Source organism: Nonomuraea sp. NPDC050451, from assembly GCF_044458585.1.
This window is the reverse complement of the sequence record NZ_JBITHZ010000013.1, coordinates 1-56,827: the sequence shown is the minus strand read 5'-3', so window position 1 is coordinate 56,827 and position 56,827 is coordinate 1. Positions and strand designations below refer to the sequence as shown.

At 69.8% G+C, this 56,827-nt stretch carries 52 protein-coding genes and 1 pseudogene (1 of these 53 cut by a window edge); 29 read left to right on the top strand and 24 right to left on the bottom strand.

The genetic code is table 11. The features are described 5' to 3' along the window. On the top strand, positions 1-385 hold the 3' portion of the coding sequence (gene mscL / locus ACIBI9_RS33825; protein WP_397228040.1) for a large conductance mechanosensitive channel protein MscL. The gene continues 35 nt to the left of window position 1, outside the view; 385 of the gene's 420 nt are visible here — the last part of the coding sequence; the start codon falls outside the window, past its left edge; it ends in the stop codon at positions 383-385. Between the two features lie 75 nt (positions 386-460). Beyond that, the gene (locus ACIBI9_RS33820; RefSeq protein ID WP_397228038.1) at positions 461-1,033 is read left to right on the top strand and encodes a hypothetical protein; all 573 of its coding nucleotides are present in this window, start codon (positions 461-463) and stop codon (positions 1,031-1,033) included. Here the strand turns inward: ACIBI9_RS33820 and ACIBI9_RS33815 are convergent. After that, entirely contained in the window at positions 1,030-1,941 is a 912-nt protein-coding gene (locus ACIBI9_RS33815) for a threonine/serine dehydratase (RefSeq protein ID WP_397228036.1), read from the bottom strand. The genes ACIBI9_RS33820 and ACIBI9_RS33815 overlap by 4 nt on opposite strands. Before the next feature lie 44 nt (positions 1,942-1,985). On the opposite strand from ACIBI9_RS33815, the gene pip reads away from it, so the two are divergent. Next, entirely contained in the window at positions 1,986-2,957 is a 972-nt protein-coding gene (gene pip, locus ACIBI9_RS33810) for a prolyl aminopeptidase (protein ID WP_397228034.1), read from the top strand. On the opposite strand, the gene ACIBI9_RS33805 is transcribed toward pip, so the two are convergent. Both ACIBI9_RS33805 and ACIBI9_RS33800 read right to left on the bottom strand, forming a co-directional pair. Beyond that, on the bottom strand, positions 2,911-3,459 hold the full coding sequence (locus ACIBI9_RS33805; RefSeq protein WP_397228032.1) for a phosphatase PAP2 family protein: 549 nt from the start codon (positions 3,457-3,459) through the stop codon (positions 2,911-2,913). The two genes, pip and ACIBI9_RS33805, sit on opposite strands and share 47 nt — an antisense overlap. A gap of 92 nt (positions 3,460-3,551) precedes the next feature. After that, positions 3,552-3,854: a hypothetical protein gene (locus tag ACIBI9_RS33800; RefSeq protein WP_397228030.1), complete on the bottom strand. Its 303-nt coding sequence runs from the start codon at positions 3,852-3,854 to the stop codon at positions 3,552-3,554. A 78-nt stretch (positions 3,855-3,932) separates the two neighbouring features. Here ACIBI9_RS33800 and ACIBI9_RS33795 point away from each other — a divergent pair, with 78 nt between their 5' ends. Next, entirely contained in the window at positions 3,933-4,727 is a 795-nt protein-coding gene (locus ACIBI9_RS33795; RefSeq protein ID WP_397228028.1) for a universal stress protein, read from the top strand. A gap of 70 nt (positions 4,728-4,797) precedes the next feature. On the opposite strand, the gene ACIBI9_RS33790 is transcribed toward ACIBI9_RS33795, so the two are convergent. From ACIBI9_RS33790 to ACIBI9_RS33780, 3 genes are all read right to left on the bottom strand, one after another. Then, a complete protein-coding gene (locus ACIBI9_RS33790; RefSeq protein WP_397228026.1) occupies positions 4,798-5,913 on the bottom strand; it encodes a glycosyltransferase in 1,116 nt (371 codons plus the stop codon). Further along, positions 5,910-6,860, bottom strand: coding sequence for a glucosyl-3-phosphoglycerate synthase (locus tag ACIBI9_RS33785; protein ID WP_397228024.1), 951 nt, complete (start codon positions 6,858-6,860; stop codon positions 5,910-5,912). The genes ACIBI9_RS33790 and ACIBI9_RS33785 overlap by 4 nt, the downstream gene beginning before the upstream one ends. Before the next feature lie 63 nt (positions 6,861-6,923). After that, complete coding sequence (locus tag ACIBI9_RS33780; RefSeq protein WP_355191473.1) at positions 6,924-7,100, bottom strand: hypothetical protein; 177 nt, start codon at positions 7,098-7,100, stop codon at positions 6,924-6,926. On the opposite strand from ACIBI9_RS33780, the gene ACIBI9_RS33775 reads away from it, so the two are divergent. Together ACIBI9_RS33775 and ACIBI9_RS33770 are read left to right on the top strand one after the other, a co-directional pair. Next, positions 7,047-8,033 (top strand): Gfo/Idh/MocA family protein, encoded by a 987-nt coding sequence (locus ACIBI9_RS33775; protein ID WP_397228473.1) that lies wholly within the window; start codon positions 7,047-7,049, stop codon positions 8,031-8,033. The genes ACIBI9_RS33780 and ACIBI9_RS33775 overlap by 54 nt on opposite strands. 4 nt (positions 8,034-8,037) lie before the next feature. After that, positions 8,038-9,141: a zinc-binding alcohol dehydrogenase gene (locus ACIBI9_RS33770; RefSeq protein WP_397228022.1), complete on the top strand. Its 1,104-nt coding sequence runs from the start codon at positions 8,038-8,040 to the stop codon at positions 9,139-9,141. Between the two features lie 9 nt (positions 9,142-9,150). Here ACIBI9_RS33770 and ACIBI9_RS33765 read toward each other — a convergent pair. The 3 genes and pseudogenes from ACIBI9_RS33765 to ACIBI9_RS33755 form a co-directional block, all read right to left on the bottom strand. Beyond that, positions 9,151-10,329: pseudogene (locus ACIBI9_RS33765) on the bottom strand (MGH1-like glycoside hydrolase domain-containing protein); the annotation flags it as partial. Beyond that, complete coding sequence (locus ACIBI9_RS33760; protein ID WP_394501210.1) at positions 10,326-11,111, bottom strand: sugar phosphate isomerase/epimerase family protein; 786 nt, start codon at positions 11,109-11,111, stop codon at positions 10,326-10,328. The pseudogene ACIBI9_RS33765 and the gene ACIBI9_RS33760, both read right to left, overlap by 4 nt. Before the next feature lie 2 nt (positions 11,112-11,113). Next, positions 11,114-12,142 (bottom strand): zinc-binding alcohol dehydrogenase, encoded by a 1,029-nt coding sequence (locus ACIBI9_RS33755; RefSeq protein WP_397228020.1) that lies wholly within the window; start codon positions 12,140-12,142, stop codon positions 11,114-11,116. 378 nt (positions 12,143-12,520) lie between these two features. Between ACIBI9_RS33755 and ACIBI9_RS33750 the strand changes: the two genes are divergently transcribed. From ACIBI9_RS33750 to ACIBI9_RS33735, 4 genes are all read left to right on the top strand, one after another. Then, positions 12,521-13,888, top strand: a complete 1,368-nt coding sequence (locus ACIBI9_RS33750) for an ABC transporter substrate-binding protein (protein WP_397228018.1) — start codon at positions 12,521-12,523, stop codon at positions 13,886-13,888. A 109-nt stretch (positions 13,889-13,997) separates the two neighbouring features. After that, entirely contained in the window at positions 13,998-14,909 is a 912-nt protein-coding gene (locus ACIBI9_RS33745; RefSeq protein WP_397228016.1) for a carbohydrate ABC transporter permease, read from the top strand. Then, complete coding sequence (locus tag ACIBI9_RS33740) at positions 14,896-15,741, top strand: carbohydrate ABC transporter permease (RefSeq protein WP_397228014.1); 846 nt, start codon at positions 14,896-14,898, stop codon at positions 15,739-15,741. The genes ACIBI9_RS33745 and ACIBI9_RS33740 overlap by 14 nt, the downstream gene beginning before the upstream one ends. Positions 15,742-15,744: 3 nt before the next feature. Further along, positions 15,745-16,902, top strand: a complete 1,158-nt coding sequence (locus ACIBI9_RS33735) for an ROK family protein (RefSeq protein ID WP_397228012.1) — start codon at positions 15,745-15,747, stop codon at positions 16,900-16,902. 4 nt (positions 16,903-16,906) lie between these two features. Here ACIBI9_RS33735 and ACIBI9_RS33730 read toward each other — a convergent pair whose 3' ends face one another. Further along, a complete protein-coding gene (locus ACIBI9_RS33730; RefSeq protein WP_397228010.1) occupies positions 16,907-17,653 on the bottom strand; it encodes a helical backbone metal receptor in 747 nt (248 codons plus the stop codon). A gap of 99 nt (positions 17,654-17,752) precedes the next feature. Between ACIBI9_RS33730 and ACIBI9_RS33725 the strand changes: the two genes are divergently transcribed. Further along, the gene (locus ACIBI9_RS33725) at positions 17,753-18,556 is read left to right on the top strand and encodes an SAM-dependent methyltransferase (RefSeq protein WP_397228008.1); all 804 of its coding nucleotides are present in this window, start codon (positions 17,753-17,755) and stop codon (positions 18,554-18,556) included. 51 nt (positions 18,557-18,607) lie between these two features. Here ACIBI9_RS33725 and tpx read toward each other — a convergent pair whose 3' ends face one another. Then, a complete protein-coding gene (gene tpx / locus ACIBI9_RS33720) occupies positions 18,608-19,108 on the bottom strand; it encodes a thiol peroxidase (RefSeq protein ID WP_397228006.1) in 501 nt (166 codons plus the stop codon). Between the two features lie 83 nt (positions 19,109-19,191). Then, the gene (gene icmF, locus ACIBI9_RS33715) at positions 19,192-22,383 is read right to left on the bottom strand and encodes a fused isobutyryl-CoA mutase/GTPase IcmF (RefSeq protein ID WP_397228004.1); all 3,192 of its coding nucleotides are present in this window, start codon (positions 22,381-22,383) and stop codon (positions 19,192-19,194) included. A 126-nt stretch (positions 22,384-22,509) separates the two neighbouring features. On the opposite strand from icmF, the gene ACIBI9_RS33710 reads away from it, so the two are divergent. Beyond that, positions 22,510-23,559 (top strand): glucose 1-dehydrogenase, encoded by a 1,050-nt coding sequence (locus ACIBI9_RS33710; RefSeq protein ID WP_397228002.1) that lies wholly within the window; start codon positions 22,510-22,512, stop codon positions 23,557-23,559. On the opposite strand, the gene ACIBI9_RS33705 is transcribed toward ACIBI9_RS33710, so the two are convergent. Together ACIBI9_RS33705 and ACIBI9_RS33700 are read right to left on the bottom strand one after the other, a co-directional pair. Next, on the bottom strand, positions 23,556-24,413 hold the full coding sequence (locus ACIBI9_RS33705) for a CHAP domain-containing protein (RefSeq protein ID WP_397228000.1): 858 nt from the start codon (positions 24,411-24,413) through the stop codon (positions 23,556-23,558). The two genes, ACIBI9_RS33710 and ACIBI9_RS33705, sit on opposite strands and share 4 nt — an antisense overlap. 181 nt (positions 24,414-24,594) lie before the next feature. Then, a complete protein-coding gene (locus ACIBI9_RS33700; protein ID WP_397227998.1) occupies positions 24,595-25,365 on the bottom strand; it encodes a PP2C family protein-serine/threonine phosphatase in 771 nt (256 codons plus the stop codon). A 76-nt stretch (positions 25,366-25,441) separates the two neighbouring features. Here ACIBI9_RS33700 and ACIBI9_RS33695 point away from each other — a divergent pair, with 76 nt between their 5' ends. The 8 genes from ACIBI9_RS33695 to ACIBI9_RS33660 all read left to right on the top strand — a co-directional run bounded on the left by ACIBI9_RS33695 (position 25,442) and on the right by ACIBI9_RS33660 (position 34,714). Continuing rightward, the gene (locus ACIBI9_RS33695) at positions 25,442-27,262 is read left to right on the top strand and encodes a class I SAM-dependent DNA methyltransferase (protein WP_397227996.1); all 1,821 of its coding nucleotides are present in this window, start codon (positions 25,442-25,444) and stop codon (positions 27,260-27,262) included. Positions 27,263-27,389: 127 nt separating this feature from the next. Next, positions 27,390-28,280 carry a serine/threonine-protein kinase gene (locus ACIBI9_RS33690; protein ID WP_397227994.1) on the top strand — a complete coding sequence of 297 codons (891 nt, stop codon included), beginning with the start codon at positions 27,390-27,392 and terminating at the stop codon, positions 28,278-28,280. A gap of 123 nt (positions 28,281-28,403) precedes the next feature. Next, the gene (locus ACIBI9_RS33685; RefSeq protein WP_397227992.1) at positions 28,404-29,702 is read left to right on the top strand and encodes an extracellular solute-binding protein; all 1,299 of its coding nucleotides are present in this window, start codon (positions 28,404-28,406) and stop codon (positions 29,700-29,702) included. Beyond that, the gene (locus tag ACIBI9_RS33680) at positions 29,699-30,661 is read left to right on the top strand and encodes a carbohydrate ABC transporter permease (protein WP_397227990.1); all 963 of its coding nucleotides are present in this window, start codon (positions 29,699-29,701) and stop codon (positions 30,659-30,661) included. The genes ACIBI9_RS33685 and ACIBI9_RS33680 overlap by 4 nt, the downstream gene beginning before the upstream one ends. Next, on the top strand, positions 30,658-31,461 hold the full coding sequence (locus ACIBI9_RS33675; protein WP_397227988.1) for a carbohydrate ABC transporter permease: 804 nt from the start codon (positions 30,658-30,660) through the stop codon (positions 31,459-31,461). Before ACIBI9_RS33680 ends, ACIBI9_RS33675 begins: the two co-directional genes overlap by 4 nt. Continuing rightward, positions 31,458-32,828: a GH1 family beta-glucosidase gene (locus tag ACIBI9_RS33670; RefSeq protein WP_397227986.1), complete on the top strand. Its 1,371-nt coding sequence runs from the start codon at positions 31,458-31,460 to the stop codon at positions 32,826-32,828. Before ACIBI9_RS33675 ends, ACIBI9_RS33670 begins: the two co-directional genes overlap by 4 nt. 32 nt (positions 32,829-32,860) lie before the next feature. Next, positions 32,861-33,856, top strand: coding sequence for a LacI family DNA-binding transcriptional regulator (locus ACIBI9_RS33665; RefSeq protein WP_397227984.1), 996 nt, complete (start codon positions 32,861-32,863; stop codon positions 33,854-33,856). Further along, on the top strand, positions 33,857-34,714 hold the full coding sequence (locus tag ACIBI9_RS33660) for a phosphotransferase (RefSeq protein WP_397227982.1): 858 nt from the start codon (positions 33,857-33,859) through the stop codon (positions 34,712-34,714). It abuts the gene before it with no gap. Between the two features lie 12 nt (positions 34,715-34,726). On the opposite strand, the gene ACIBI9_RS33655 is transcribed toward ACIBI9_RS33660, so the two are convergent. Then, entirely contained in the window at positions 34,727-35,485 is a 759-nt protein-coding gene (locus ACIBI9_RS33655) for an SDR family oxidoreductase (RefSeq protein ID WP_397227980.1), read from the bottom strand. A 62-nt stretch (positions 35,486-35,547) separates the two neighbouring features. Between ACIBI9_RS33655 and ACIBI9_RS33650 the strand changes: the two genes are divergently transcribed. Both ACIBI9_RS33650 and ACIBI9_RS33645 read left to right on the top strand, forming a co-directional pair. Beyond that, positions 35,548-36,423 carry a LysR family transcriptional regulator gene (locus ACIBI9_RS33650; protein WP_397227978.1) on the top strand — a complete coding sequence of 292 codons (876 nt, stop codon included), beginning with the start codon at positions 35,548-35,550 and terminating at the stop codon, positions 36,421-36,423. 45 nt (positions 36,424-36,468) lie between these two features. Beyond that, positions 36,469-37,944: a nitrilase-related carbon-nitrogen hydrolase gene (locus ACIBI9_RS33645; protein WP_397227976.1), complete on the top strand. Its 1,476-nt coding sequence runs from the start codon at positions 36,469-36,471 to the stop codon at positions 37,942-37,944. Here ACIBI9_RS33645 and ACIBI9_RS33640 read toward each other — a convergent pair. The 5 genes from ACIBI9_RS33640 to ACIBI9_RS33620 all read right to left on the bottom strand — a co-directional run bounded on the left by ACIBI9_RS33640 (position 37,855) and on the right by ACIBI9_RS33620 (position 43,871). Continuing rightward, positions 37,855-39,369, bottom strand: coding sequence for an alpha-amylase family glycosyl hydrolase (locus tag ACIBI9_RS33640; RefSeq protein WP_397227974.1), 1,515 nt, complete (start codon positions 39,367-39,369; stop codon positions 37,855-37,857). The two genes, ACIBI9_RS33645 and ACIBI9_RS33640, sit on opposite strands and share 90 nt — an antisense overlap. 4 nt (positions 39,370-39,373) lie before the next feature. Then, the gene (locus ACIBI9_RS33635) at positions 39,374-40,234 is read right to left on the bottom strand and encodes a carbohydrate ABC transporter permease (protein ID WP_397227972.1); all 861 of its coding nucleotides are present in this window, start codon (positions 40,232-40,234) and stop codon (positions 39,374-39,376) included. Between the two features lie 89 nt (positions 40,235-40,323). Next, positions 40,324-41,190, bottom strand: a complete 867-nt coding sequence (locus ACIBI9_RS33630) for a carbohydrate ABC transporter permease (protein ID WP_397227970.1) — start codon at positions 41,188-41,190, stop codon at positions 40,324-40,326. Positions 41,191-41,195: 5 nt separating this feature from the next. Further along, positions 41,196-42,521 carry an ABC transporter substrate-binding protein gene (locus ACIBI9_RS33625; protein WP_397227968.1) on the bottom strand — a complete coding sequence of 442 codons (1,326 nt, stop codon included), beginning with the start codon at positions 42,519-42,521 and terminating at the stop codon, positions 41,196-41,198. A gap of 360 nt (positions 42,522-42,881) precedes the next feature. Next, a complete protein-coding gene (locus ACIBI9_RS33620; protein ID WP_397227966.1) occupies positions 42,882-43,871 on the bottom strand; it encodes a LacI family DNA-binding transcriptional regulator in 990 nt (329 codons plus the stop codon). A gap of 239 nt (positions 43,872-44,110) precedes the next feature. On the opposite strand from ACIBI9_RS33620, the gene ACIBI9_RS33615 reads away from it, so the two are divergent. Continuing rightward, positions 44,111-47,374 carry a discoidin domain-containing protein gene (locus ACIBI9_RS33615; protein ID WP_397227964.1) on the top strand — a complete coding sequence of 1,088 codons (3,264 nt, stop codon included), beginning with the start codon at positions 44,111-44,113 and terminating at the stop codon, positions 47,372-47,374. Here the strand turns inward: ACIBI9_RS33615 and ACIBI9_RS33610 are convergent. Beyond that, complete coding sequence (locus ACIBI9_RS33610; protein ID WP_397227963.1) at positions 47,371-48,243, bottom strand: sugar kinase; 873 nt, start codon at positions 48,241-48,243, stop codon at positions 47,371-47,373. The genes ACIBI9_RS33615 and ACIBI9_RS33610 overlap by 4 nt on opposite strands. 176 nt (positions 48,244-48,419) lie before the next feature. On the opposite strand from ACIBI9_RS33610, the gene ACIBI9_RS33605 reads away from it, so the two are divergent. The 4 genes from ACIBI9_RS33605 (at position 48,420) to ACIBI9_RS33590 (ending at position 50,971) form a co-directional block, all read left to right on the top strand. Beyond that, complete coding sequence (locus ACIBI9_RS33605; protein ID WP_397227961.1) at positions 48,420-49,154, top strand: hypothetical protein; 735 nt, start codon at positions 48,420-48,422, stop codon at positions 49,152-49,154. Between the two features lie 137 nt (positions 49,155-49,291). Further along, a complete protein-coding gene (locus ACIBI9_RS33600; protein ID WP_397227959.1) occupies positions 49,292-49,996 on the top strand; it encodes a DUF4344 domain-containing metallopeptidase in 705 nt (234 codons plus the stop codon). A 16-nt stretch (positions 49,997-50,012) separates the two neighbouring features. After that, positions 50,013-50,717, top strand: a complete 705-nt coding sequence (locus ACIBI9_RS33595) for a maleylpyruvate isomerase family mycothiol-dependent enzyme (protein WP_397227957.1) — start codon at positions 50,013-50,015, stop codon at positions 50,715-50,717. Between the two features lie 23 nt (positions 50,718-50,740). Continuing rightward, the gene (locus ACIBI9_RS33590; RefSeq protein WP_397227955.1) at positions 50,741-50,971 is read left to right on the top strand and encodes a DUF6343 family protein; all 231 of its coding nucleotides are present in this window, start codon (positions 50,741-50,743) and stop codon (positions 50,969-50,971) included. A 3-nt stretch (positions 50,972-50,974) separates the two neighbouring features. On the opposite strand, the gene ACIBI9_RS33585 is transcribed toward ACIBI9_RS33590, so the two are convergent. The 3 genes from ACIBI9_RS33585 to ACIBI9_RS33575 form a co-directional block, all read right to left on the bottom strand. Beyond that, complete coding sequence (locus ACIBI9_RS33585; RefSeq protein WP_397227953.1) at positions 50,975-51,214, bottom strand: DUF3040 domain-containing protein; 240 nt, start codon at positions 51,212-51,214, stop codon at positions 50,975-50,977. A gap of 123 nt (positions 51,215-51,337) precedes the next feature. Further along, positions 51,338-51,589 carry a type B 50S ribosomal protein L31 gene (locus tag ACIBI9_RS33580; protein WP_397227951.1) on the bottom strand — a complete coding sequence of 84 codons (252 nt, stop codon included), beginning with the start codon at positions 51,587-51,589 and terminating at the stop codon, positions 51,338-51,340. 28 nt (positions 51,590-51,617) lie between these two features. Further along, entirely contained in the window at positions 51,618-52,379 is a 762-nt protein-coding gene (locus tag ACIBI9_RS33575; protein ID WP_397227949.1) for an SDR family NAD(P)-dependent oxidoreductase, read from the bottom strand. A 77-nt stretch (positions 52,380-52,456) separates the two neighbouring features. Here ACIBI9_RS33575 and ACIBI9_RS33570 point away from each other — a divergent pair, with 77 nt between their 5' ends. Then, complete coding sequence (locus ACIBI9_RS33570; protein ID WP_397227947.1) at positions 52,457-53,674, top strand: MFS transporter; 1,218 nt, start codon at positions 52,457-52,459, stop codon at positions 53,672-53,674. Positions 53,675-54,557: 883 nt separating this feature from the next. Beyond that, positions 54,558-56,393, top strand: a complete 1,836-nt coding sequence (recQ, locus tag ACIBI9_RS33565; RefSeq protein WP_397227945.1) for a DNA helicase RecQ — start codon at positions 54,558-54,560, stop codon at positions 56,391-56,393. Positions 56,394-56,827: the final 434 nt, after the last annotated feature.

Below are 56,827 nucleotides of genomic sequence, written 5' to 3'. Positions count from 1 at the left end.
CATCGTCGAACTGGCCGTGGCAGTGATCATCGGCGCCACCTTCAGCGGCCTGGTGCAGGCGCTCGTCGCCGACCTGATCACCCCGCTGATCGGCGCCGTCACCGGCGGCAGGCAACCGAACTTCGCCGACTACTCCTTCACCGTCAACGGCAGCCGGTTCAAGTACGGCGACTTCCTCAACCACCTCGTCACCTTCCTGATGGTCTCCGCCGTCGTGTACTGGCTGATCGTGGCCCCGATGACCCGGCTGATCAGCCTGTTCGACCGGGACAAGAACGCCACGACCAAGCAGTGCCCCGAATGCCTCAGCGACATCCCCGCCGAGGCCCGGCGATGCGCCGCCTGCACGGTCGAGCTGGTGCCGGATTCGGAGAAGCCCGCGTAACTTTGTCCGGCACGGCTTTCCGGCACATGGGTGCCGTGTCGCGCGAGTACGGTGCCCGTCCGTCAAGATGGACCGATGAGCGTTGAGTTGATGGTGTGGGACGAGCCGGTGCCCATCAGCAGGGACCAGGCCCGCGCCACCTATCTGGCGGTCAAGCGGGACTCCCCTGTGACCGGGGAGGCACCCGACGTCGCCAAGGAGCTGCCCGGGGAGGTCACGATCTACCCGGGCCACGTGCTGGTGACGATGGACCTGGACACGATGGACGAGACGTCCGGGCAGGTGTTCACGATCGCGCGGGCGCACGGGCTGGTCTGCTACGACCCTCAGCGCGACCTGGTGCACAACGTGGCGCCCCTGGGGGTCTACGAGGGCATGCAGCTCCACACGGGCGACGGCATGGTCGTCCACGACCCGGACCTCGGCCTGATCCACGACGTCCTCGCCACGCTGTCGGCGCAGAACCCGTTCGTGGCCCTGGTCAACTTCGGGCAGCACTTCCTGCAGGTGTCGCCCGGCTACGAGCTGGAGTACAAGGAGGGCACGCTCATCCGGACCATGGTGCCGGAGCTGGCGGAGGTGCAGGCCGCCTTCCACGAGTACGCCACGGGCGAGCGCTCGTTCCTGGCGCGCCACGAGTGGGCCTAGATCACCTGCCTGAACAGCTCGGGGTCCACGTTCCCCCCGGACAGCACGACCACCGTGCGCCCGGGCGCGACCCGGCCGGACAGCAGCGCCGCCGTGGTGACCGCCCCGCTCGGCTCGGCCACCAGCCGGGCCGAGCGCGCCAGGTGCCCCATGGCGGCCTTGATCTCGTCTTCCGACACGGTGACGATCTCGTCGAGCCGGCGGCTGATGTGCGCGAAGGTCAGCTCGGACAGCGCCGTACGCAGCCCGTCGGCGACGGTCCGGAACGTCCGGGCCGTCCCCCACTCCACGGGGTGGCCGGCGGCCAGGCTCTCGGCGGCGTCGGCGGCCAGCTCCGGCTCGACCCCGATCACCCGGACGTCGGGCCGCAGCGCCTTGACGGCCGTGCCGACCCCCGACGCGAGCCCTCCGCCGCCCACCGGCACCAGCACCACCTCGACGTCGGGCAGATCCTCGGCGATCTCCAGCCCGACGGTGCCCTGTCCCGCGATCACCGCCCGGTGGTCGTAGGGCGGCACCAGCGTCAGCCCCCGCTCCGCCGCCAGCTTCCCGGCCACGATCTCCCGCTGCTCGGGCGGCACGACGACGACCTCGGCGCCCCACCCTTCGATGGCCGCCGTCTTCACCCGGGGCGTCCCCTCGGGCACGACGACCACGCACGGCACCCCGAACTCCCTGGCCGCGAAGGCGAGGGCCTGCCCGTGGTTGCCGGACGAGTGCGTCACCACGCCGTCGGGCCGCAGCGAGGCCACGGCGTTGTACGCGCCCCGGAGCTTGAACGCCCCCACGGGCTGCAGGCTCTCCGGCTTCACCCACGCCTCGCCCATCCGCACGAGCGGCGTCCGCACCGCCACGCCCTTGATCCGCCCGGCCGCCGTCCGGATGTCGTCGATCGTCACCAGCTCCATGCGATCACCCTACGACTCGCCGGAATGAGGCAGGATCGGAGACTATGAGAACGCTGTACCCGCCCATCGAACCCTACGAGTCCGGCCTGCTGGACGTGGGAGACGGCAACCAGATCTACTGGGAGGTCTGCGGCAATCCCGAGGGAAAGCCCGCTGTCATGCTGCACGGCGGCCCCGGCGGCGGGTGCTCGGCCAAGCACCGGCGCCAGTGGGACCCGGAGCGCTACCGGATCGTCCTGTTCGACCAGCGCAACTGCGGCCGCAGCCTGCCCCACGCTTGCGACCCCGCCACCGACCTGGCCGCCAACACCACGTGGCACCTCGTGGCCGACATGGAGAAGCTGCGCGAGCACCTCGGCATCGACAGGTGGCAGGTCTTCGGGGGCTCGTGGGGCAGCGCGCTGGCCCTGGCGTACGCGCAGCGGCACCCCGACCGCACGACCGAGCTGATCCTGCGGGGGATCTTCACGCTGCGGCCCCAGGAGCTGCACTGGTTCTACCAGGACGGCGCCTGCTACCTGTTCCCCGACCGGTGGGAGTCGTTCCTCGCGCCGATTCCCGCCGAGGAGCGCGGGGATCTCATGGCCGCCTTCCGCAGGCGGCTCGAAGGGCAGGACGGGGAGGCCAGGCTGGCGGCGGCCAAGGCGTGGGCGCAGTGGGAGGCGGGCGCGATCACGCTGCTGCCCGACCCCGAGCTCGTCGCGGAGTTCGGCGAGGACAAGCTGGCCGTCTGCTTCGCCCGCATCGAGAACCACTACTTCCACCACGGCGGCTGGTTCGAGCCCGAGCAGCTCATCAGGGACGTCGACAAGATCAGGCACATCCCCGCCGTGATCGTGCAGGGCCGTTACGACGCCTGCACGCCCGCGGCCACGGCCTGGGACCTGCACAAGGCCTGGCCCGAGGCCGACTTCCACATGATCCACGACGCCGGGCACGCCTTCACCGAGCCGGGCATCGTGGACCGGCTCATTGAGGCGACAGACGGGTTCTCGCGAGCCGTACAGCGGGGGTGACGGCGCCCACCACCAGCAGGGCGAACAGCGGGGCCAGCGCCACGCCGAGCAGGAACCCCGCGGCCACGTCGTGCGGATAGTGCACGCCCACGAAGACGCGGGAGAACGCCATGACCGCCGCCAGCGGCAGCACCACCCACGCGAGCGCCCGCCAGGCGAGCACGAGGGTGGCGGCGGCCCCGGCCGCGATCACCGAGTGGTTGCTGGGGAAGGACCAGTCGCCCGAGGGCGGGCAGGCGGAGATCGTCGTGACCCCGCCCCGGCACGGCCGGTCCTCCCTGATGATGGTCTTGGCGACCTCGCTCACGACGTACGCGAACACCACCCCGGCCGGACCCGCGATCACCAGTGCCAGGTCGCGGGCCGGAGCCCGCCACGCCCGGAACGCGGCCGCCGCATAGAGCGCCACGAACAGGAATAACCCGGCATCCGTCCCGACTTCGGCGAGGGTGTGCAGCCACCCGGGCGTGGTCAGGGCGAAGTCGACGATGTCGCGGTACACGTGTGTCCAATCCGTGAATGGGCAATGGACACGACCTTACGAACTCCCGCTGTTAAATGCCTCGACCATAAGGCCGAAAGTCGGGAAATGTCCTAAGAAAGAAGCTGGCGCACGAGGGCGGCCTGCCGCGTCTCCAGCTCGGCCCCGCTGATGAGCCCCCGGGCGAACGCCTCGGAGGTGGCGTCGCGCTCGGCGACGTAGTACGCGGCCATGATCTCGCTGCGGAGCGGCGTGAACCCGCGCTCCACGCAGGCCGAGAAGACGATCACCTTCTGCTCGACGGTGTCCGCCGCCACCGTGCAGGCCAGATCCCGCTCTTTGAGCTGCTGAACCGCTTCACGGAGAGTGACCGGACCGAGGGTCCCGTTGAAACTGATGTCAAGGGTGATCTTCACTTCTTTGCGCCTCCAATGGTTTACAACGTTCCGATCAAGGCCGCGTATTCCCAGCTCAGAGCGGGTAAGAGGGCAGTCGTGATCGGAGAGCACGTGATCGTCGGCTACACGAACGACCCGGGCGGGCGCGACGCCCTGGCCCTGGCCGCCGCGATCACCCGGGTCACCGGCGGCGAGCTCACGGTCGCCACGATCTACCCGCCGGGCAGCCCGGGGCTGGCGGTGGAGGCGCAGGCCAACCTGGCGCACGCGGCGGAGGAGCTCGGCTCGATCCCCGCCGGCTACCTCACGTACGAGAGCAGGGGCACGGGGCGCGGGCTGTCGGTGCTGGCCAGCCGCATCAGGGCCGACCTGATCGTGGTCGGCTCGGCCGACGGCGGCCAGCACGGCCGCATCACCATCGGCGCCACCTCCAACCACCTGCTCCACCTGTCGTCCCAGGCGGTCATGCTGGCGCCCGCCCAGTACGTCCCGGTCGACGGGCCCGGGCGCCTGACGCTGGCGTACGTGCACCGGCCGCAGTGCGACGAGGCGGTCGAACGGGTGGCGCAGGCGGCGCTGCGGCTGGGCATCCCGCTCCGGCTGATCACCCTCGACCTGCGCACGGAGGATCCGGGCAAGCTCAGGGACGACCTCGCGCTGGCCGTGCGGCTGGCCTGGGAGACCACCGGGATCGAGGCGGAGGCGGAGGTGGCCGAGGGGCACGACGTGGCCGCCGCGCTGGCCGACGTGGAGTGGCTGCCGGGCGAAATGCTGGTCTGCGCGGCCAGCGAGGACGCGCAGCCGCACCGGGTGTTCCTGGGCGAGCTGGCCATGAAGGCGCTGCGGGCCTCGCCCTGCCCGGTCATCGTGCTCCCCCGCGGCTTCGCCTGACACCGGACGCTCCGAGGCGCCCGAGCCGGCTCCCCATCCGGCTCAGGCGCCTCTTCAGTGCGGCATGAGGTCAGCGGGCCGTGGTGGCCTCGTACAGCTCCAGGTAGCGCTCCGCCATGACGGCCGGCGAGAACCGGCGGCGGGCCTCTCTGCGGCACTCCTCCGGGTCGATCTCGTCCACCCGCCGCACCCACTCCGCCAGCTCCTCCTCGGAGTCGGCCAGGAAGCCGGTGCGGCCGTGGTCGATGATCTCGGGCAGGCAGCCGCGGCGCAGCCCGACCGGCGGCACCCCGAGCGCGAGCGCCTCGACGACGGCCGTGCCACCGGGCTCGTCCCACTGGATGGGGAAGAGCGCGGCCCTGGCCGCCGCGTAGAGCTGGTCCCTGGCCTCGCCGCCCACGGCGCCGACCCACCTGACCAGGTCCCCGTCGAGATAACGGGACACCTGGTCGAGGTGGTAGCGGACGTCCGGATGGCTGTTCAGCGGGTGGTACGGGTTCTGGACCACGACGTCCAGCTCGGCGGGGGTGTTCCGGCCGCTGACCGGCCCTGCCAGCACCAGCGGGAGCCCCAGCTTCTGGCAGATCCTGGCCGCCACGTGCTGGCCCTTGAGCCCGCAGATCCGGCCCATGACCATCAGGTACTCGCCCCGATCGACCCGCAGGTCGCGGTCGGCGAGCGGGCTGGCCAGGTAGACGGCTCCGAGCGAGGCCGCCCGCAGGGCATCGGGGGCGCGGGCGAGCTGCGACTCCGAGACGCCGTTGACCGCGATCGACGGCGGGAACGCGCCGTAGAACGCGGGATGCTTGCGCAGGTCCCAGTGGAGGGTGTGCAGGACGGGCGGCCCGCCGAACGCCGACAGGACCGCCGGCCCGACGACCTCGACGTGGTCGTGGACGAGGTCGATGTCGTCGCGGGCGCGCAGCTCGGCCGCCACCCTGGCCTGGTGGGCGTGCGCGATGCCCATGACCTGGTTGTACGGTTTCTGCAACTCGGCGAACTGGCCGTCGTCGTACACGCTGATCAGCTCGTCCACCTCGAGCGTGCTGGACCCGACGGAGGCCAGGACGACCTCCACGCCGCGCTCGCGCAGCGCGGGCACCAGCGTGGCCACGACGTTCTCGATCCCGCCGTAGCCGGGGGGCGGGACCGCGAGCCACGGTCCCGCGTTGACCAGGACTTTCATGCCACATCCTCCTCTTGTACGAGGGAGGCGAGCGGAGGTCGCTCCGCCACGGCCACGTCCACCAGGTCCGCCCCGTCGATCCCGAACTGCAGCATCGTGTGCGCGGGGCGCTGAGCCGCCAGTACGCGCCCCTGGCGCTCCAGGCGGGACCAGGCGGTGAGCATGATCTGCCCGGCCATCCGGCCGAGCGCGCCCATCGACTGGTGCGTGTGCGTACGGCTGCCCAGGTCCACCTGGGCCATCGCGTCCAGGCCGACGAGCTGGAGCAGGTCGACGAGGAGGCCGAACTCCACGCCGTACTCGGTGACGAAGGGCACCTGCTCCAGGACCTCGCGCCTGGCCGCGTACTCGCCGCCGAGCGGCTGGACGAACCCGGCCAGCTCCGGCCAGAACATGTTGATCAACGGTCGGGCGACCAGCTCGGTCACCCGGCCGCCGGCGGCGCGGCGCACCACGCCGTCCTCGCCCGTGAACGGACGTTCGTAGGTCGCCTTGACGAAGCTGATGTCACTGTCCACCAGCAGCGGCCCCACCAGGCCGGACACGAAGTGGGCGCCGAAGTTGAGCAGGTCGGCGTCCACGAACACGACGATGTCACCCTTTGAGGCGGCCAGCCCCTTCCACAGCGCCTCCCCCTTGCCCGTCAAGGGCGGCAGGTGGGAGAGCACCTGGTTCTGCGCCACCACGCGGGCCCCCGCCTCGCGGGCGCGTTCGGCGGTGGCGTCGATCGAGTTGGAGTCGACGACGAGGATCTCGTCGACGAGCGGAACCCGTTCGACGAGGTCACGGTGGATCACGCGGACGATGTCACCCACTGTGCGCTCTTCGTCACGAGCAGGCAGGATGACACTAACCGTGGTGGATCCCTTGGCCAGCATCAAGGCGTCGACCGGCCACTCGGCTGCCGTGCTCGAGTGCGGACCGTACCACTCCTGGATTCTGGCCAAGGCTCGCAGGTTTCTCTCCATGCAGTAAGCCCCGATCTCACGAGGTCACGACTTCTGCCCGATCTATGCGCCTTTGAACCTCTTTGTTTGATGGCGATCAGATGTGGCATATGCCGGAATGTGTCCCCAATGACCCGCGTCGGCATCATCGGTGCCGGAAATGTCGCCGCTCGCCACGCAGATGTACTGTCCGGCTTCCCAGATGTCACGATCGCGGGAATCGCCGACATTGATCTCCACAGGGCCGAGGCATTGGCCTCCCGGCACGGCGCCCCCGCCTATGGTGACCATGCCGACCTACTCAGCGCCGGCGGTCTCGATGCTGTTTACGTCTGTGTGCCTCCTTTCGCGCACGGCACCCCCGAACATGATGTTCTGTCGTGTAATCTACCGTTTTTTGTGGAAAAACCCCTTTCGCTCGACCTCCAAACCGCAGAAAACATCGCGTCCGAAATCGAGCGAAGATCGCTGCCGACCGCGGTCGGCCATCACTGGCGTTATCTGGACCTCATCGAACACGCCCGTGACCTGCTCGCGGAGCGCCCCGTACGGCTCGCCCTGGGTCACTGGCTGGACAAGGTGCCGCCGGTCGCCTGGTGGCTGAACCCGACCATGTCCGGCGGCCAGATCGTCGAGCAGGCGGTCCACGTACTGGATCTCGCCCGGGTCCTGGTGGGCGAGGTGTCGATGGTGCACGCCGTACCCGCCGCCAACCACAACGACGGCGAGGTGGACCGGGCCACGGCGGCGGTCCTGCGCTTCGCCGACGGCGCGGCCGGGCTGCTGGCCACCTCCTGCCTGCTCTCCCAGAAGCACCGGGTGGGGCTGGAGGTGTGCGCCGACGGCCTCGCGCTGGAGCTCAGCGAGACGCGGCTGCTGGTGGACGGCCGGCGGGTGATCGAGGACGACGGCCTGGCGAAGACGCGCGTGGACCGGGAGTTCATCAACGCGGTGCAGGGTAAGGACGCCGACGTACGCGTACCGTACGGGGAGGCGCTGCGGACGCACCGCCTGGCGCTGGCCCTCGCACAGTCCGCGGCGGAACGGAGGCCGGTGGTGCTGGATGGGAGCGAGGGAGCGCCGTCGCCTGGACTGAGGAGCGGCGGGAGCGAAGCGACCAGAGCGACGAGGGAAGGCGACGGACCCCAGCGACCGAGCCGTCGAACGGAGTGAGGCCATGGGCGCAGTCCTGAGTATCGAGGCGCCAGGGGAAGTTTGCCTGGTGGAGGAGAAGTTGCCCGGCATTCCCGCGGGTGGGTTCATGCTGGCCACCACCCACAGCGGGGTCTCGGCCGGGACCGAGCTGACCTACGTCAAGGGCACCAACCCGTACCTGTCCTCGACCTGGGACCCGGCGCTCGGGCTGTTCACCGAGGGCACGCCGTCCATCGCCTACCCGGTGCGCGGCATCGGCTACATGCAGGTCGGCCTGGTGGTCGAGACGCGTACACGGGCGGTGAGCGAAGGGGCGCTGGTCGCGATGTGTTACGGACATCGCACGGCGTACGTGGCGGACCCGATGGCCGACCGGTTCGTGGAGCTGCCGGACGACCTCGACCCCATGCTCGGGGTCTACGTCGCCCACATGGGTCCGATCTGCGCCAACGGCCTCCTGCACGCCGCGCACGACCTGCACGGCCCGGCCGTGCAGCGGCTCGGTGACGGTGTGCGCGGACGGCGGGTCGCGGTCGTGGGAGCGGGCGTGGTGGGGCTGCTGACGGCGTGCTTCGCCATGGCCTGCGACGCGGCGGAGGTCGTGGTCGTGGACGAGACCCCGGCCAGGCTGGCCATCGCGGAGGCGCTCGGCGCGAACGTCCTGACCGCCGACGAGGATCCCGCCATGGACCTGAAGCGCCGCTGGCGGCACGGCCGCGACGACCGGGGCGCCGACGTGGTGTTCCAGTGCCGCGGCCAGACCAGGGCGCTGGCCCTCGGGCTCAGGATGCTCCGCCCTCAGGGCACGCTGGTGGACCTCGCCTTCTACACCCAGGGCGCGGAGGAGGTGCGGCTGGGCGAGGAGTTCCACCACAACGGGCTGACGCTGCGCTGCGCCCAGATCGGCCGGGTGCCGCGGGGCCTGGCGCACTCCTGGGACAGGGAGAGGCTCTCGCACGAGACGATCTCCCTGCTCAGGCGGTACGGAGGGCGGCTACGCGAGCACGTGATCACCGACGTCGTCGGGTTCGACGAGGCCCCCCAGTTCCTGTCCGACCTCGCGGCCAGACGCCGGCAGACCGTCCAGGCCGTGCTCAGCGACCACGTCGAGGATGAGGGCGGCTGACCAGCTGAAGTCGTGGCTGCCGTGGCCGTGCAGGCTGAAGGGGTCGAAGTACTCGCGGAAGCCCGATCGCGCGACCGCGTTGACCATCCCTTCGGCGACCAGGGCGGCGAGGTCGGGGCGGCGGTCCTTGAGCCCCTGCCAGACGAGCCAGGTGAGGTTGATCCAGCTCGGGCCGCGCCAGTAGCGGGCCCGGTCGAACTCGGGCGCCGCGGGAGAGTAGCTGGGCAGCGCCCCGTCCTTGAGCGCGAACCGGTCGAGCGCGGTGCCGATCAGCGCGTCGGCGACCTCGTCCGGCAGGTGCGGGAGCATGAGCGGGGTCAGCCCGGCGGTGCTGCCGGAGTGGAGCAGCTGCCCCGTGCGCACGTCGCGGGCCTGGAAGAGGCCTCCGTCGAAGAGGTGCTCGACCATGGCGTCGGTGATCGCGGCCGCCTCGCGCTCGTGCGGCTCGGGGTCGAGGCCGCACGCCTCGGCGATCCGGGCCAGCGTCGACTCGGCGACACCGTACGCGGCGTTGAACAGGGGGCACTCGACCTGGAACTCCCCCGGACTGCGGTAGGCGGAGTCGCGGTAGGCGCGGGCGAGCGAGACATAGCGCTCGTAGTCACGGTCGGTGGGCCGCTCCTCGGCGCTGACCGTGGCGAGGTCCCTGCGGACGAAGCCCACGGTGTCGGGCCGTACGGCCCGCAGCGGCAGATCCCAGGCCGGGCTGTTGTCCATGCCCGACTCCCAGGGGTGCACGATCGAGATCAGCCCCTCGGGGGAACGCCTGGCCGCGCGCAGGAACTCCTGCTGGGCCACGAGCCGGGGGTAGATCCGGCGCAGGAACGCCGGGTCGGGCTCGGCCAGGTGCGTCTTCCACGCGGCCAGCGCGTGGACCGGCGGCTGGACGATGCCGGAGGTCGCGGACCCTCCCGGTGCGTGCGCCTGCCAGAACTCGGGCCCGGGGAAGTAGGCCCCTTCGGGCACCGCGGGATTGAACACGATGTGCGGCACCCTGCCGTCGCGCCACTGCGCGCCGAACAGGGAGAGCAGCTCGGTCCTGGCCCTTCGCGGCGACCACCGGGCGTTGCCGATCGCGATGAAGGCGGAGTCCCAGCTCCATTGGTGTGGGTACAGGCGCCGGGAGGGGACCGTGTAGCTGCCGTCCCAGTTGGTCACCAGGACGCGCACAGCGTCGCGAAGGGTCATAGGTATTTCCTGACGAAGGCCGCGGTCTGGGGGAGGACGATCTCGGGTTCGCCCCGCAGGCGGCATTCCAGGGCGAGGTAGCCGTCGTAGCCGACGGCGTCGAGCGTGGCCAGCTGCGCGCCCCAGTCGATGTGACCGGTGCCCGGCTGGTTGCGGTTGGACTCGCTGATCTGCATGTGCGCGAGGTAGGGGGCGGCCTCGACCAGCGAGCGGCAGGGGTCGTCCTCCTCGATGTTCATGTGGTACGTATCGCCGACGATCCTGATCGAGTCCATCGAGCAGTAGGAGACGGCCTCGGCCAGCGTGTTGACCATGTGGTTCTCGTACCGGTTGAGGGGTTCGAGCATGATCAGGACGCCGTTGCGCTGCGCGTGCTCGCCCAGGATGCCCAGCGCCTCGGTCAGCACCTCGCGGTCCTGCTCCGCGCTGCGCGGCGGCTCGAACGGCGGCAGCCGCAGCGAGAACTGCCCCCAGGAGGCAGGCGTCATGACGCCGATGCCGCCGAGCTCGGCGATCACCGTGAGCTGCGACCTGAGCTGCTGGATGGCGTCCTTGCGCTTGGCCGGGTCGAAGTCGCCGATGAAGTGCGGCATGTCCACGCACACCGTCGGCATGACCACGCCGTCGGCCCGCGCCCGCTTGAGCTCCGTCAGGCGGCCCGCGAAGTGGAAATCGCCCTTGCCGCGCAGTTCGATGGCGTCGAACCCGGCATCGAGCGCGAACGCGAACTTCTCCTGCAGCGTGCGGCCGGGCAGAAGCTGCTCCTGTACGGCGAGCTTCACTGTCACTCCTCGAAGGTGAAGACGAGCTGGAGCACCTCGGACTGGTGCTTGTCGATCAGGTCGAAGGCCTCCGCGGCCCTCTCGACGGGGACGACGTGGCTGATCAGGTCGCCGACCTCGATCTGGCCCTCGTGCACGAGCGCCATGAACGTGCGCTGCAGGCGCTCGACGTCCCACCGGTGCGCCAGCCACGAGGCCACGCCGCCGATCTGGGAGGAGACGAGCTGGACCTGGTTGTGGTGGAACTCCTCGCCCAGCCGCAGCCCGACGCCGTCACCCTGGTAGAAGCCGGCGGCCACGACCCTGCCGCCCTTGCGCACGGTCCTGATGGCCTCGTGCAGGCCCTGGTGGGTGCCGCTCAGCTCGATGACGGTGTCGGCGCCCTCGATGCGCTTGCGCATGAACTCGGCCACCGACCCGGAGCGCACGTCGAACACCTCGGCCGCGCCGAACCTCCTGGCCAGCTCCAGCCGGTCGGGGATGGCGTCGGCCGCGACCACCCGGGCGCCGCTCAGCACGGCCAGGCGGGTGGCGAGCAGCCCGATGACGCCCTGGCCGAAGATCGCGATCTGGTCGCCGAGATGCACGTCTGAGGCGTGCACGGCGTTGAGCGCGATGGCCCCGACCCGGGCGAACACGCCGGTCAGCGGGTCGGCGCCGGGCGGCATCACGTGCCCGACCAGCTTCTCCGCCGGCACGACGGCCTCCGCGCGGTGGCCCCAGATGCCCCACACGAGGCTGCCCACCGGCGGGTCGGCGACGTCGGGCGCGGCCTCGACGACCTCGCCGACCTCCTGGTAGCCCCAGCCGGTCAGCGGGTAGGCGTGCGTCTGACCATCGACGAAGAGCCGGCGCTCGGTGTCCCAATGGCGGTTGAGATATGGATTTGTGCCGCGATAGGCGGTGAGCTCCGTGCCCGCCGAGACGCCGGAGTAGATCGTACGGACTCGTACGGAACCCGGCGCAAGGTCGGCTGGCGATTCCAGGCTGACGCGGACACGGCCTGGCTGCTCGAACGTGATGACGCGCATTCCCCACACTTACGCTTAATGATCAAACAAAAGTCAAAGCTTTAGTACTTGTTTGCATACGATAGTTGCGCTCGTAACACTCTTAAGTCTACGACTTCCGCCGGGGGCGGCTGGTGAAATTGGGGTTTCTGGCAGCGTGTCTTCCGGAAAGTGACCTTACCGACATCGCCTACCAGGCCGCACACCTGGGCTTTCTAGCTAGTGCGGTGACCTCCGGATGACCGAAATACCCCAAAAGTAGATCTTTTGCGCCAAAGATCCAGTTATGGCGGTGTAGGCACGGAGTGGGTACAGACCGGTCTCGTTATCGACTACCGAACGTTGCCGAGGTCATGACGAGGGTAAGGGCGGCATATCCCCGAATCGGAGGAGCGTGCCATGCCGAAGAAGGTAACCGCCGTCCTCTCCGTCGCGCTGCTGGCCACCGCCTCGCTGGCGGCGTGCGGCGACGGTGGCGAGTCGTCCGCCGGCAACCAGATCACCGTCTGGACCGAAGAGAACCTCAACGACCGGATGGCCGTACAGAACCAGATCGCCGCCGACTTCACCAAGAAGACCGGGATCCAGGTGAAGCTGGTCGCCATGGCCGAGGACCAGTTCAGCCAGGCCGTGACGGCCGCCGCCGCGGCCGGCGACCTGCCGGACGTGATCGGCGCGCTGCCGCTGGCGGCGGTGCGCGAGCTGGAGGCCAACGACCTGCTCGACACCGAGACGCCGGGCAAGGTCGTCGACCAGCTCGGCCGCGACTCGTTCTCGCCGCGGGCCCTGGAACTCGACAGCTCGGGCGGGAAGCTGCTCGCGGTGCCGAGCGACGGGTGGGCGCAGCTGATCCTCTACCGCAAGGATCTGTTCGAGAAGGCCGGGCTGCAGCCGCCCGACACGTACGAGCAGCTGGAGGCGGCGGCCGCCAAGCTCAACACAGGTGGGGTCGCGGGCATCACGCTGGCGATCGCGCCGAAGGACTCGTTTACCGCGCAGAGCTTCGAGCACGTCGCGCTCGCGAACGGGTGCCAGCTCGTCGACAATTCCGGAAATGTCGCCCTTGACTCGCCGCAGTGCGTGAAGGCGTTCGAGTTCTACGCCAAGCTCGCCAAGGACTACTCCGTCAAGGGCAAGCAGGACGTCGACTCCACCCGGGCCACCTACTTCTCCGGCAAGGCGGCCATGACGATCTGGTCGTCGTTCATCCTCGACGAGCTGGCCGGGCTGCGTAAGGACGCGCTGCCGAGCTGCCAGGAGTGCCGCGCCGACCCCGAGTGGCTGGCCGAGAACACCGGCGTCGTCACCGCGCTGAAGGGGCCCGACGGGAGCGCGCCCGCGCAGTACGGAGAGATCGTCTCCTGGGCGGTCACCCGTGACGCCGCCAAGGACCCCTCGGCGAAGTTCATCGCCTACATGATGAACGAGGGCTACGAGCGCTGGATCGGCATGGCGCCCGAGGGCAAGTTCCCGACCCGCAAGGGCTTCGAGGACAAGTGGAACAAGCTGCCCGCCGGCGTCGACTCCAAGAAGCCGCTGGCCGACATCTACCCGGCCGACGTGCTGGACGCCCTGCGCAAGAGCCCGGACACCTTCGCCCGCTGGGGGATCCCGCAGGGGCAGGGCAAGCTGGTCGGCGCCACCATGGGCGAGCTGCCGGTGCCCAAGGCGCTCAGCGCGGTCGTGGACGGCTCCCTGACCCCGCAGGCCGCCGCCGCCCAGGCCAAGACCGACGTGGAGACGATCAAGCGCGGGATCCGACAGTGACGCGAGGGAGCGCCGTCGCCTGGACTGAGGAGCGGCGGGAGCGCAGCGACCAGAGCGACGAGGGAAGGCGACGGACCCCAGCGACCGAGCCGCCGCACGGAGTGCGGCAATGAGCGCCCGCACCCTCAGGCAGCAGGAAGGGCGGGCAGGGCTGGCGCTCATCTCGCCGACGCTCGTCGTCACGCTGGTCGTGGTGGTGCTGCCGTTGCTGTGGGCGATCATGCTGGCGTTCCAGGACGCGCGGCTGATCAACATCCGCCGGGTGGGCATCTTCGGCCACTACACGCTGGAGAACTTCTCGTACGTGGTCTCCGAGCCCGGTTTCTGGTCGTCCCTGGTCAACACGCTCGTCTACACCGTCACGGGGACCGCGCTGTCGATCGCGATCGGGCTGGTGGCGGCGCTGGCGCTGCGTGACAGGTTCAGGGGGCGGACCCTGGTCAGGGCCTCGATCCTGATCCCGTACGTGGCGCCGGTCGTGGCCGTGGCGTTCCTGTGGGAGACGATGCTCAACCCCCAGTACGGCATCGTCAACACCTGGCTCCACGAGCCGATCGCGTTCCTCACCCAGGCCAAGGGCGAGTTCCTGGGCGCGCAGGTGCCGGTGGCGCTGTTCACGGTGATCGCGTTCGAGGCGTGGCGTTATTTCCCGTTCGCGTTCCTGTTCATCCTGGCCAGGCTGCAGGCGCTGCCGGCGGAGCTGGACGAGGCCGCCGTCGTGGACGGGGCCACGCCGACCCAGCGGTTCCGATACGTGATCATGCCGCAGCTCTGGCGGATCATCGCGCTGCTGTCGGTGCTGCGGTTCGTGTTCACGTTCACCAAGTTCGACGACGTCTACCTGCTGACCGGCGGCGGGGCCGGGACCGAGGTGGTCAGCGTGCGGGTCTACAACTTCCTGACCGCCCGCGACGACATCGGCGCCTCGGCCGCGCAGGCGATCGTGCTGGCGGTCTTCCTGGTCGTGTTCCTGGCCATCTACCTGCGGTTCTTCGGCGGGGGTGAAGGTGAGCAGAGATAGGTTCGAGCGGATCCTCTTCCGGGTGCTGAAGCCGCTGGTCATCGTGGTGCTCTTCCTGATGACCGCGTTCCCGTTCCTCTACATGGTGATGCTGTCCGTGCGCGACATCCAGGAGCTGATCCTGGAGCCGGGCTCGCTCTGGCCGCGCGGCTTCACCCTGGACACGTACGTGGACGTGCTGACCCGACAGGGCTTCCTGAGCTTCCTGAGGAACAGCGCGATCGTCGCGCTCGCCTCGGTGGCGGTCACGCTGCTGATCTCGATCCCGGGCGCGTACGCGGTCGCGCGGCTGCGCTTCTTCGGGCGGCGGCAGGTGCACTTCCTCTTCCTGGCCGTGTACCTGTTTCCGGCGATCGTGCTGGCCATCCCCCTCTTCGTGCTGTTCACGATGCTCGGGCTGCGCGGATCCCTTTTCGGACTGATCCTCGTGTATATCGCGCAAACCGTGCCCGTCACGGTATACATGCTCCGCAACTACTTCGAGACCGTGCCGCAAAGCGTGGAGGAAGCGGCCGCGATCGACGGGTGCACGAGGCTTTCGACCATCTGGCGCGTGGTGCTGCCGCTGTCCAAGCCCGCGCTGATGGCGACCGGCCTCTACGCGTTCATGATCGCGTGGAACGAGTTCCTGTTCGCCCTGCTCTTCCTCGTGGAGAAGCGGGAGAGCTGGACGGTGTCCCTGGGCCTCTCGCAGCTGGCGGGGAGCATAGAGATCCCGACGACGGTCCTGATGGCAGGTTCGGTGGTGCTCACGCTGCCCATCGTGATCGTGTTCTTCGCCAGTGAGCGACTGCTGACGGAGGGCCTCACGGCAGGAGCAGAGAAGGGATAGACCATGCTGACGGCAGGGCAGATCCTCCAGCTCATCCGCCATGGCACCTGCCGTACGCGCAAAGAACTGATCGAGTACACCGGCCTGTCCCGGTCGACGATCACCGACCGGGTCGACCGGCTGATCGACGCCGGATACATCCACGAGTCCGGCGTCGGGGCCTCCGGGGGCGGGCGACCGCCCTCGGTGCTCGACGTGGACGCCGGCCGGCGCCTGATGCTGGTGGCCGACCTGGGCGCCACCCACGCCGGCGTCGCGCTCACCGACCTGGCCGCCAACCCCTTGGCCGAGGAGCGCACCGAGATGCGCATCGAACTCGGCCCGGAGGCGGTCCTGTCGTGGGTGCGGCAGGCGTTCCAGCGGCTGCTCGACCGGGCCGGGCGGCCGGCGAGCGACGTGTGCGGCATCGGGCTGGACCTGCCCGGTTCCGTGGACCACACCACCGGGCGGATGATCAGGTCGTTCCTGATGCCCGGGTGGGACGGCTATCCGGTGGGCGAGGCGATCGGGGAGACCTACGACGTGCCCATCCTGGTGGAGAACGACGCCAACGCGATGGCGCTGGGCGAGTGGTGGTCGTCGTGGCGCGAGACGGACTCGCTCATCCTCATCAAGGTCTCGACCGGGATCGGCACCGGGATCGTGCTCGACGGGCAGATCTACCGGGGCGTCGAGGAGGCCGCCGGGAACATCGGGCACGTGCGGCTGAACGAGCACGACGACCGGGTCTGCACGTGCGGCTCGCGCGGCTGCGTGGCCTCGCTGGCCAGCGGCCACGCCCTGGCCACCGACCTGGGCCAGGCGTCCAGCCGCGACGTCGTACGCCTCGTGCAGGCGGGCGACCCGACGGCCATCGCCCGCACCCAGGAGGCGGGGCGCACGCTGGGCCTCGTGCTGGCCACCGCGGTCAGCCTGCTCAATCCGGGCGTGCTGGTGCTGGCCGGGGACATGGCGGAGACCAGGGAGCACTATCTGACGGGGATCAGGGAGATCGTCTATCGGCACAGCCTGCCGTACACGACCAGGAACCTGGAGATCGTGCCCACCTCGCTCGAGGACCGGGCCGGGATCGTGGGGATGGCGGTGATCGTCATGGAGCACGTGCTCTCCGCCGCCTCCGTGGACGCCGCCCTGGCCGCCGGGCGCTTACGGGCGCGCTGAGCCTTCAGCCAAGAGCGCTCCGCAGCAGGGCGGGCGCCTCCACGAGCGAGGGCCCGTACCAGGTGAGCAGCCGCCCGCTGACCAGCGCGCAGGCGAGCCCCGGGAAGCACTCGGGGCCGTCCGTCTCCGAGAACGCGTACGGCTCGTCCGGCAGCACCACCAGCTCGGGCCGCCGCTCGACCAGCTCGGGCAGGGGGATCTTGGGGTAGCGCTCCCCGTGGCCGGCGTAGAGGTTGTCCACGCCGAGGCGCCTCAGCACGTCCCCGGTGAACGTGTCGCGCCCCACCACCATCCACGGCCGCCGCCAGATCGGGACGACGGCCGTGCGCCGCGCCCCGTCCGCGGGCGCGCGCCACGCCTCCTCCGCCGCGTCCAGCCACCCGGGACGTCCGGTACGGCACGCCTCCCTGAACATGCGGTCCAGCGACACGAAAGCCTGGTCGAGGGTCTCGATCTTCGTCACCCAGACCGCGATGCCCGATTCGCGCAGGGCCTCGATGTCAGGCGCGCGGTTCTCCTCGGCGTTGGCGAGGACCACGTCGGGCCGGAGCCTCCTGATCGCGTCGAGGTCGGGGTTCTTGGTGCCCCTGACCCTGCTCACGTCCAGGTCGGCCGGGTGCGAGCACCAGTCGGTCGCCCCGACCAGCGCCTCCGGCACGGTCGCCGCCACCGACTCGGTCAGCGACGGCACCAGGGACACGATTCGCCGCACGGTCTCGGGAATCTGCACGGGCACGCCGGTGTCGTCCACAACAGCAGCCTAGATCGACGGGTATTCGGCAGTGAATGTCGGTATAGATCCGTAGAATCCAGACTGAAGATCGTTAACTCTTGATCGGGGGAATGACGGTTGGAACGAGAGTCGCCAGCCTTCGATCCGCACACTCCCAACGTCGCCCGGCTCTACGACTACTTCCTGGGCGGCAAGGACCACTTCCCTGCCGATCGGGCGGCGGCGGAGAAGATGCTCGAGGCGGCTCCGGAGTTACGAGCGGCGGTCCGGGCGAACAGGGCGTTCCTCGGGCGTGCCGTTCGGTACCTCGCCGAGTCCGGCATCACGCAGTTCCTCGACATCGGCACGGGGCTGCCCGCCCAGGACAACGTGCACGAGGTGGCCAGGAAGATCACCCCGGGGGCCCGGGTGGTCTACGTGGACCGGGATCCCGTGGTGCTGGTGCACGCCAGGGCGCTGCTGGCCGGGCAGGGCGACACGACGGCGGTGGAGGGTGACCTGCGCAAGCCCGAGGGCATCCTGCGCAATCCGGAGGTGATGGCGGCGATCGACTTCGGCCGCCCGGTCGGCGTGCTGCTGACGGCGACCATGCACTACGTCGCCGACTCCGACCACCCTCGGGAGATCGTGGCGAGCCTGCGCGAGGCCATGGCCCCCGGCAGCTGTCTGGTCATGTCCCACGGCACCAGCGACGCCCGCGCCGCGGCCGTGGAGGCGGTCACCGAGGTCTACCGGGGCACCAACGCCCCGCTCACGTTCCGGAGCCGGGAGCGGATCGCGGCGCTGTTCGAGGGGTTCGAGCTGGTCGACCCGGGCCTCGTCTGGCTGCCGGAGTGGCGTCCCGACCACGCCGACATGATCGACTTCGCCGACGGGCCCGAGTCGTCGCTGATCCTGTGCGGCGTGGCCAGGAGGAGCTGAGATCCGGGGCCCACGTCGTGGACCCCGATCTCACTACTTGAGCTACTTGAACTACTTGAGCGCCGTCAGCGCGGCGTCGTAGTCGGGCTCCTGGGTGATCTCCGGCACCAGCTCGGAGTAGACCACCTTGTTGTCACCGTCGAGCACGACGACCGCGCGCGCGGCCAGCCCCGCCAGCGGCCCCGACTCCTGCGCCACGCCGTAGTCGGTCAGGAACTCACGGCCCCGCATGAGCGAGAGCGTGACCACGTTGTCGAGCCCCTCCGCGCCGCAGAACCGCTTCTGGGCGAAGGGGAGGTCGGCGGAGATGCAGAGCACGGCCACCTCGGGGTGCTCGGCGGCCACCTCGTTGAAGCGCCGCACCGAGGCCGCGCAGACGCCGGTGTCGAGGCTCGGGAAGATGTTGAGCACCTTGGTCCTCTGGCCGTACTCCTCCAGCGAGTGCTCGGCCAGGTCGCCGCCCACCAGCTTGAACGCGGGCGCGCTGGCGCCGGGCGCCGGGAAGGTGCCGCCCACGGCGACGGGCGTGCCCTTGAAAGTGACGTCGGACATGAAAGCCTCCTGGATAGCGATGTTCCCCGACCCGTGATCCTATCCGCGCGGCTCCCGAGCCCCCTCATCACCCACGCGTGGGGTCAGACGTTGCGGCGGTACTGGCCGCCCGCCTCGAACAGCGCCTCCGTGATCTGGCCGAGCGAGCAGACGCGGGCCGCGTCCATCAGCACCTCGAACGCGTTGGCGTCCGACATCGCCACCTCGCGCAGCCGGGCGAGCTGCGCCGGGGCCTCGGAGCGGTTGCGCTCGTGGAAGGCGCGCAGCCGGTCGAGCTGCGAGCGCTTCTCGTCCTCGGTGCCCCTGGCCAGCTCCAGCTTGTGGGCCGGCGGCTCGTCCGTGCCGTTGCGGAAGGTGTTCACCCCGACGATCGGCAGCGAGCCGTCGTGCTTGCGCATCTCGTACAGCATGGACTCGTCCTGGATCTTGCCGCGCTGGTAGCCGGTCTCCATCGCGCCCAGCACGCCGCCCCGGTCGGACAGCCGCTCGAACTCGGCGAGCACGGCCTCCTCCACCAGGTCCGTCAGCTCCTCGACGATGAACGAGCCCTGCAGCGGGTTCTCGTTCCTGGCCAGGCCCCACTCGCGGTTGATGATGAGCTGGATGGCCATGGCCCTGCGCACCGAGTCGGCCGACGGGGTGGTCACGGCCTCGTCGAAGGCGTTGGTGTGCAGGCTGTTGCAGTTGTCGTAGATGGCGATCAGGGCCTGGAGGGTGGTGCGGATGTCGTTGAAGTTCATCTCCTGGGCGTGCAGCGACCGGCCCGAGGTCTGGATGTGGTACTTCAGCTTCTGCGACCGCTCCCCGGCGCCGTAGCGCTCCCGCATGGCCACCGCCCAGATGCGGCGGGCCACCCGCCCGAGCACGCTGTACTCGGGGTCCATGCCGTTGGAGAAGAAGAACGACAGGTTCGGGGCGAAGTCGTCGATCCTCATGCCCCTGGCCAGGTACGCCTCCACGTACGTGAAGCCGTTGGCCAGCGTGAAGGCGAGCTGGCTGATCGGGTTGGCCCCGGCCTCGGCGATGTGGTAACCGGAGATCGAGACCGAGTAGAAGTTGCGCACGCCGTTCTTGATGAACCACTCCTGGATGTCGGCCATCATCCGGAGCGAGAACTCGGTGGAGAAGATGCAGGTGTTCTGGCCCTGGTCCTCCTTGAGGATGTCGGCCTGCACGGTGCCCCTGACCGTGGCCAGCGTACGGGCGCGCAGCGCGGCGGCCTCCTCGGCCGACGGCGGGCGACCCTGCTCGGCCTGGAAGCGGTCGAGGGCCTGGTCGACGGCCGTGTTGAGGTAGTAGGCCAGGATCGTGGGCGCGGGGCCGTTGATCGTCATGGACACGGACGTGTTGGGCGCCGCCAGGTCGAACCCGTCGTAGAGCACCTTCATGTCGTCGAGCGTCGCGATCGAGACGCCCGAGGTGCCGACCTTGCCGTAGATGTCGGGCCGCAGGTCCGGGTCGTGGCCGTAGAGGGTCACCGAGTCGAACGCCGTGGACAGCCTGGTCGCGGGCTGGCCCTCGGACAGCAGCTTGAAGCGCCGGTTGGTGCGGAACGGGTCGCCCTCACCGGCGAACATCCTGGTCGGGTCCTCGTCGTCGCGCTTGAACGGGAACACGCCGGCGGTGAAGGGGAACGATCCGGGCAGGTTCTCGCCGCGCAGGAACCTCAGCAGGTCGCCGTGGTCGCTGTAGCGGGGCAGCGCGACGCGCGGGATCCGGTTGCCGGACAGGGTCTCGCGCCAGAGCGGGGTGTGGATCTCGCGGTCGCGCACCTTCACCACCAGCTCGTCGGCGGTGTAGCGCTCCCTGACGGCGGGCCAGGCGTCCAGCAGGGCCCGGCTCTCCTCGCTCAGCTCCCGCTCCGCCTGGGCCTCCAGCTCCTCAAGGCGGGAGTCCTCCAGGAGGGAGCGCACGGCGGCCAGCTGCTGGCGGCGGCGGGCGACCTCGGCCTGGGCGAGCGTCTCGGCATGGTACGCACGCACGGTCTCGGCGATGTCGGCCAGGTAGCGGACCCTGGCCGGCGGCACGATGGCGGCCGACGCCTGCGAGGTGCGCCCGGACACCTTCGGCAGCAGCCCCGGCCCCGGCTCGCCCAGCAGGAGGGGCTTGAGGTGCTGGTAGAGGGCGGTGACCCCGGCGTCGTTGTAGCGGGCCGCGATGGTGCCGAAGACCGGCATGTCCTCCGGCCTGGCGCCGAACGCCTCGCGGTTGCGTACGAGCTGGCGGCGCACGTCGCGCAGGGCGTCCTCCGCGCCGCGCCGCTCATACTTGTTGATCACCACGGCCTCGGCGAAGTCCAGCATGTCGATCTTCTCGAGCTGCGAGGCCGCCCCGAACTCGGGCGTCATCACGTAAATGGGCACGTCCACGTGGGGGACGATCCCGGCGTCGCCCTGGCCGATGCCGGGCGTCTCCACGATCACCAGGTCGTGGCCCGCGGCCCGGCAGGCGATGATCACCTCGTCGAGGCAGGCGGGCACCTCGTTGGCGGCGCCCCTGGTGGCCAGGGAGCGGAAGTAGGTCTGGGGGCTCAGGCTGTTCATCCTGATGCGGTCGCCGAGCAGCGCGCCGCCGCCGCGCCGGCGGGTCGGATCGATGGCGACGACCGCGATGCGCAGCTTGTCGTCGTTGTCCACGCGGAACCTGCGGACCAGCTCGTCGGTGAGCGAGGACTTGCCGGAGCCGCCCGTACCGGTGATGCCGAGCACGGGGGCGCGCTTGTCCGTCGCGGCGGCCTTCAGGCCCTCGACCAGCCCCTCCGGGGCGCGGCCCGACTCGATGAGCGTGATCGCGCGGGCCAGCGCCGCCTGGTCGCCCGAGACCACGGCCTCGACCGACGGGGAGCCGTCCAGCTCGACGTCGCAGTCCTCGATGAGCCGGTTGATCATCCCGGGCAGCCCGTACCGCTGGCCGTCTTCGGGCGAGAAGATGCGGGTGACGCCGCGCGAGTGCAGCAGCTCGATCTCCTCGGGGACGATCACTCCCCCGCCGCCGCCGTACACCTTGACGTGCCCGGCCCCGCGCTCGCGCAGCAGCTCCACGAGGTAGGTGAAGAACTCCACGTGGCCGCCCTGGTACGAGCTGATCGCCACGCCCTGGACGTCCTCCTGGACGGCGGCCGTGACGATCTCGTCCACCGAGCGGTTGTGCCCGAGATGGATGACCTCGGCCCCCTGTGACTGGAGGATGCGCCGCATGATGTTGATCGCCGCGTCGTGGCCGTCGAACAAGGCCGCGGCGGTCACGAAACGGACTGGGTGTACCGGGACGTGCACGCCTGTTCACTCCTTCGTGAGGGCTCTCCCTTCCGAAGATACTAGGACGTCCTACTAATTGGTACTAGGACGTCCTAGTATTTGGGCTCCGCGATCCGGGTAGGGGGCGCGAGGGGGTGAAATCGCATGCGTGCACTCACGTTCGCACCGGGCAGGCAAGGGACGCTCGCCGTCGAACAGGTCCCCGATCCCGTGCCGGGCAAGGGCGAACTGCTGGTCCAGGGGCTGGCGCTGGGAGTCTGCGGGACCGACAGGGAGCTGATCACCGCCGAGTACGGCTGGCCACCGCCCGGCAGGGAACGCATGGTGCTCGGGCACGAGTCGCTGGGCCGGGTGCTGGAGGTGCCCGAAGGGTCCGCGTTCTCCCCCGGTGACCTGGTGGTCGGAGTGGTACGGCGGCCCGACCCCGTGCCCTGCGGGGCCTGCAAGCGGGGCGAGTTCGACATGTGCCGCAACGGCGAGTACACCGAGCGCGGCATCAAGCAGATCGACGGGTACGCCTCCGAACGCTGGACGGTCGAGGGCGCCTACGCCGTGCGCCTGGATCCGTCGCTGGAGAGCGTCGGCATGCTGGTCGAGCCCGCGTCGGTGGTCGCCAAGGCGTGGGAGCAGATCGAGAGGATCGGGTCGCGGGCCTGGTTCGAGCCCCGCACGCTGCTGGTCACGGGGGCCGGGCCCATCGGGCTGCTGGCGGCGCTGATGGGGCGCCAGCGGGGGCTGGAGGTGCACGTGCTCGACCGCTCGCCCGCGGGGCTCAAGGCGCGGCTCGTGGGGGCTCTGGACGGGACCTACCATTCCGGGTCGTCGCTGAAGGAGCTCACCACGGTCAAGCCGGACATCATCATCGAGTGCACGGGGGCCGGGACGCTCGTCATCGACGCCATGGTCGGCACGGCCGCCGCGGGCATCGTCTGCCTGGCCGGGCTCTCACCCGGAGGGCGTGCGCACCGGGTGGACGCGGGGCTCATCAACCGGGACATCGTCCTGGAGAACGATGTGGTCTTCGGCTCCGTGAACGCGAACCAGCGGCACTACAGGGACGCCGCCGACTCGCTGGTCAAGGCCGACCTCGGGTGGCTCGAACGGCTGATCACGCGGCGGGTGCCGCTGTCTCGCGCCCTGGACGCCTTCGAACGCGGCGACGACGTCAAGGTGGTCATCGACCTCACGACCTAGCCCCTCGAGGGTGAGCCGGGCTCGTAGGGCTTGCGTCTCGTCGAGGTCGGGTGCCTGGTGGCGGCGGCGGCCGTGACGCGCGCCCTGGCCGGGCGGGCGGTCGGCGCCGGGGTGGGATGAGGCTTGGCCTGCGTGTGCTCCGGAGGCGATGCCTTGGCGCGGACCGTCACCCGTTCGCGGGCCTTCTCAGGCTGGGGCGGCAGGTGCGGGGTGGTTGGCGCGTTCCAGGGCCAGGTCAGGCGGCGGTGGGTGCCGCGGCGGCGGCCGGTGATGCGGAGGGACAGGAGGACGGTCATGAGCACCATCGCGGTCAGCAGCGCGGGCGGCGTGCCTAAGACGTCCAAGGGCGACCCCTGCCCGGTGTCCACGCGCGGCGCCGGCACGAAGGGCCGCTCGGTCGAGCGGATCTCGCCGAGCTTGTCGGCACCGGCCTTGACCATGCGTGGGATGCCGTAGCCGACGACCTTGTCCGTCTCCCGCGTCTTGCGCTTGAGCCAGATCCGGTCCACGTTCGCCTCGATCGTGTGGATCTTCTTTCCGCTGACACTTTCCACGATTCCCACGTGGTCGATGCCCTTGTAGCTCTTGCCGCCCTTCCAGTCGAAGAAGACGAGCGCACCCGGCTCGGGCTTCTGCGTCCACGCCCCCTGTTTCATGAACCAGGCGGCATGGGAGGGCGTCCAGGCGAACTCGCCCACATATTGGCTGAGGTCGGCTTTGTCCGCGGCCCAGGCGATGAACATGTCACACCACGGCCCGTTGCGGTACTGGGTGTCTTGGACGCGATCCGCATACCACTGGCCGAACTTGGTGAACTGGCCGTTCTTCTCCTTGTAGCCGAGTTCCTGCCGCACCGTCTTCAGCAGCTCGTCCGCGATCGGGTCCAGGGTGACTCCTCCCAGAAAACCGATAAATCACGATGGACTGTAGTAGCGCCATCGGGAAATTGCGCGAATCACTCGGAAAGTGTCGTGCTATTAGCCAATATTTCGGTTTTGTGACTGGTGAGGCAGGTGAGACCAGGGACTACTCTTGTTACGCGCCGGCCCCCACGCGATAGACGGCCGCCTCGCCCGCGCCCGGCGCGACGACGTCGGCCACGATCACGGTCACGTTGTCCGGCGAGCCGCCCTCGTTGGCCAGATCGATCAGCCGCTGGACGGCCGCGCCCGGGTCTGCCACCGTGGTCAGGACCTCGTGCAGCACCTCGGGACCGAGTACGGTCGTGAGGCCGTCGGAGCAGAGGAGGTAGCGGTCATCAGGCTCGGCCTCGCGCAGCGCCATGTCAGGCTCCGCCCTGCCCTCGCTGCCCAGCACCCGCAGCACCATCGAACGACGGGGATGCACGGCGGCTTGGTCCTCGGTTATCCGCCCTTCGTCCACCATCGACTGCACAAGTGTGTGATCCTTGGTCATCTGGTAGAGAGCACCATCGCGAAGCAAGTATCCGCGGGAGTCACCGAGATGAGCCAGGGCGAACCGGTAGCCGTCCCACAGCATGGCGGTCACCGTGGTCCCCATCCCCCTGCGCGCGGGGTCGATGTCGGCCAGCTCGACCAGCCTGCGTGCCGCCTCGTGCACGGCGCCCTCCAGGGCCGCCTCGAGGTCCGCGCCCGTCTCGGGAAGCGTGGCATCCAGCTCGCGCATGACGGCGATCGCCGCCGAGCTCGCCAGCTCGCCGGCCGCGTGTCCACCCATCCCGTCGGCCACCACGAGCAGCCGGCCACTCGCATAGCCGGAATCCTCGTTCTGCTCCCTGCGGCGGCCCACGTCTGATCCGGCGGCATAGCGGATGTTGTGCTTCATACCCAGCAGTAAATCATTGGTTGAAAGACTTCACAAGCAGATGCGCTGAAGACTCTTGTGAACTACTGTGGGCACCATGAGCCACGACCCGACCGTCAACGCCGGGGACATCGCCCGGCTCGCCGGTGTCGGGCGTGCCGCGGTGAGCAACTGGCGCCGTCGCCACGACGACTTCCCCGATCCCATCGGCGGCACGGCCAACCAGCCGCTCTTCTCGCTCCGGCAGGTCGAGTCCTGGCTACGTCGCTATGGGAAGTCCTACCAGGTCTCCCTGGGAGATCGGGTGTGGCAACGCCTGAAAGCCGCGGGCGATTTGCGTCTGGGCGAGCTGGTGGCCCAGGCCGGCGCCCTGCTGACCCGCCCGGCCCCGGGTCCCGAATCGCCCGTGGAGGGCGGGCTGGAGCCCGAGCTGGCGGAGCTCGTCCTGGAGCTGGCCGAGCAGCTCGGCGCGCTGACCGCGTACGAGTTCCTCTGCGAGCGCTATCTCGAAGCGCACTCGCGCCAGCTCTCCGTGACCCGCGAGGACGTGGCCGGGCTCATGGTCAGCCTGATTCGGCCGGGCGGCTCGACGATCCTCGACCCGGCCTGCGGCGTCGGCACGCTGCTCCTCGCCCCCACCCACGACCGGCACGCCCAGGCGGAGCCGGGGGCGACCAGGATGCTCGGGCAGGAGCTCAGCGAGACCTCGGCGGCCATCACCGCCTCCAGGCTCCGTCTGCGCGGCATCGAGGCCCAGGTCGTGGCCGGCGACTCGATGCGCGACGACGGGTTCGCCGGCGAGCGGGCCGACGCCGTGGTGTGCGATCCGCCGTTCAACGAGCGAGCCTGGGGCTACGAGGAGCTGACCGGCGACCCGCGCTGGGAGTACGGCCTGCCGCCGCGCGGCGAGCCGGAGCTGGCCTGGGTGCAGCACTGCCTCACCCACGTCAAGCCGCGCGGGCTGGTCGCCATCCTCATGCCCCCGGCCGCCGCCAGCCGCAAGGCGGGCCGCCGCATCCGGGCCAACCTGCTGCGCGCGGGCGCCCTGCGGGCCGTCATCGCGTTGCCGGGGTCGGACCTGTGGCTGCTGCGCCGTCCGGGGGCGGGCGAGCGGCCGCCGTCCGAGGTGCTGATCCTCGACGCCACGGCCGACCTGGCGAGCGTCGAGCCGGCCTGGGAGGCGTACCTGGAGGACCGTTCCGACCAGACCGTGCGCATCATCGACCTGCTGGCCGACGAGGTCGACATGACCCCGGCCCGCCACCAGCGGCGCGACGACGTCGGCAAGGCCTACGCAGAGGCCCGCGACCGCTTCATGGCCGCCGCCTCGGCGCCGCCCGACCTGCAGGTCCTGGAGCAGCCGCTCGACCAGCCCGCGACCACGCTGGGCGACCTGATCAAGGAAGGGCTGGTGGCCACGTCGCAGGCCCCGCCCAAGATGGCGGCGGACGGCGGCGAGGTGCCCGTGCTGACCTCCGACGACGTGCTCAACGGCACGCCGCCGTCCGGCGCCACCACCATGCAGCAGGGCCTGATCGCGGTCCTTCCGGGCGACGTGGTGGCCTCCTACTCCAGCGTGCGCGTGATGGCCGACGGCGGCGGCGCGGTGCTGGGGCCCCACCTGACGCTCTACCGGGTGGACGCGCGCCGGCTCGACCCCGACTTCCTGGCGGGCTTCCTGCGCGCCGCCGGCGGCCGGGCGACCACCGGCTCCAGCAGGTTCGACGTGCGCCGCACCCGGCTGCCGCGCCTGTCACTGAAGGAGCAGAAGGCGTACGGCGACGCCTTCCGGCAGCTCGCCGTGCTCGAAGACGCCATCCGCGAGACCTCGACGCTGGGGCAGGCGCTGATCAGGCTGGGCCTCGACGGCCTCGCCGACGGCCACCTCCATCCGCGCGCTGATGGCCTCACTTCATGAGGCCATCAGCAGTGCGACGGCACTCTCTCGCCTGCTTATGGCCTCCGCTCCGCAGAGGCGGGCTCGGTCGCTTCGAGCCGTCGCCGGACGGTGTAGTTTTTTCCCGAAGGCTGCTGGGAGGGGCGGAATGGTCATCGGCGACCGCTATGTGCTCGACGACCTCCCTCTCGGGCAAGGCGGCATGGGCGCCGTCTACGCGGGCCACGACCGCCACCTCGACCGCCGGGTGGCGGTGAAGTTGCTCAGGCTGCCCAGCGGGCACGATCACGAGCTGGAGCGCAGGTTCATCCGCGAGGCCCGCATCCTGGCCCGGCTCGAACATCCCGGCGCTCCGGTGCTCTACGACTTCGGCACCCACGAGCAGCGGCTCTACCAGGTGATGCAGTTCATCGAGGGCGTCACGGTGGCCGACGTGGTCAGCGAGCACGGCCCGCTGCCCGTCTGCTGGGCCGCCGCGATCGCGGCCCAGGCGTGTGCCGTGCTGTCAGCGGCCCACGCCCTGGCGATCTGCCACCGCGACCTCAAGCCCACGAACCTGATGCTCTGCCCCGACGGCAGCGTGAAGGTGCTCGACTTCGGGCTGGCCATGCTGCGGGACACCGACGTCACCACGTTCACGAGGATCGGGCAGATCCTGGGCACGCCGGCGTACATGGCTCCCGAGCAGATCCAGCACGGCGTCGCCGAGCCGCGCAGCGACCTCTACTCGCTCGGCTGCGTGCTGCACGAGATGCTGACCGGACGCCAGCTGTTCACCGGGCCCACCGACTACATGGTCTTCGAGAAGCAGGTCAAGGAGCGCCCGCCGGCCATCCCCGGGCTGCCCCGCGAGCTGGGCGCGCTGCTGTCGCAGCTGCTGGAGAAGCAGCCGGACGACCGGCCCGCCGACGCGAACGAGCTGTACGAGCGGCTCGACCCGTTCGCCGTCGAGCTGCCCGTGCTGCCCGGCTTCCTCACCGAGGCCCCGAGCCCCGGCCGCATGTACGCCCGCATGGCGGGCCGCGCGCTCAACGCGTGAACGCGCTCTCTCGCTAAGCCGGATCGTTATTTAACCCCCGTTGACACCCAGGCATGAGCGCCGCGAATCTCTTGAGAGAGCGCTCTCTCACCTACCTCGCAAGCACCGACCAAGGAGGGTTCCATGACCCCTCGCGTCCGGCGATTCGCCATGCCCTTGATCACCGCGTCCCTGCTCGCCCTGGCGACGGCCTGCGGCGGCGGAGGCGGCGGCGGGAGCACCGCCACGCAGAGCGCCAAGCCGGGAGAGAAGATCAAGATCACCGTCGGCCTCTTCGGCGACTTCGGCTTCAAACCGCTCTACGAGGAGTACAAGAAGACCCACCCCGACATCGAGATCGTCGAGAACGTCACGCAGTTCAACGACCACCACACCAACCTCGTCAAGCGGCTGGCCACGAACGCCGGCGCCGGGGACATCGAGGCGGTCGAGGTCGGCTACATCAGCACGTTCACCGCCCAGCCGGGCAAGTTCGTCGATCTCAAGCAGTACGGGCTGGACAAGCGGCAGCCCGACTACCTCGACTGGAAGTGGCAGCAGGGCCTCAGCAAGGACGGCACGCAGGTGCTCGGCCTCGGCACCGACGTGGGCGGCCTGGCCATGTGCTACCGCAAGGACCTGTTCAAGAAGGCCGGGCTGCCGACCGGCCGGACCGAGGTGGCGGCGCTCTGGCCGACGTGGGAGCAGTACATCGCGACCGGCAAGAAGTTCGCCACGGCGAACGTGGCGGGCGCCAAGTTCGTGGACTCCCCCGGCGAGATCTTCCGCGCGATGGTCAACCAGGCGCCCGTCGGCCTGTACGACGCCCAGGACAACATCATCGCGGCCTCGAACCCCGACGTGAAGAAGGCCTGGGACCTGTCCAACCAGCTCACCCAGGAGGGCCTGACCGCCAAGCTGGCGGCCTTCACGCCTCCGTGGAACACCGGCTTCGCCAAGGGCTCGTTCGCCACGATCATCTGCCCGGCCTGGATGACCGGCTTCATCCAGGAGCAGGCCAAGGACTCCGCTGGCAAGTGGGACATCGCGACCGTGCCCGGCGGCTCCGGCAACAGCGGCGGCTCGCACCTCATGGTGCCCAAGCAGAGCAAGCACCCGAAGGAGGCGGCCGAGCTGATCGACTTCCTGACCTCGAAGGAGAACCAGGCCAAGGTTTTCAAAGAGGAGGGCACGTTCCCGTCGATCCCGGCCCTGTACGACGACCCGTCGATCCAGAACTTCACCAAGCCGTTCTTCGGTGACGCCCCCATCGGCAAGATCTACTCCGACGCCGCCAAGGCGCTCAAGCCGCAGCATCTCGGCCCCAAGGAGGCCGACGTGCGCACGGCCATCGGCAACGGCCTCGGCCGCGTGGAGCAGGGCAAGCAGACGCCCGACGAGGCGTGGGCCCAGGTGCTCGAGGACGTCAAGAAGATCAAATGAGCACCCTTCCCCTCGCGGTCTCGCGACGGCGTAGGCGCAGCGTGCGGCACACCCTCGACCTGAGGGTGTCGCCGTACGCCTACGTGGCGCCGTTCTTCCTGCTCTTCTGCGCCTTCGGGCTGTTCCCGCTGGTCTACACGGCCTGGGTGAGCCTGCACGAGTGGTCGCTGCTGTCGGAGACCCAGACGTTCATCGGGCTGGACAACTACTCGACGCTGCTCGGCGACGGGTACTTCTGGAACGCCACGTTCAACACCCTGTCCATCGGCGTACTCTCGACCGTGCCGCAGCTCATGCTGGCCATCTGGCTGGCGCACCTGCTCAACCGGCGGCTGCGGTTCCAGACGCTGTTCCGGGTCGCGCTGCTGCTGCCGAACGTCACGAGCGTGGTGGCCGTCGTGGTCATCTTCAGCCAGCTCTTCGGCCGGGACTTCGGGCTGATCAACTGGGTGCTCTCATGGTTCGGCGTCGGCAGGATCGACTGGGCGGCCGGCACCGCGACCTCGCACATCGCCCTCTCCGTGATGATCATGTGGCGCTGGACCGGCTACAACGCGCTGATCTTCCTGGCCGCCATGCAGGCCGTGCCGCGCGAGCTGTACGAGGCCGCCACCATCGACGGCGCGAGCGGCTTCACGCAGCTCCGCAGGATCACGATCCCGATGATCCGGCCGACGATCGTCTTCGTGGTCATCGTCTCGACGATCGGCGCCATGCAGATCATCGCCGAGCCCCTGCTGTTCGGGCAGGGCAGCGGCGGCGGGGGCGGCATCGCCACCGGCGGGCCCGACCGGCAGTTCCAGACCCTGGCGCTGTTCGTCTACGAGCAGGGCTTCGCGAACTCGACGTTCGACTTCGGCTACGCCTCGGCCGCCTCCTGGCTGATGTTCCTGGCCGTGGTGATCGTCGCGCTGGTCAACTTCCTGATCACCCGCAGAGTGAAGGGCGGGCTGGTATGAGGCTGCGTTATCTGACCCTGACCGCGGTGGCCTTCTTCTCGGCCTTCCCGCTCTACTACAGCGTCGTGGTGGCCTCCCGGCACAACTCGGCGCTGGGCCAGGTGCCGCCGCCGCTGATCCCCGGCGGCAACTTCTTCGCCAACGTCTCCCGGGTCTTCGACACCGTCCCCTTCGGGCTCGCGCTGGTCAACTCCGTCATCGTGGCGGGGTCGATCTCGATCGCGGTGATGTTCTTCTCGACGCTGGCCGGGTTCGCCTTCGCCAAGCTGAAGTTCAGGGGCAGGAACATCATGCTCGTGATCACCGTGGCCACCATGATGGTCCCGGCGCAGCTCGGCATCATCCCGCTCTACATGCTCATGGTGAAGCTGGAGTGGACCGGCACCAACTACGCGCTGATCGTCCCGGCGCTGGTCAACGCGTTCGGCGTGTTCTTCATGACCCAGTACCTGTCGCGGGCCCTGCCCAACGAGCTGCTGGAGGCGGGCCGGGTGGACGGGTGCTCGACGTGGGGGCTGTTCTGGCACGTCGTGCTGCCCGCCGCCCGTCCGGCGGCGGCGGTGCTCGGCATGCTGACGTTCATGTCGGCCTGGAACGACTACTTCTGGCCGCTGGTCGTGCTGAACCCGGACAACCCGACGGTCCAGGTGGCGCTGTCCACGCTGGCCAGCGGCTACGTCAACGACTACGTGCTCGGGCTGGCCGGGACGGCGATCGGCACGCTCCCGCTCGTGGCCGTCTTCGCCCTGTTCGGCAGGCAAATCATCGGTGGAATCATGCAAGGAGCTGTTAAGGGATGATCTTTCCCGAGGAGTTCGTCTGGGGTGCCGCGACGGCCTCGTACCAGATCGAGGGGGCGGTCAAGGAGGACGGGCGGGGCCAGTCGATCTGGGACACCTTCTCCCACACCCCCGGGAACGTGGCCGACGACGACACCGGGGACGTGGCCTGCGACCACTACCACCGCTACCGCGAGGACGTCGGGCTGATGCGCGAGCTGCGGCTGGCGGCCTACCGGTTCTCGGTCGCGTGGCCGCGCGTCCAGCCGGACGGCGCGGGCCCGGTCAATCCGCGCGGGCTGGCGTTCTACGACCGGCTCGTGGATGAGCTACTCGCCGCCGAAATTTCGCCTTATGTCACGCTTTATCACTGGGATCTTCCCCAAGCTCTCGAAGACCGTGGTGGTTGGACAAATCGTGATACGGCCTACCGGTTCGCCGACTACGCCCAGGCCGTCCACGACCGGCTCGGCGACCGGGTGGGCGACTGGACCACGCTCAACGAGCCGTGGGTGTCGGCCTTCCTCGGCTACGGCAACGGCGTGCACGCGCCGGGCCGCCGCGACCCGGCCGACGCCCTGCGCTCGGCGCACCACCTGCTGCTCGGCCACGGGCTGGCCGCGCGGCGGCTGCGCGAGTCCGGCGCGCGCAGCATCATGCTGGTGGTCAACTCCTCCCCGGTGCTCACCCCCGCCCAGGTCAACGACCCTTCGGCGGTGGCCGGCGAGGCGGACGCGGCCGTCGCCGACCGCGTCCACGCGCTGCTGACCCGGCAGTTCCTCGACCCGGCGGTGTACGGCACCTACCCGCCGGAGGTTCTGGAGGCGGCGGCGCGCAACGGCGGTACGGACCACATCCTGGACGGCGACCTCGCGCTGATCAACGCGCCGATCGACCTGGTGGGCGTCAACTACTACAACCCGTGCGTGGTCGAGTCGGGCCCGGGGCTGCCGGCCGACGCGGCGTGGCCGGGTTCGGAGGGCGTCAGGTTCGCGGCGGCGGACGCGCCGACGACCGCGATGGGCTGGCCGATCGTGCCGGACGGCCTGTCCCGGCTCCTCGTACGGCTCTCGCGGGACTATCCGCAGGTCGGCCTCATGGTCACGGAGAACGGCGCGGCCTTCGACGACGTCGTGGAGGACGGCCGCGTGCACGACAACGAGCGGGTGGCGTACCTGGAAGGTCACCTGCGCGAGGTGCACCGGGCCATCCAGGCGGGCGCGGACCTGCGCGGATATCTGGTCTGGTCGCTGCTCGACAACTTCGAGTGGGCCGAGGGCTACCGGCGCCGGTTCGGCATCGTGCACGTCGACTACGCGACACAGGCCAGGGTCCTCAAGGACAGCGCTCTCTGGTACAGAGACGTCATCACCAGGAACGGCCTGTAGATTTTTTCCGTGCTCTCCCACTTGGTGCAGTCATGAGACGCCCGACCCTCGAGGCGGTCGCCGCCCGGGCGGGGGTCTCGCGCGCCACCGCCTCCCGGGTCGTCAACGGCCAGACGACGGTGGCGCCCCACATCCGCGACGCCGTGCAGCGCGCGATCGACGAGCTGGGCTACGTCCCCAACTCGGCCGCGCGCAGCCTGGTCACCCAGCGCACCGACTCGATCGCCCTGGTCGTCAGCGAGCCGGGCACCCGGGTCTTCTCCGAGGACCCGATGTTCTCCACGGCGATCAGGTCGGCATCCGTGGCACTCGAGGCGGTGAACAAGCAGGTCGTGCTCATGCTGGCCTCCTCCGCCAAGAGCCACGCCCGGGTGGAGCGTTACATCGCGGGCGGGCACGTCGACGGGGTCATGCTGATCTCCATGCACGGCGCCGACCCGCTGCCGGCCGCGCTGTCGCGCCTGCGCGTCCCCGTGGTCTCCTACGGGCGGCCCGCGGTTCCCGTGGAGATCCCGTACGTCGACAACGACAACGTCGGCGGAGCGGAGATCGGGGTCCGGCACCTGGTGGAGACGGGACGGCGCCGGATCGCCACGATCGCGGGTCCGCAGGACATGATCGGCGGCCAGGACCGGCTGGCCGGCTACCGCAACGTGCTGCGCGACTCCGACCTCAGGTCGATCGTGGCGATCGGCGACTTCACCCGGGAGTCGGGCGCGATCGCGATGCGGCAGCTCCTGCGCGACGACCCCGACCTGGACGCCGTCTTCGTGGCCAACGACCTGATGGCCGTAGGCGCCCTGCAGTCACTGCGTCAGTCCGGGCGCCGGGTGCCCGACGACGTGGCCGTGGTGGGCTTCGACGACATCGAGGCGGCGAAATACACCGAGCCGCCGCTGACGACGCTCAGGCACCCGGTGGCCGAGCAGGCGGCGGCCATGGTCGGGCTCCTGCTCGGGCTGTTCGAGGGCGGCCCGGCCGAGCCGGTGATCATGCCCACGGAGCTGGTGATCAGGGAGTCCGCCTAAGTGATCCCCGCGGTGGCCGCCGCCGTCGCCCTGGCCGAGGAGCACGGCATCCGAGTGGTGGATCCGGTGGTCCTCAACGACTCGTTCAACCTCCGGGTCCACCTGCGCCCGGCGCCGATCGTGGCGCGGGTGCCGACGGTGACCGCGCTGGGGCGGGCGCGGCCCGCCGACGCGTTGCGGCGCGAGCTGGACGTGGTGTCCTACCTGCACGGGCAGGGCGTGCCGGTGGTGCCGCCGAGCGACCTGCTGCCCGCCGGGCCGCATCTGCGTGACGGGGTCGCGGTCTCCTTCTGGACGCATGTCGAGCACGACCCCGGCCATCAGCTGAGCCCGGAGACGGCCGGGCGGGCGCTCGCCGAGCTGCACGAGGCACTCCGGGGCTTTCCCGGCGACCTGCCCTATCTCGGGCCGGTGCTCGACGAGCCGCTGCGGCTGCTGGAGCTGCTCGACGGGGAGGTCCCACCCGACGTGCTGGCGCGGCTACGGGACGCGCACGCAGGCCTGGCGGGGCGGCTGGCGGGGCGGACGGCGCAGGCCGTCCACGGGGACGCGCATCCCGGCAACCTCCTCGCCACCCCCGCCGGGCTGCTCTGGAACGACTTCGAGGAGAGCATGGCCGGGCCCGTCGAGTGGGATCTGGCCTGCCTGCTGCGCACGAAGCGGCTCGACGGCCGGGCGGCCGTCCGGGCCTACGGGCATGATCCCGACGATCCCGAGCTGCGGGAGTTCCTCGCGGCGCGCGGGCTGCAGGGGACGCTGTGGATGCTCGTCAGGGCACTGCGGCTGCCCGCCGGGGCGGCCGACGCCCGCGCGACGCTGGAGGCGTGGCTCCGGGACCCCAGCGGCGCCACCCGCTGAAGCGGGAGGACGCTAGACCGGGACCACGCCGCCGCGCGGGCCGAGGAAGTAGCCGCCGGTGACGTCCAGGACGTGCCCGGTGATCCACCGGGACTCCTCGCCCGCGAGCAGCGCCACGGCGTCCGCGATGTCCTCCGGGCGGCCGATGCGGCCCAGCGCGGTCACCTCGGTGACCGCGCGCTCGCCGGCGCCGTCGTCCTCGCGGAGCCAGGCGTTCATGTCCGTCTCCGTGACGCCCGGGGAGACGGTGTTCACGGTGATGTTCCGGTCGCCGAGGAGGGGCGCCAGGCTGAAGCCCAGCGTGTCCAGGGCTCCCTTGGTCATCGAGTAGACGAGGTCCGGGAGGGCGATACGGACGACGGCCGAGGAGATGTTGATGATCCGGCCGCCGTCGTTCAGGAGCGGGAGGGCGCGTTCGATGATGAAGTACGGCGCCCGCACGTTCACCGCGAAGACCCAGTCGAACTGCTCCTCGGTCACCGTGCCCAGGACCCCGGCGAGGATGGCGGCGTTGTTGACGAGGATGTCCAGCCGCTCCCCCCGGATGCCCTCAAACAACGCGTCCACGCCGTCCTCGAAGGCCGCCTTCACCGCGTACGCCTGCCCGCCCGCGCCCTCGATCGCGGCCACCGTCTTCTGGGCCAGGTCGTCGTTGCTGGCGTAGTGGACGATCACGCGGGCCCCGTCGGCGGCCAGGCGCTCGGCGATGGCCCGTCCGATTCCGCGCGACGCTCCGGTTACCAATGCCGTCTTTCCTGACAAATCTCTCATGCGCTCCATCGTGGGTGGCGGCTCCCCCGGCCGTCCAAGACTGGCTGTTATAGCTTTTTGCTATGGATGCCCATATTCGGGATCTCAGGTATTTCGTGGCGGTCGCCGAAGAGCTGAGCTTCACCCGGGCGGCGGCCGAGCGGCTCTTCATCTCGCAGCCCTCGCTGAGCAGGCAGATCAGGCAGCTGGAGCTGTCGATGCGGGCCAGGCTGTTCGAGCGCGACCGCCGTACCGTGGCGTTGACGGCGGCGGGGGCGGCGCTGCTGCCCGAGGCTCGGCAGATCATCGAGCAGTGGGAGGGCGCGCAGCGGGCGGTGGCGGCGGCGCGCGAGGAGCGGACGCTGGTCGTCGGTTTCCAGACGCGGATCGGGCGCGGGCTCGTGCCGTCCATCTCGTGCGCGCTGCCCGGCTGGGACCTGCGCTTCCGGCAGGTGCCGTGGAGCGACCCCACCGTGGGGCTGGGCAACGGCCAGGTCGACGTGGCCGTCGCGTGGCTGCCCATGCCGGGTCACGGCGAGTACGACTGGACGGTGGTCAGCACGGAGGAGCGCTGGGTGGCGCTGCCCGCCACCCATCCGCTGACCGCCCGCTCCGAGCTCACGCTCGCCGACCTGGCCGGAGAGGCGTTCGTGGCGCTGCCGGTCTCCGCCGGGCCCATGCGGGACTTCTGGCTGGCCACCGACCAGCGGCCGGCGCCCGCCGTGGTGGGGGCGGAGGCGGAGACGGCCGAGGAGGCGCTCGAACTGGTCGCGTCCGGGCGGGCCGTGGTGCTGGTCTCGGCCGGGAACGCCGAGCTCTACCGGCGCGACGACGTGGCCAGCAGGCCCATGGTGGGGCTGCCGCCGAGCAGGCTGGCCGTCGTCTGGCGGCGCGGCGACCGGCGGCAGGCCGTGCGGAGGCTGGTGGACGCGTTCGTCACGTGCATGTGCGCCACATGATCACCTTCTGTTGACACCGTATACTTTGTTGTTTACGGTGTATACATGGTGCTCAGGATTGCCGCGCCGCTTTTATCCGCGGTGCTTTTCTATTTCGGTACGGGTTTCGCGCCGATCCCCGCCCTGACCTGGCTGGCGCCGCTGCCGATGCTGCTCCTGGCGTCACGGGCGAGCGGCAGGGCGACGTTCGCCCTCTCGTTCCTGGCGTTCCTGCTGGGGATGACGAACCAGCTGAACTTCTTCCTGCGCACACCATCGGTGCCGCAGCCCATCGGGATCGGCATCATCCTCGGCTGCTCGCTGCTGTTCGGGCTGGCGGTCTGGCTCTTCAGGGCGCTCGCCCGGCGCGGGCTGACGATGCTCGCCGCCTGCGCGCCGCCCGCCCTGTGGGTGGCGCTCATGTACCTGACTGTGCTGGCCAACCCGACGGGCATCATCTGGCCGCTCGCCACGTCCGTGGCCGACGTGCCCGTCGTGACCCAGATCGCCTCGGTGACCGGCGCCTGGGGCGTGGAGTACGTGGTGCTGCTGGCGCCGACCACCCTCGCGGCGGTGCTGTGGCCGGGGGCGGCCGCGGCGGCGCGGCTGCGTACCGGCGTGGTGGGGGCGGCGGCGTGCCTGCTCGTGCTCGTCTTCGGGGTCGTACGGCTGGCCGGCGCGGACTCGACCGCCTGGCGGCAGGTGGCGGTGCTGTCGGCCACCCGCTACCAGTGGGCGCCCGGCGCGGCGAGCCCCGAGGGGAAGGCGCTGGTCGGCGAGTACGTCAAGCAGATCGCCGGGCTGCCCGCCGGGATCGACACGGTGGTGCTGCCCGAGGGCACGCTGGGCACCGACGAGGCGAGCCTGGGCCCGGCGCTCGCGCCGCTGCGCGAGATCGCCCGCGATCGGAACATCGACGTGGTGATCGGGGTCGTCCACACGACCCCGGAGATCAAGTACAACTACTCGGTGGACCTCCCGGCAGGCGGGCTCGCGCCGGTCTACTACACGAAGTGGCACTTCGCGCCCGGGGAGCCGTTCCGGCGCGGGGACACGCTCGTCTTCGCGCGTGACCACGTCGGCCTGGCCAACTGCATGGACCTCAACTTCCCCGCGCCGATCCGCGACTACGCCCGCGCCGGGGCGCGGCTGATGGCGGTGCCGGCCGCCGACGAGTTCGGCAACGGCCGGCAGCACGGCCTGATGGGGCTGCTGCGCGGCGTGGAGACCGGACTCTCGGTGGCCTGGGCGGCGCAGTGGGGCACGCCGATGATCTCGGACCCGTGGGGCCGGGTGCTGGCCGAGCGGGACACCGAGGGCACGCGGCAGCCGTTCGTCATGGCCTTCGCCGACGTGCCCTCGGGGCCCGGCCCCACCGTGTACGCCCGGTTCGGCGACTGGTTCGCGTGGCTGTGCCTCGCGCTGGCCGCCGCCGGGCTGGTCGCGCTGCGGTCAGTCCCGCGTGAGCCAGGCCGTGGTGTCGGAGGGCAGGGCGCCGTCCTCCAGGGCGCCGCTGGACAGGAGGAGCCGGCCCGCGGGTAGCGGCACCGGGCCGGGGCCCAGGTTGGTGACGCTCGTCAGGCCCGAGTCCCTGGTGAAGGCCAGGACCTCGCCGCCCGTCGGGAGCCAGGTCAACGTGCCGTCCCCCAGCAGGTCGCGGCGCAGGCCGAGGGCCGCCCGGTAGAGGTTGAGCATCGAGCCGAGGTCCGTGCGCTGGGCCTCGGCGGTCAGCTTGCGCCACGCCTCCGGCTGCGGCAGCCACGGCGTGCCCGCGCCGAAGCCGAACGGGGGCTCCTCGCCCGACCACGGCAGCGGTACGCGGCAGCCGTCCCGGCCCGGGTTCGAGCCGCCCGACCTGGCGTACATCGGGTCCTGGCGGAGCTCGTCCGGGAGATCCTCGACCTCGGGCAGGCCCAGTTCCTCGCCCTGGTAGACGTACACGGAGCCGGGGAGCGCCATGGCCAGCAGGGCCGCCGCCCTGGCCCGCCGGTAGCCGAGTTCCAGGTCGGAGGGGGTGCCGTGGAGGCGGCCCCCGTGCGCGAACGTGGTGTCGGCGCGGCCGTACCGGGTGACCGGGCGCGTCACGTCGTGGTTCGACAGCACCCACGTCGGCGGGGCGCCGATGGGCGTGTGGGTGGCGAGGGTCAGGTCGATGACCCTGCGCAGCTCGGCCGGGTCCCACGGGCAGGACAGGAAGTCGAAGTTGAAGGCCGTGTGGAGCTCGTCGGGCCGGAGGTAGCGCGCGAAACGCTCCTGGTCGGGGAGCCAGACCTCCCCGATCAGGATGCGCTCGCCGTACTCGTCGGCCACCTCGCGCCACCGACGGTAGACGTCGTGGACCTCGTCGAGGTCTTCGTACTTCGTGTCCGACTTGATCAGCAGGGCGGCGGAGTCGATGCGCACGCCGTCCACGCCGCGGTCGAACCAGAACCGCAGCACGTCCTCGAACTCCTGGTGGACCTCGGGATTGGTCCAGTTGAAGTCCGGCTGCTCCGGGGCGAACAGATGGAGGTACCACTGGCCGTCGGGGACCTGGGTCCAGGCCGAGCCGCCGAAGATGGACTGCCAGTCGTTCAGCGGCTCGTCGGCGAACCAGAAGCGGTCCCGCGCCGCGGGGTTCTCCAGAGCCTCCTTGAACCAGGCGCTCTCCGTGGAGCTGTGGTTCGGCACCACGTCGATGATGACCTTGATGTCGAGCTCGTGCGCCTCCTCGATGAACCGCTCGGCCTCGGACAGCGTGCCGAAGACCGGCTCGATGTCGCGGTAGTCGGCCACGTCGTAGCCCCCGTCGGCCATCGGCGACGGGTACCACGGGTTCAGCCAGATGGCGCCGATCCCGAGATCCTTCAGGTACGGCAGGCGGGAGCGCAGGCCGGCCAGGTCGCCGATCCCGTCACCGTTCCCGTCGGCGAAGCTACGCAGGTAGACCTGGTAGATCGCGGCCCCCCGCCACCACGTTTGCGACATGCGCTTATCCCTTGATGCTTCCGGCGGTGAGCCCCGCCATGATGTGTCGTTGGAAGACGAAGAAGACGATGATCATGGGGATACTGGCGATGACCAGGCCGCCCATGATCTGGTTCTGGGTCACCGCGCCCGCCGTCTGCGACAGGCCCACGCTGATCGTCATCTTCTCGCTGTCGGTCATGACCAGCAGCGGCAGGACGAAGTCCTTGAACGCGGTGACGATCGTGAAGATGGAGACCACGCCCAGGATCGGCCTGGAGACCGGCAGCACGACCGACCACAGCACCCGCAGCGGGCCCGCGCCGTCGATCTGCGCCGCCTCGATCAGCTCGCGCGGGATCGAGTCGAAGAACCGCTTGAGCAGGAAGATGTTGAAGCCGTTCGCCGCCGCCGGGAACCACAGGCCCCACGCGTTGTTGAGCAGCCCCAGGTCCACGATCGTGACGTAGAGCGGGATGAGGATGACCATGGGCGGGATCATCAGCGTGGCCAGCATCGCGCCGAGGATCACGTTGCCGAACATCGGGCGCAGCTTCGACAGCGCGTACGCCGCCGTGACGTCCACCGCCATGGAGAACAGCCAGGCGCCCAGCGAGTAGTACGCGGTGTTCGCCAGCAGCGTGCCGATGTCGAACAGCTCCCAGGCCTCGAAGAACGCGTCCAGCGCCGGGTCGGCCGGGACGAGCGACGGCGGCATCTGGGCGATCTCCTCCGGCGTCTTCATGGCGCCGGTGACCATCCAGTAGAGCGGGAAGACGAAGGCCAGCGTGAAGACCACGATGACGGCGATCAGCACCAACCAGTAGATCCGCCGGCCCCACCTGCTGTTGAGCTGGTGCGGCGAGACGATCGTGCGGAACTGCACCTGGATCGGTTTCGGCGGCCTTCGCCGGCGCTTCGGCCGCGCCCTGCCGGGTGGCTCGGACACCGGGGCCCGCCTGTGTTCGGTCGCCGTCATGCCGTGTCCTCACGGGTCGTCCTGAGCTGGAAGGCCGCGAAGAGGAGGAGCGCGAGCATGAGCAGCATGCCGAGCGCGCCTGCCTGGCCGTAGTTCATCTGCGAGAACGCGAACTGGTACATCAGGTACGCGACGCTCACGGTCGCGTTCTCCGGGCCGCCGCCGGTCAGCATGTACGGCTCGATGAACACCTGCATGGTCGCCACGATCTGCAGCATCAGCATGAGCAGCAGGATCAGCCGGGTCTGCGGGATCGTGACGTGCCTGATCCGCTTGAAGATCCCGGCCCCGTCGAGCTCGGCGGCCTCGTACAGCTCGGGCGGGATGTTCTGCAGCGCCGCCAGGTAGATCAGCGTCGCGCTGCCCATGTTCATCCAGGTCGAGACGAGGACCAGGGAGATCAGGGCGGTCGACGACGAGTCCAGCCAGGCCAGCGGCGGCAGGTGGAAGAAGTCCAGGACCTGGTTGAACAGCCCGGGCCCCGGATCGTAGAACCACCTGAACAGCAGCACCGCCACGATCGGCGGCAGCATGACCGGCAGGTAGACCACGAACCGCAGGTAGGCCCGGGCGTGGCGCAGCTCGTTGAGGACGAGCGCGACGGCGAACGGCACGGCGTAGCCGCACAGCAGCGCGAGCAGCGTGAACTCCACGGTGTTCAGCCAGGCCTCGCCGAAGGCCGGGTCCTGGACCGCCGCCTCGAAGTTGTCCAGCCCCACCCAGGTGGGCGGGTTGATCAGGTCGGTCTTCTGGAAGCTCAGGATGAACTCCCTGACCATCGGATACCAGGCGAACACCGTGAAACAGAACAGGGCCGCGCAGAGGAACCCGTAGGCCGTCAGGTTGCGCCGCAAGATTCCCATCAAGGTCAGCCCTTGGCCGCCAGCATGGAGTTCGCCTTGGTCTCGGCGTCCGACAGGAGCTGGTCGACGCCGGCGTCCTTACGGCTCAGCACGCCCGACATGACCACGTCGAGGATGGCGTAAAGCTCCTGCGCGTGCACCGGCTCGGCCTTCGGCGGGATCGTCGCGGCGGCCTGCACGTACGGCGCGTAGTTCGTGACCGGCAGCGAGGCGTTCTTCTCGCGGTCGGCCTGGATGGCCTTGCCCGTCGCCGAGTCGCCGTAGACGGCGTTGTCGGGCACGCCGACCGGGTTGCCGATGGCCTTGCCGCGGGCGAAGTCGAAGCGGCCCTTGCCGACGGTGTTGTAGCGGAAGTCGAGCCACTCCAGGCCCGCCTTGGCCTCCTCGGGGGTGGCCTTCGGGTTGATCATGAACGCTTCGCCGCCGCTCAGCGACGCCTTGGCCTCGGGGAAGCCGGTGATGCCGTAGTCGGCGACGTTGCCCTTGAACTTGTTGACCACGTCGGTGACCACGTCGGGCGCGCCCAGCATCATGCCGACCTTGCCGCTGCCCATGGCCATCATGAGCGACTCCCAGCCGACCAGGAGCTTGTTGCCCATGCTGTTGTCGACCCAGCGCATGTCGTGCAGGTTCTGCAGCACGGCCTTGCCCTCGGGCGAGTTGAACGCGGCCTTCTTGTTGTCGGGGGTCAGGATGCTGCCGCCGCGGCCGTAGATGGCCTGGGTGAAGTGCCAGCCGCCGGTGTTGCCGCCGGAGTACTCGCCGTAGCCGACGTAGCCGGCGCCGAGCGCGGCGATCTTCTTGGCCGCCTCGCGGACCTCGGCCCACGTCTTGGGCGGGGTGTCGGGGTCGAGGCCGGCCTTGGTGAACAGGGCGCGGTTGTAGACCAGGCCGACGCCGTAGTGGACGTTCGGCACGCCGTACACCTTGCCGTCCTTGGTCACCAGCTCGCGCACGTCGGGGCGCAGGTCGTTCCAGTTCTTGATGGTGCCGGTGTACTGCGTGATGTCGAGCGCCTGGCCCTGGCCGATGACGTCGTTGTAGTTCGTCACCGGGACCACGAAGACGGTCTCCATCTGGCCTCCGGCCAGCTTGGGGCCGAACGTCTTGGGGTCGAAGCAGGGCTGCTGGTCCGTGCTCTTGACCGTCACGCCCGGGTGCGCCTTCATGAACGTGGCCACGTCGTCGTCCCAGGCCTGGCGCTCCTTCGGCGCGGACTTGGCGGGCTGGCAGGCCACCGTGATCGTCACGGCCTTGGCGCCGGCGTCGGTTCCGGCTGACGGGGTGGCGGGGTTGCCGGAGCCGCAGGCTGTGGCTGAGAGGCCGAGCACGGATACGAGCAAGAGCCCAGTGGATCTCCGCATTGGTCTGACCCTTCTGATGCGAGGTGCCCACACCATAGGATCGGGGACGGATGTTCGCAAGATTTCGACTGCATATTGCAAGATAACGACTGCATTAAGCCGATGTCGCGACGTCCTGCCCCACCGCACGGGTTGCGGTCCTTCGGGAGGAGGGGAGGGGGCCCATCACACGGGTTGAGCCCCCTGCGGGAGGAGGGGCGGAGGCCCCGGCGACCCTGACCCATCAGACGGGTTGAGGTCTCTTCGGGAGGAAGGGGACGAGGGACTGCACCAGCGCCCCTGACCCGCCGCACGGGGCGAGGTCCTTCGGATGGCGACCGAGCGGGGTCAGGGGTGGGCGCGGGCGGTGGAGGCGCGGACGACGAGTTCGGGCTCGAACAGCAGCTCGTCCGCCGACACGACCGCCTTGTCGATCTGCGCGACCAGCAGGTCCACGGCGGCCCGGCCCATGGCGTCGATCGGCTGGCGGACCGTGGTCAACGGGGGCTCGGTGCAGTTCATCAGGGCGGAGTCGTCGAAGCCGATGACCGAGATGTCCGCCGGGACGGCGAGCCCCGCCCGGCGGGCCGCCCGGATCGTGCCCAGCGCGAGCAGGTCGCTGGCGCAGATCACGCCGGTCACCCCGCGCTTGACCAGCCGGGCAGCGGCCGCGTGCCCGCCCTCCAGCGAGAACATCGTGTGCTCGACCAGCCCGGGATCCCCACCCTCGGCCTGGAACGTCTCCAGCTTGCGCCGCGACGGCATGTGGTCCTTCGGCCCGAGCACCATGCCGACCCGCTCGTGGCCGAGCGCGCGCAGGTGGGCCAGGGCCATCTCGGCGGCCACCACGTCGTCGCACGACACCTGCGGGAAGTCGAGGTGCTGGACGGCCGCGTTGACCAGCACGGTCGGCAGCTTGCGCTCGTGCAGCAGCTCGTAGTGCCCGTGCGCGGCGTCGGCCTGGGCGTAGAGACCGCCGGCGAAGACGACGCCGCTCACCTGCTGCTGGAGCAGCAGGTCCACGTAGTCGGCCTCGGAGACGCCGCCGACTGTGCGGGTGCACAGCACGGAGGTGAACCCCTGCTGGGCCAGCGCCCCGCCGACCACCTCCGCGAAGGCGGGGAAGATCGGGTTCTGCAGCTCGGGGAGCACCAGGCCGACCAGCCGGGCCCGGTCGCCGCGCAGCTGGGTGGGGCGCTCGTAGCCGAGCACGTCGAGGGCGGTCAGCACGGCCTCGCGGGTCGCGTCGGAGACTCCTGGCTTGCCGTTGAGCACGCGGCTCACCGTCGCCTCGCTGACTCCGACTTTCTTGGCCACCTCTGCGAGTCGTCGCGTCATGCGCAAACTATACGGCCTTCAGCGCAAGCGCTTGCAACGGCTTACGTCGATACGACGTCGGGCTTTGCACCGCCTCCGCAGCTGTCTCCCCAGCCCTGGCGAGTTCCTGACCAGCAGAGGGAGACCGTAGAAGCCGATTCTTGTCAGTCGACTGTTTGCGAAATCTCGTCGAAATATTGCGGCTATCTGCTCGACATCCTATGGTTCGGCCATCCGACTTACCCGGAAGGGCCACCCCCATGAGAGCACTCTTAGCCGCCCTTACGTTAGCCATCGGATTCCTTGCCGCACCCGCCTACGCGGCGGCCGACACCAACCTCGCGACGGGCAAGACCGCCACCGCGAGCAGCTCCACCGACGTCTACTCCGCCCCCAACGTGACCGACGGCAACCAGGCCACCTACTGGGAGTCGGCCAACAACGCCTTCCCGCAATGGGTCCAGGTCGACCTCGGTGTGAGCGCGAGCGTCAACAAGCTGGTGCTGAAGCTGCCGTCCGGCTGGCCCGGCCGTACCCAGACGCTGACCGTCCAGGGCAGCACGAACGGCTCCGCCTTCAGCACGATCGTCGCCTCGGCGACGTACACCTTCAACCCGACCGCGACGATCACCTTCGCCGCCACGACCGCCCGCCACGTCCGGCTGCAGATCACCGCGAACACCGGCTGGCCCGCGGGCCAGCTCTCCGAGTTCGAGGTGTGGGGCAGCGCGCCGGACGACCCGCCGCCGACCGGCGGCAACCTGGCCCTCGGCAAGCCGATCACCGAGTCCTCGCACACCCACACGTACGTGGCCGCCAACGCCAACGACGACAACCTCCAGACGTACTGGGAGGGCGCGGCCTACCCCAACACGCTGACCGTGCAGCTCGGCGCCAACGCCGACCTGACCTCGGTCACCCTCAAGCTCAACCCCGACCCCGCCTGGGCCAGGCGGACCCAGACCATCCAGGTGCTGGGCCGGGAGCAGAGCGCGACCGCCTTCAGCACCCTGGTCGCGCAGGCCGTCTACACCTTCGACCCGGCCACCGGTAACTCCGTGACGATCCCCGTGACCGGCAAGGCCGCCGACGTCCGGCTGCAGATCACCGCCAACTCGGGCGCGCCGGGCGGCCAGGTGGCCGAGTTCCAGATCTTCGGCACCCCGTCGGCCAATCCCGACCTGACCGTGAGCGACCTCTCGTCGTCCCCGGCCGCACCGGTCGAGACCGACGCGGTCACGCTGTCGGCCACGGTCAGGAACTCGGGCACCGCGGCCGCCGCCACGACCTCCGTGAACTTCTACGCGGGCGCGACCAAGGTCGGCAGCGCGAGCGTGGGCGCGCTGGCCGCAGGGGCGTCGACCACCGTGTCCGCGAACATCGGCGCCAGGGACGCCGGGACCTACCAGCTCTCCGCCAAGGTTGACGAGGACGGCAAGGTCGTCGAGCTGAACGAGGCCAACAACACGGCCACCGGCACCCTGACCGTGAAGCCGGTCGACACGGCCGACCTGGTCGCCTCCCCCGTCGCCTGGACGCCGGGCAACCCGGCCGCGGGCAACACGGTGACGTTCTCGGTGGCGATCAAGAACCAGGGCACGGTGGCCTCCAGCGGCGGCTCCCACGGCATCACGCTCACCGTCACGAACGACTCCGGCACTGTCGTCAAGACCCTGACCGGTTCCACCAGCGGTGCCATCGCGGCGGGCGCGACCACGAGCCCGGTGAGCCTGGGCACGTGGACCGCGGCCAACGGCAAGTACACGGTGAAGACGGTGCTCGCCGACGACGCCAACGAGCTGCCCGTCAAGCGCGCCAACAACACCAGCGAGCTGCCGCTGTTCGTGGGCCGCGGCGCGAACATGCCGTACGACACGTACGAGGCCGAGGACGCCGTGATCGGCGGCGGGGCCACGCGCGTGGGCCCGAGCAGGGAGATCGGCACGATCGCCGGCGAGGCGTCCGGGCGGCGCGCGGTGACGCTCAACCAGACCGGCGCGTACGTCGAGTTCACCACCAGGGCGGACACGAACACCCTGGTCACCCGCTTCTCCATGCCCGACGCGGCGGGCGGCGGCGGGCTCAACTCGACCCTGAACGTCTACGTCAACGGCTCGTTCCTCAAGGCCGTCAACCTGACCTCCCGCTACGCCTGGCTCTACGGCGCCGAGGCCAGTCCCAACAACTCGCCCGGCTCGGGACCGCCCAGGCACATCTACGACGAGGCGAACGTGCTCCTCGGCGCCACCGTGCCCAAGGGCAGCACGATCAGGCTGCAGAAGGACGCGGCCAACAACCAGACGTACGCGATCGACTTCGTGGACTTCGAGCAGGCGGCCCCGGTCGCGAACCCGGACCCGGCGAAGTACGCCGTACCGACCGGTTTCACCCACCAGGACGTGCAGAACGCGCTCGACAAGGCCCGCATGGACGCCAACCTGACCGGCGTCTACCTGCCGCAGGGCGACTACCAGACGTCGAGCAAGTTCCAGGTGTACGGCAAGTCCGTCAAGATCGTCGGCGCGGGGCCCTGGTTCACCCGCTTCTACTCCCCCGCCGGGCAGGACAACACCGACGTGGGCTTCCGCACGGAGGCCTCGGCCAACGGCTCGACGTTCGCGAACTTCGCCTACTTCGGCAACTACACCTCGCGCATCGACGGCCCCGGCAAGGTCTTCGACTTCGCGAACGTGGCGAACATGACGATCGACAATGTCTGGGCCGAGCACCAGATATGCCTCTATTGGGGCACGAACACCGACAACATCACGATCAAGAACTCGCGGATCCGCAACCTGTTCGCCGACGGCCTGAACATGACCAACGGCAGCACCGGCAACCACGTCACCAACGTCGAGGCCAGGGCCACGGGCGACGACAGCTTCGCGCTGTTCTCGGCCACCGACAACAACCCCGGCGAGCAGACCGGCAACGTCTTCGAGAACCTGACCTCGCTGCTCACCTGGCGGGCCGCGGGCGTGGCCGTGTACGGCGGCTACGACAACACGTTCAGGAACATCTACGTCGCCGACACGCTGACCTACCCGGGCGTCACGATCAGCTCGCTGGACTTCGGGATCCCGATGAACGGGTTCGGCGCCAGCCCGCCGACGACGTTCGACAACATCTCGCTGGTCCGGGCCGGCGGGCACTTCTGGGGGCAGCAGACGTTCCCGGCGCTGTGGCTGTTCTCCTCGTCCAAGGTGTTCCAGGGCATCCGCGTCAACAACCTGGACATCGTGGACCCGACGTACAGCGGGATCATGTTCCAGACCGGCTACTCCGGCAGCGCGCCGCTGAACCCGGTCAAGGACACGATCCTCACGAACGTGTCGATCAGCGGGGCGCAGAAGAGCGGCGACGCCTTCGACGCCAAGTCGGGGTTCGGCATCTGGGTGAACGAGATGCCCGAGCCGGGGCAGGGCCCCGCCGTCGGGTCGGCCACGATCAACAACCTGAGGTTCGCCAACAACTTCCAGAACATCAAGAACACCACCTCGACCTTCACCCTGACCACCAACTAGAGATCTGATCTGGTGGGCAGTCCCTGCCAGTCGCTGACGCTGGTCACCGCGGCGGCGCTCAACAGCGCCCCGCGGTGCAGGCGTTCCTGGGGGATGAGGCCGTCGAGCGCGGCGCTGATGTAACCGGCCGCGAACGCCTCCCCCGCGCCGGCCGTGTCCACGATGGGGACCTGCCAGCCCGGCACGTCGTAGCGCATCCGGTCGGCGCGCACGCTCGCGCCCTTGGCGCCGCGGTCCACCACGACCTCGCGCTCCGGCGTGAGCGCGGGCTTGACCAGGTCGAGCTCGTCCTGGCGGAGGAAGAGCAGGTGCGAGTCGCAGGCCAGCTCGCCCAGCACCTCCTCGGCCTCGCGTACCGACGGCCACAGCTCGGGCACGTAGTCGACGGAGAAGGAGACCATCACCCCGGCGTTCTTCGCGGCGCTCACGGCGGTGCGCACCGCGTCGAGCGCGTCCCGGCCGAGGCCCGCCGTGAGACCGGTCACGTGGAGCATCTTCGACGCTGCGATCCGGTCGATCGGCACGTTCCCGGGAGTGAGCCGCGAACCCGCCGAGCCCGCGCGGTACTGCGTCACTCTCTGTGCACGGCCGACTCGGGTCTCCCTGAGAATCAGTCCCGTGCGCAGCCCCTCGGACACGCGCATGTCCGCGACGTCCACACCCTCGCCTCTGAGCGCGGTGAGCGCCCTCGCGCCCAGCTCGTCGTCGCCAACTTTGCCCAGGAAGGCGCTGCGGTGCCCGAGCCTGGCCAGCGCGATGGCCAGGGTGAACTCCGGCCCGCACACGTCCAGCCGGGCCTCGCTCTCATGGCGAACCCGGCCGCTGGAGACGACACCCAAGGGCTCGCCGAGCGTGTAGACGTCGGTCATGCGCCAGACTGTAGCCGGTCAAGTACTTTTCCCGCATAAGCCCTGGTTGCCGACGTGATCAAATATTTTCTGTAACTTTAGCCAACCTTTTCCCCTTCTCATGGCTCAAAGTAGTAAAGGGGTCGGCCACCCCGAGCCGGCTCCAAGTCAATACGGGGAGAGGAATCAGCACCCTCATGAGAAAGATCGCACTTGGTATCGTCTCCGCCCTTGTGGGCGGGGCCATGCTTATGTCGGGCGCGAGCACTGCTTCGGCGGCCACCAAGGTCGACACCCAGCTCAAGATCCGCGACATCGACCCTAACCCGGTCGTGATCGAGCCCGGTTCCGAGACGACCGCGTACTTCGACATCGGGGCCAGCTCCGACGTCAAGAAGGTCGAGCTCAGCGTGGCGCCCGAGGGCGCCCGCACGCTCCGCGCCAAGGACGTCAAGGACCTCGAGGGCTGGCGCTTCGCCGTCGGCTTCACCGAGGGCGACCCCGAGGGCAAGTGGCAGGCCACCGCTGTAGCCTTCGACTCCGCCGGCAAGGAGATCGCGAAGGACACGGCGTTCTTCTCGGTCGAGGTCGAGAAGAGCAAGGCCGAGACGCGCATCTCGCGCTTCTCCGCCGACCCGTACAAGATCCGCAAGGGTCGTACGATCGAGTTCTCCGGCCGTCTCCAGGTGGATGACGACGGCTGGGAGGGCGTCCGCGGCGAGAAGGTGAACGTCTACTTCCGCGCGAACGGCTCCAGCGGCTGGAAGTGGGTCGCCTCCGCCAAGACCAAGTGGGGCGGCAAGTTCTACGCCGAGACCCGCGCCTACAAGAGCGGCACCTTCCGCGCCGTGTTCGACGGCAACGACGAGCTCGACGGCTCCAAGAGCCGCACGGACTACGTGCGGGTCTACGGCAGCTGGTGGCGTCGTTAATCCATGACACGGAGGCCCGGTCCCTTCCCAGGGGCCGGGCCTTCCGGCTTTTCGGGGCCCCTCAGGTTTAGGGATCACGCTTTGCGTGCATGGACAGTCGCATTGCGTGGATCTACCGTCCCCCGAAGGAGCCTCGTATGCCGCATCCCCTCCTCGCCCTCGTCCTGAGCATGACGAGCACGCTGGGGGCGGCGCCTTCATCCGCACTGTCCGTACGCTACGAGCAGCCCGGCTCGCCGCGCGCCGAACAGGCCAGGAAGCTCCTCAAGGACAGCGACGCGCTCAAGACCCGGATCCGGCTGCCCGCGCCGGTCAAGGTCGTCGCCCGTGACTGCGACACGGCGGAGGCCACCTGGGACCAGGAGGAGCGCCGGATCACCATCTGCTACCAGCTGGTCGACAAGGTGCGCCGCGTGATGGACGGCATCTCCGAGACCGAGGAGACCGACGCCCGTACCAGGTCGGCCCGCATGGACGGCGCGCTGTCCGTGCTCTTCCACCACCAGCTCGGCCACGCCCTGACCACGCTGAACGGCCTGGCCGACAGCGACGAGCAGGCCGACCAGTTCGCGGCGCTGACGCTCGCGTCCGACGCGCCCAAGCGCGTGGTGGCCGCCGCCGAGGCCCGCCACCTGCTCGCCGGCCACGCCGGCATCGACCACCTGTCGGGGCCGCCCGAGTCGGCCACGTTCTCCTGCCTCCTGTACGGCGCCGACCCCGGCAAGTACGACCGGATCGCCCAGGGCGGCTGGGTCCCGCCCGAGCGGGTGCCTTCCTGCGCCGACGAGTACGACCGGGTCAGGTCCGCCATCGGATCGATGGCCGTGAAAGCGGGCACGTAGCGGGTAGCTCCGGAGTATGGCCGACGAGCTGCTCAAACACTTCAACCCGTTCGACATCTTCGACGCGGAGGCCGCCCGGCTCGACCGGTTCTTCAGCGGGCTCGACGAGGCCGGCTGGCGGCGGCCGTCCCGATGCGAGGGCTGGTCGGTCCGCGACGTGCTGGGCCACCTGGCGGGCGAGGAGCTGTACAACCACGCCTGCCTCGACGGAGGCGTACAGGATCTGCTGACCCGGCTCTCCAAGGCCGGCGTGTCCGGCTACAACGACTTCAACGAGTGGTCGGTGCGGCAGCGGCGCGACCTGCCCGTGGCGGAAGTGCTGGAGGAGTGGCGGGTCCAGAACGGCGAGACCCGGCGCCGCATGCGCGAGTTCGGCCCCGACGGGCTGATCGACACCATGGCCGGGCCCTACCCGTGCGGCCGGCAGGCCTTCCACTACGACTCCGAGTACGCCACCCACGCCGACGACGTCGGCGCGCCCGTCTCCGACGCCGAGGCCGACGACCGGACGCTGTGGCGGGTGGCGGTGGGGCGGTTCGTGCTGGCCGAGCAGGAGGCCAAGGTGCAGGTGGAGCAGACGGCCGACGAGATCTGGGCCGCCGTGAACGGGGTCACGGCCTCGCTGTCGTACCCGGAGTTCGTGGAGGCCACGGTGGGGCGCCTGCCCGCGTCGCACGGGATCGACCCGCGCATCGTCGCGGCCCTGAGGTGCCTGGCCTGACCGTTCGGAAAGGAGATCTCTCCATGTGGCTGCGTAACCGGGCGGGCACGGAGCCACTGACCGCACGCAGCCCGCTGCGCGCCCGGCGGATCCTGTCGATGGTCGCGCTGGTGCTGGGGGTGGCGGCGGCGGTGTTCTTCGCGGTGCGTGCCGCGAGCACGGGGGCGGAGGTCTGGCGCTGGGAGGCGGCGATCGCCGCCGCGGTGGCCATCGTGGCCGCCGCCGACCTGGCGCTGCTGCGCCGGCGCCGCTGACCGTCAGGTGGTCAGGACGGCGAGCAGCAGGAGGACGATCAGCAACGCGCCTGCCGTGAAGATCATCCAGACGTGCGCCAGCACCCACATGCGCAGGCGATCACCGTACGCCCGGGGGAAGATGTCCCCGTCCGATTCGATCTTGTTGATCGCCGCGACGCGCTTGGCCAGCTCGGGGTCCTCTCGCTCAAGGGCCTGCTCGATCTCAGCGAGAATGCGGCGTTCCTTTCCAGAGAGACTCATCGCCATCACCACTGCTCCGATGCCGGTGACCACCTTTTACCCACGAGTAGCGCAGGCATGCCCCCGATGGCGGACCGGCGTGGCTTCCCCCGCGGGCACACCTGTGCCCGCGGGGGCGCGTCGTCACTTGCGGCGGTTCGCGTAACGCTGGTTGAAGCGCTCGACGCGGCCCGCGGTGTCGAGGATGCGGCCGCGGCCGGTGTAGAAGGGGTGGCTGGCGGACGAGACGTCCACGTCGACGACCGGGTACGTCTTGCCGTCCTCCCACTCGATCGTCCTGTCACTGGTGAGGGTCGAGCGGGTGAGGAACGCGAACCCGACGCTCGGGTCACGGAAGACGACGGGGCCGTACGCGGGGTGCAGGTTCTTCTTCATGGCCCGCACAACCAGGTGACAACGGTTTTCATTCCCGGGCTTCCGGATCGAGTCCCAGCACCGTGCGACCGCCGTCCACGGGGATGGTGGCACCGTTCACGAACGCCGCCTCGTCCGAGAGGAGGTGCGCCACGACGGAGGCCACCTCGGCGGGGGTCGCGACCCGGCCGAGGGGGTGCAGCGTGGCCAGCTGCTCCTCGACGGCCTGCCGCGCTTCCGGCGTCTGCGACTCCAGGAACGCCTCGTACCGTTCGGTGGCCACCGAGCCCGGGGCCACGGCGTTGACCCTGATCCCGTGCCTGCCGTACTCCACGGCCAGTGCCCTGGTCAGGCCTTCGGTGGCGGCCTTGGCGGTCGAGTAGGGGAGGCTGCCGGGCACCGCCCTGGTGGCCTGGTGGGAGGTGACGTTGACGATGGCGCCGGGCGTACCGGCTGTGAGGAAGTGGCGTACGGCGGTGGCGCAGCCCACCACGGCGAGGTCGAGATTGGCCGCGATCAGGGCCCTGACCTCGGCGATCGGGGACGTGTGGACGGAGGCGTCCCGGAACACGGCGGCGTTGTTGACCCAGCCGCGCAGGACACCCGCCTCCTGGGCCAGGTCGGCGGCCCAGGCGGCGACCTCCTCGTCGGCCGCGTCGCCGATCAGCGGGACGACTCTGGGGCCGGCCCAGGCGAGGGCGTCGGGGTCGCGTTCGACGGCGACCACGGTGTCCTTCTCGCCGAGGAGCCGCTCGACCACGGCCCTTCCGATGCCACGCCCGCCGCCGGTCACCACGTAGGAAAAGGTCATGACTCGACGCTATTCCGCTTTCACCCTGCGCTATTCCCGACTGGGGTAAGTGACATTTATCACCGTATTTCTGACCGGTGAACGGGAACGATGCTGGAGTGATCGACGCCGCCGTGCCGAAGTCCCCAATGTGGATGATCGGCGCCCTCTCGGTCACGCAAACCGCCGGATATGGCGTGCTTTATTACGCGTTCTCGGTGTTCATCCCCCCGATGTCCCGGGACCTCCACGCCGGGGTCGCGCAGCTCACCGGAGCGATCACCCTGGCCGTACTCGTGTCGGGGGTCGCGGCACCACTCATCGGCCGCTGGCTCGACCGGCACGGCGGGCGCGGGCTTATGACCCTCGGGTCGGTGCTGGGCGGGCTGGCGGTGCTGGCGTGGTCGCAGGTGCGCTCTGTGGTGCAGTTGTACCTGGTCTGCGGGGTGCTGGGCGTGGCGTCGGCGATGGTGCTGTACGAGGCGGCCTTCGCCGTGATCGTGGCCTGGTTCGACGCGACCAGGCGGGCGCGGGCGTTACTCGCTGTGACCGTCGTTGCGGGATTCGCGTCCAGCATCTTCCTGCCACTGACGGGCTTTCTCGTGGACCTGTACGGGTGGCGCCAGGCCCTGGTCATCCTGGCCGCCGGATACGCCCTGACCTCGGTGCCGCTGCACGCCCTGGCCGTACGGAGCCGGGCCGCGCCCCCACAGGTGAACCGGCGCGAGATCGTCGGGGCGGCCGTGCGCGAACGTCCCTTCTGGCTGCTGGCGGCGGCCTTCCTGACCCAGACCGGCGCGGTCGCGGTCATGGGCGTCCTGCTGGTCACATACCTGATCGCCCTCGGCCACGCCCCCGTCTTCGCCGCCAGCGTCGCGGGCCTGCTCGGGGTGCTGTCGGTCACGGGCCGGCTCGTCACCACCGGCCTGCAGGGCCGCTGGTCGGTGGCGTTGATCACGGCGGTGATGTTCGGGGTGCAGGGTCTGTCGGCGGTGCTCCTGCCGCTGATCGGCAGGAGCACGGCGGGTGCCGTGGCGGGGGTGGTCCTCTTCGGGCTGGGCTTCGGCGTGGGCACGATCGCCCGCCCCGCCCTCCTGGCCGACCGCTACGGCACCGGCGCGTACGCGTCACTGAGCGGGGCACTCGCGCTACCCATCACGGTCGCCAAGGCCGTCGCACCGCTTCTGGCTGCCGGAATCGCCCAGTTCGCCGGATATCCGGCGGTGATGGGAGCAGTGGCAGCAGCCTGCGCCTTGGGCGCCCTCTCCCTGATCGCCTACCACCGCAACTCCCACCCCAACCCCACCCCCGCCTAATCCCACCCCACTCCTTCACCACGTCACCAGGCCCGCCCCCACTTCACCAGGCCCGCCCCCCGCTTGACCCCACATCACTCCTCCACCACTTCACCACGCCGCCCCGCAAAACCCCGCCGCCCACTCCTTCACCACCCCAGCAAACCCTCACCCTGACCACTCCCCGGCGCCAGCCCTGACCCCGGCCCCGCTGCCGCCTGCCCCCACCCTCGCTCCCGCCGTCAACCCCAGCAGCCCCAGCCCTTGCCGCACCCCGCCATCACCTCCGCCCACGTCCCAAGGCGCAATCCCCCTCGGCCCCGGTCATGCCCAACCCGCCTCCCGCCGCAGCCTGACCTGACCCCTTCAATCCCAACAGCCACCGCCCTGACGCTTCCCCGCCCTCACCCAGCCACTCCAAGGCGCACTCCGCCCTCAATCCCCCGCGCCGCGCCCCCGCGCGCGAAGCCTCTCCCTCGAAGGACCTCAGCCCTCCTCTCCGGTGAGACCCCTTTAGGACCTCAGCCCTCCTCCCCGATGGGATCCCTTAGGGACCTCAGCCCCTCCTGCCCGACGGCACCCTCCGTTAGGACCTCAGCCCCCTCCCGGCCGACGGGCCCCCCGCTAGGACCTCAGCCCCCCTCCCACCCGCTGGGAGGCTCAAAGGACCTCAGCCCCTTCCCTCAACGGGACCCCTTGAGAGACCCCAGGCCGAAGCGCGGACAGCGTGACTCGGAGATCGAACGGTGAGGGAAGAAGGGCAAAGGACGGAGGGCGCCTTATCGGCTCATGGACCGATCACCGTCAGGCAAACTGGGGGAAGCCAAGCCGAGCGCGTTGGAGCCCCCGATCGCCGTCGGCGGAAATCACGAAACGCTCACCCGCGAACACGTAAGGTAGCCACATGGATACCCCCACCGACGTTCTGCACCGCGTATTCGGCTACGACTCGTTCAGGGCGGGGCAGCAGGAGATCATCGAACACGTCGTGGCCGGCGGCGACGCGCTCGTCCTCATGCCCACCGGCGGCGGCAAATCCCTCTGCTACCAGATCCCCGCCCTGGTCCGCCGCGGCGTGGGGGTCGTCATCTCACCCCTGATCGCGTTGATGCAGGACCAGGTCGACGCGCTGCGGGCGCTCGGCGTGCGCGCGGGGTTCCTCAACTCCACGCAGGACTTCGACGAGCGGCAGCTGGTCGAGTCGGAGTTCCTGGCCGGCGAGCTCGACCTCCTCTACCTCGCCCCCGAGCGGCTGCGCCTGGACGCCACGCTGCGGCTGCTGGCCAAGGGCGAGATCTCGGTGTTCGCCATCGACGAGGCCCACTGCGTGGCGCAGTGGGGGCACGACTTCCGTCCCGACTACCTCGAGCTGTCCGCGCTGCACGAGCGCTGGCCCGATGTGCCGCGCATCGCGCTGACCGCCACGGCCACCCCGGCCACGCATGCCGAGATCTCCTCCAGGCTCGGCCTGAGCGAGGCCCGCCACTTCGTCGCCAGCTTCGACCGCCCCAACATCCACTACCGCATCACGCCCAAGAGCGAGCCCAAGCGGCAGTTGCTGGAGTTCCTGCGCACCGAGCATCCCGGCGATTCCGGCATCGTCTACTGCCTGTCGCGCTCCTCGGTCGAGAAGATCGCCGAGTTCCTGGTCGACAACGGCATCGCTGCCGTGCCGTACCACGCGGGTCTCGACGCCCGCACCCGTGCCACCCACCAGTCCCGCTTCCTGCGCGAAGACGGGCTGATCGTGGTGGCCACGATCGCGTTCGGCATGGGCATCGACAAGCCCGACGTACGCTTCGTCGCCCATCTCGACCTGCCCAAATCGGTCGAGGGCTACTACCAGGAGACCGGGCGCGCGGGCCGTGACGGCCTCCCTGCCACGGTGTGGATGGCGTACGGCCTCCAGGACGTCGTCCAGCACCGGCGCATGGCCATGGAGGGCGACGACGCCCACCGTCGCCGCCAGGTGGTCCACCTCGACGCCATGCTGGCGCTGTGCGAGACCGTAGGGTGCCGCCGGGTGATGCTGCTCGACTACTTCGGCCAGAAGGGCGCCGAACCGTGCGGAAACTGCGACACCTGCCAGAGCCCGCCCCAATCCTGGGACGGCACCGTCCCTGCCCAGAAGGTGCTGTCGACGGTGTTGCGGCTGGCGCGGGAGCGGCGGCAGAAGTTCGGGGTGGGGCAGGTGGTCGACATCCTGCTCGGCAAGAAGACCGCCAAGGTGCTGCAGCACGGCCACGAGACACTGACCGTGTTCGGGGTGGGGACCGACCTGGGTAACGCGGAGTGGCACGGGGTGGTCCGGCAACTGCTGGCCCAGGGACTGCTGGCCGTCGAGTCCGACTACGGAGCGCTGGTGCTGACGGACGACAGTGCTTCGGTGCTACGGGGGCAGCGCGAGGTGCTGCTGCGCCGCGACACCCTACGCCCCGCCCGGGCCAAGGTGGCCACCTCATCGAAAGCCCAGGCAGTGGCCGAACTCCCCGCCGAAGCGACCCCCCTCTTCGAACGACTCCGATCGTGGCGGGGCGCCACCGCGAAGGAGCAGGGGGTGCCCGCGTACGTCATCTTCCACGACGCGACCCTGAGAGAGATCGCCACCGCCCGACCGTCCTCACTGGCGGAGCTGAGCAGCATCAACGGCGTCGGCGAGAACAAACTCGCGAAGTACGGGGAGCTCCTCCTGGAAGTCCTCCAGGAGGAGCTCCAGAAGGACCTCCAGGACGACACCTGACGTCCCCGGCCCCCGCCGCCTGCCCCCCGACGCCAACCTCTACGCCCGACACCCACGCCCCAGGCCCACGCCGGACACCCCCGCCGCACACTCCGCACACCCGACAGGCGACACCCGACGCCCCACGCCCGACACCCACTCCGCAGGCCCGACATCTGACACCCGACACCCCACGCTCGACAGTCACGCCCCACGTCGGACACAGACGCCCCAATCCGACGCGCCGCACCCGACACCCGACGGACGGCCCCGACGCCCCAAATCCCGACGCCCTACGCCCCACCCAAGCCCCACGACCCCAGATGTGACCCCAGACTCCAGACGTGAGCTTGTCACCTGAAGTGTGTAAAGTCCTACTCTGAGTAACGAAGAGTGCTCTTTATCTGATTTACTTGATCCTTCCCGGATAAGCGATCTCGAGCTCGTTGAGCGCT

Coding starts and splice junctions, on each gene's coding strand:
- ACIBI9_RS33700 (WP_397227998.1), bottom strand. CDS start 25,365: ATGAAGCACAACATCCGCTATGCCGCCGGATCAGACGTGGGCCGCCGC.
- ACIBI9_RS33750 (WP_397228018.1), top strand. CDS start 12,521: ATGCCGAAGAAGGTAACCGCCGTCCTCTCCGTCGCGCTGCTGGCCACC.
- ACIBI9_RS33650 (WP_397227978.1), top strand. CDS start 35,548: ATGGATGCCCATATTCGGGATCTCAGGTATTTCGTGGCGGTCGCCGAA.
- ACIBI9_RS33645 (WP_397227976.1), top strand. CDS start 36,469: ATGGTGCTCAGGATTGCCGCGCCGCTTTTATCCGCGGTGCTTTTCTAT.
- ACIBI9_RS33735 (WP_397228012.1), top strand. CDS start 15,745: ATGCTGACGGCAGGGCAGATCCTCCAGCTCATCCGCCATGGCACCTGC.
- ACIBI9_RS33655 (WP_397227980.1), bottom strand. CDS start 35,485: ATGAGAGATTTGTCAGGAAAGACGGCATTGGTAACCGGAGCGTCGCGC.
- ACIBI9_RS33615 (WP_397227964.1), top strand. CDS start 44,111: ATGAGAGCACTCTTAGCCGCCCTTACGTTAGCCATCGGATTCCTTGCC.
- ACIBI9_RS33755 (WP_397228020.1), bottom strand. CDS start 12,142: ATGCGCGTCATCACGTTCGAGCAGCCAGGCCGTGTCCGCGTCAGCCTG.
- recQ (WP_397227945.1), top strand. CDS start 54,558: ATGGATACCCCCACCGACGTTCTGCACCGCGTATTCGGCTACGACTCG.
- ACIBI9_RS33685 (WP_397227992.1), top strand. CDS start 28,404: ATGACCCCTCGCGTCCGGCGATTCGCCATGCCCTTGATCACCGCGTCC.
- ACIBI9_RS33595 (WP_397227957.1), top strand. CDS start 50,013: ATGGCCGACGAGCTGCTCAAACACTTCAACCCGTTCGACATCTTCGAC.
- ACIBI9_RS33610 (WP_397227963.1), bottom strand. CDS start 48,243: ATGACCGACGTCTACACGCTCGGCGAGCCCTTGGGTGTCGTCTCCAGC.
- ACIBI9_RS33770 (WP_397228022.1), top strand. CDS start 8,038: ATGGGCGCAGTCCTGAGTATCGAGGCGCCAGGGGAAGTTTGCCTGGTG.
- ACIBI9_RS33600 (WP_397227959.1), top strand. CDS start 49,292: ATGCCGCATCCCCTCCTCGCCCTCGTCCTGAGCATGACGAGCACGCTG.
- ACIBI9_RS33665 (WP_397227984.1), top strand. CDS start 32,861: ATGAGACGCCCGACCCTCGAGGCGGTCGCCGCCCGGGCGGGGGTCTCG.
- ACIBI9_RS33690 (WP_397227994.1), top strand. CDS start 27,390: ATGGTCATCGGCGACCGCTATGTGCTCGACGACCTCCCTCTCGGGCAA.
- ACIBI9_RS33790 (WP_397228026.1), bottom strand. CDS start 5,913: ATGAAAGTCCTGGTCAACGCGGGACCGTGGCTCGCGGTCCCGCCCCCC.
- ACIBI9_RS33745 (WP_397228016.1), top strand. CDS start 13,998: ATGAGCGCCCGCACCCTCAGGCAGCAGGAAGGGCGGGCAGGGCTGGCG.
- ACIBI9_RS33630 (WP_397227970.1), bottom strand. CDS start 41,190: ATGGGAATCTTGCGGCGCAACCTGACGGCCTACGGGTTCCTCTGCGCG.
- tpx (WP_397228006.1), bottom strand. CDS start 19,108: ATGTCCGACGTCACTTTCAAGGGCACGCCCGTCGCCGTGGGCGGCACC.
- ACIBI9_RS33590 (WP_397227955.1), top strand. CDS start 50,741: ATGTGGCTGCGTAACCGGGCGGGCACGGAGCCACTGACCGCACGCAGC.
- ACIBI9_RS33640 (WP_397227974.1), bottom strand. CDS start 39,369: ATGTCGCAAACGTGGTGGCGGGGGGCCGCGATCTACCAGGTCTACCTG.
- ACIBI9_RS33580 (WP_397227951.1), bottom strand. CDS start 51,589: ATGAAGAAGAACCTGCACCCCGCGTACGGCCCCGTCGTCTTCCGTGAC.
- ACIBI9_RS33670 (WP_397227986.1), top strand. CDS start 31,458: ATGATCTTTCCCGAGGAGTTCGTCTGGGGTGCCGCGACGGCCTCGTAC.
- ACIBI9_RS33620 (WP_397227966.1), bottom strand. CDS start 43,871: ATGACGCGACGACTCGCAGAGGTGGCCAAGAAAGTCGGAGTCAGCGAG.
- ACIBI9_RS33675 (WP_397227988.1), top strand. CDS start 30,658: ATGAGGCTGCGTTATCTGACCCTGACCGCGGTGGCCTTCTTCTCGGCC.
- ACIBI9_RS33680 (WP_397227990.1), top strand. CDS start 29,699: ATGAGCACCCTTCCCCTCGCGGTCTCGCGACGGCGTAGGCGCAGCGTG.
- ACIBI9_RS33585 (WP_397227953.1), bottom strand. CDS start 51,214: ATGAGTCTCTCTGGAAAGGAACGCCGCATTCTCGCTGAGATCGAGCAG.
- ACIBI9_RS33815 (WP_397228036.1), bottom strand. CDS start 1,941: ATGGAGCTGGTGACGATCGACGACATCCGGACGGCGGCCGGGCGGATC.
- ACIBI9_RS33820 (WP_397228038.1), top strand. CDS start 461: ATGAGCGTTGAGTTGATGGTGTGGGACGAGCCGGTGCCCATCAGCAGG.
- ACIBI9_RS33605 (WP_397227961.1), top strand. CDS start 48,420: ATGAGAAAGATCGCACTTGGTATCGTCTCCGCCCTTGTGGGCGGGGCC.
- ACIBI9_RS33710 (WP_397228002.1), top strand. CDS start 22,510: ATGCGTGCACTCACGTTCGCACCGGGCAGGCAAGGGACGCTCGCCGTC.
- ACIBI9_RS33695 (WP_397227996.1), top strand. CDS start 25,442: ATGAGCCACGACCCGACCGTCAACGCCGGGGACATCGCCCGGCTCGCC.
- pip (WP_397228034.1), top strand. CDS start 1,986: ATGAGAACGCTGTACCCGCCCATCGAACCCTACGAGTCCGGCCTGCTG.
- ACIBI9_RS33575 (WP_397227949.1), bottom strand. CDS start 52,379: ATGACCTTTTCCTACGTGGTGACCGGCGGCGGGCGTGGCATCGGAAGG.